Annotated in this window: 47 protein-coding genes, 3 tRNA genes and 1 other RNA gene; 22 read left to right on the top strand and 29 right to left on the bottom strand. The window is 68.6% G+C overall.

Features of this window, described 5'->3' with window-relative positions:
• Nucleotides 1-197: 197 nt before the first annotated feature.
• Nucleotides 198-365 (bottom strand): hypothetical protein, encoded by a 168-nt coding sequence (locus AB0M36_RS31760; RefSeq protein ID WP_364165078.1) that lies wholly within the window; start codon nt 363-365, stop codon nt 198-200.
• Nucleotides 366-468: 103 nt separating this feature from the next.
• A complete protein-coding gene (locus AB0M36_RS31755; protein ID WP_364165075.1) occupies nt 469-825 on the bottom strand; it encodes a hypothetical protein in 357 nt (118 codons plus the stop codon).
• 516 nt (nt 826-1,341) lie between these two features.
• Between AB0M36_RS31755 and AB0M36_RS31750 the strand changes: the two genes are divergently transcribed.
• Complete coding sequence (locus AB0M36_RS31750; protein ID WP_364165072.1) at nt 1,342-2,211, top strand: M23 family metallopeptidase; 870 nt, start codon at nt 1,342-1,344, stop codon at nt 2,209-2,211.
• Nucleotides 2,212-2,376: 165 nt separating this feature from the next.
• Here AB0M36_RS31750 and AB0M36_RS31745 read toward each other — a convergent pair whose 3' ends face one another.
• Nucleotides 2,377-3,531 carry a hypothetical protein gene (locus AB0M36_RS31745; RefSeq protein ID WP_364165069.1) on the bottom strand — a complete coding sequence of 385 codons (1,155 nt, stop codon included), beginning with the start codon at nt 3,529-3,531 and terminating at the stop codon, nt 2,377-2,379.
• A 102-nt stretch (nt 3,532-3,633) separates the two neighbouring features.
• On the opposite strand from AB0M36_RS31745, the gene AB0M36_RS31740 reads away from it, so the two are divergent.
• Nucleotides 3,634-4,647: a prephenate dehydrogenase/arogenate dehydrogenase family protein gene (locus AB0M36_RS31740; RefSeq protein ID WP_364165067.1), complete on the top strand. Its 1,014-nt coding sequence runs from the start codon at nt 3,634-3,636 to the stop codon at nt 4,645-4,647.
• A 39-nt stretch (nt 4,648-4,686) separates the two neighbouring features.
• The gene (locus AB0M36_RS31735; RefSeq protein WP_364165064.1) at nt 4,687-5,271 is read left to right on the top strand and encodes a DinB family protein; all 585 of its coding nucleotides are present in this window, start codon (nt 4,687-4,689) and stop codon (nt 5,269-5,271) included.
• A 130-nt stretch (nt 5,272-5,401) separates the two neighbouring features.
• Here AB0M36_RS31735 and AB0M36_RS31730 read toward each other — a convergent pair whose 3' ends face one another.
• Nucleotides 5,402-6,322, bottom strand: coding sequence for a hypothetical protein (locus AB0M36_RS31730; protein ID WP_364165061.1), 921 nt, complete (start codon nt 6,320-6,322; stop codon nt 5,402-5,404).
• A 623-nt stretch (nt 6,323-6,945) separates the two neighbouring features.
• Nucleotides 6,946-7,032, bottom strand: a tRNA-Ser gene (locus AB0M36_RS31725).
• Between the two features lie 109 nt (nt 7,033-7,141).
• Here AB0M36_RS31725 and deoD point away from each other — a divergent pair.
• Nucleotides 7,142-7,849: a purine-nucleoside phosphorylase gene (gene deoD, locus AB0M36_RS31720; protein ID WP_364165058.1), complete on the top strand. Its 708-nt coding sequence runs from the start codon at nt 7,142-7,144 to the stop codon at nt 7,847-7,849.
• Here the strand turns inward: deoD and AB0M36_RS31715 are convergent.
• Nucleotides 7,839-8,258 carry a nucleoside deaminase gene (locus AB0M36_RS31715; RefSeq protein WP_364165055.1) on the bottom strand — a complete coding sequence of 140 codons (420 nt, stop codon included), beginning with the start codon at nt 8,256-8,258 and terminating at the stop codon, nt 7,839-7,841. The two genes, deoD and AB0M36_RS31715, sit on opposite strands and share 11 nt — an antisense overlap.
• 26 nt (nt 8,259-8,284) lie before the next feature.
• Nucleotides 8,285-8,809 (bottom strand): tRNA adenosine deaminase-associated protein, encoded by a 525-nt coding sequence (locus tag AB0M36_RS31710; protein WP_364165053.1) that lies wholly within the window; start codon nt 8,807-8,809, stop codon nt 8,285-8,287.
• Between the two features lie 225 nt (nt 8,810-9,034).
• Here AB0M36_RS31710 and AB0M36_RS31705 point away from each other — a divergent pair, with 225 nt between their 5' ends.
• Both AB0M36_RS31705 and AB0M36_RS31700 read left to right on the top strand, forming a co-directional pair.
• Nucleotides 9,035-9,832 (top strand): hypothetical protein, encoded by a 798-nt coding sequence (locus tag AB0M36_RS31705; RefSeq protein WP_364165050.1) that lies wholly within the window; start codon nt 9,035-9,037, stop codon nt 9,830-9,832.
• Between the two features lie 1,342 nt (nt 9,833-11,174).
• Nucleotides 11,175-11,516 (top strand): STAS domain-containing protein, encoded by a 342-nt coding sequence (locus AB0M36_RS31700; RefSeq protein WP_364165047.1) that lies wholly within the window; start codon nt 11,175-11,177, stop codon nt 11,514-11,516.
• Nucleotides 11,517-11,872: 356 nt separating this feature from the next.
• Here AB0M36_RS31700 and AB0M36_RS31695 read toward each other — a convergent pair.
• Nucleotides 11,873-11,960, bottom strand: a tRNA-Ser gene (locus tag AB0M36_RS31695).
• An 84-nt stretch (nt 11,961-12,044) separates the two neighbouring features.
• On the opposite strand from AB0M36_RS31695, the gene ffs reads away from it, so the two are divergent.
• From ffs to AB0M36_RS31650, 9 genes are all read left to right on the top strand, one after another.
• Nucleotides 12,045-12,135, top strand: an RNA gene (ffs, locus tag AB0M36_RS31690) — signal recognition particle sRNA small type.
• 74 nt (nt 12,136-12,209) lie between these two features.
• Complete coding sequence (locus AB0M36_RS31685; RefSeq protein ID WP_364165044.1) at nt 12,210-15,929, top strand: DNA polymerase III subunit gamma and tau; 3,720 nt, start codon at nt 12,210-12,212, stop codon at nt 15,927-15,929.
• Between the two features lie 94 nt (nt 15,930-16,023).
• On the top strand, nt 16,024-16,332 hold the full coding sequence (locus tag AB0M36_RS31680) for a YbaB/EbfC family nucleoid-associated protein (protein ID WP_071807148.1): 309 nt from the start codon (nt 16,024-16,026) through the stop codon (nt 16,330-16,332).
• A 4-nt stretch (nt 16,333-16,336) separates the two neighbouring features.
• A complete protein-coding gene (gene recR, locus AB0M36_RS31675) occupies nt 16,337-16,930 on the top strand; it encodes a recombination mediator RecR (protein ID WP_364165041.1) in 594 nt (197 codons plus the stop codon).
• A gap of 544 nt (nt 16,931-17,474) precedes the next feature.
• Nucleotides 17,475-18,482 carry an ABC transporter permease gene (locus AB0M36_RS31670; protein ID WP_364165038.1) on the top strand — a complete coding sequence of 336 codons (1,008 nt, stop codon included), beginning with the start codon at nt 17,475-17,477 and terminating at the stop codon, nt 18,480-18,482.
• Nucleotides 18,483-18,569: 87 nt separating this feature from the next.
• Entirely contained in the window at nt 18,570-20,333 is a 1,764-nt protein-coding gene (locus AB0M36_RS31665; protein WP_364165035.1) for an ABC transporter substrate-binding protein, read from the top strand.
• Nucleotides 20,334-20,451: 118 nt separating this feature from the next.
• Complete coding sequence (locus AB0M36_RS31660) at nt 20,452-21,453, top strand: ABC transporter permease (protein WP_364165033.1); 1,002 nt, start codon at nt 20,452-20,454, stop codon at nt 21,451-21,453.
• 10 nt (nt 21,454-21,463) lie between these two features.
• Nucleotides 21,464-22,531 (top strand): ABC transporter ATP-binding protein, encoded by a 1,068-nt coding sequence (locus AB0M36_RS31655; RefSeq protein ID WP_364165030.1) that lies wholly within the window; start codon nt 21,464-21,466, stop codon nt 22,529-22,531.
• A gap of 23 nt (nt 22,532-22,554) precedes the next feature.
• Nucleotides 22,555-23,595 carry a dipeptide ABC transporter ATP-binding protein gene (locus AB0M36_RS31650; RefSeq protein ID WP_364165027.1) on the top strand — a complete coding sequence of 347 codons (1,041 nt, stop codon included), beginning with the start codon at nt 22,555-22,557 and terminating at the stop codon, nt 23,593-23,595.
• Between the two features lie 140 nt (nt 23,596-23,735).
• Here the strand turns inward: AB0M36_RS31650 and AB0M36_RS31645 are convergent, their stop codons facing one another.
• The 5 genes from AB0M36_RS31645 to AB0M36_RS31625 form a co-directional block, all read right to left on the bottom strand.
• Nucleotides 23,736-25,352 carry a beta-N-acetylhexosaminidase gene (locus AB0M36_RS31645; protein ID WP_364165024.1) on the bottom strand — a complete coding sequence of 539 codons (1,617 nt, stop codon included), beginning with the start codon at nt 25,350-25,352 and terminating at the stop codon, nt 23,736-23,738.
• A 23-nt stretch (nt 25,353-25,375) separates the two neighbouring features.
• On the bottom strand, nt 25,376-25,735 hold the full coding sequence (locus AB0M36_RS31640; protein ID WP_364165021.1) for a hypothetical protein: 360 nt from the start codon (nt 25,733-25,735) through the stop codon (nt 25,376-25,378).
• Nucleotides 25,630-26,292, bottom strand: coding sequence for an HNH endonuclease family protein (locus tag AB0M36_RS31635; RefSeq protein ID WP_364165018.1), 663 nt, complete (start codon nt 26,290-26,292; stop codon nt 25,630-25,632). Before AB0M36_RS31635 ends, AB0M36_RS31640 begins: the two co-directional genes overlap by 106 nt.
• A gap of 111 nt (nt 26,293-26,403) precedes the next feature.
• Nucleotides 26,404-28,143: a 2-isopropylmalate synthase gene (leuA, locus tag AB0M36_RS31630; protein WP_364165015.1), complete on the bottom strand. Its 1,740-nt coding sequence runs from the start codon at nt 28,141-28,143 to the stop codon at nt 26,404-26,406.
• 204 nt (nt 28,144-28,347) lie between these two features.
• On the bottom strand, nt 28,348-29,172 hold the full coding sequence (locus AB0M36_RS31625) for a hypothetical protein (protein WP_364165013.1): 825 nt from the start codon (nt 29,170-29,172) through the stop codon (nt 28,348-28,350).
• A 236-nt stretch (nt 29,173-29,408) separates the two neighbouring features.
• Here AB0M36_RS31625 and AB0M36_RS31620 point away from each other — a divergent pair, with 236 nt between their 5' ends.
• Nucleotides 29,409-30,674 (top strand): aspartate kinase, encoded by a 1,266-nt coding sequence (locus AB0M36_RS31620; protein ID WP_364165010.1) that lies wholly within the window; start codon nt 29,409-29,411, stop codon nt 30,672-30,674.
• A gap of 8 nt (nt 30,675-30,682) precedes the next feature.
• Entirely contained in the window at nt 30,683-31,747 is a 1,065-nt protein-coding gene (locus tag AB0M36_RS31615; protein WP_364165007.1) for an aspartate-semialdehyde dehydrogenase, read from the top strand.
• A 236-nt stretch (nt 31,748-31,983) separates the two neighbouring features.
• Here the strand turns inward: AB0M36_RS31615 and AB0M36_RS31610 are convergent, their stop codons facing one another.
• Complete coding sequence (locus AB0M36_RS31610; protein ID WP_364165004.1) at nt 31,984-32,280, bottom strand: hypothetical protein; 297 nt, start codon at nt 32,278-32,280, stop codon at nt 31,984-31,986.
• 222 nt (nt 32,281-32,502) lie between these two features.
• Between AB0M36_RS31610 and pyrE the strand changes: the two genes are divergently transcribed.
• A complete protein-coding gene (pyrE, locus tag AB0M36_RS31605; protein ID WP_364165001.1) occupies nt 32,503-33,027 on the top strand; it encodes an orotate phosphoribosyltransferase in 525 nt (174 codons plus the stop codon).
• Between the two features lie 186 nt (nt 33,028-33,213).
• Here the strand turns inward: pyrE and AB0M36_RS31600 are convergent, their stop codons facing one another.
• On the bottom strand, nt 33,214-33,627 hold the full coding sequence (locus AB0M36_RS31600; protein ID WP_364164998.1) for a MerR family transcriptional regulator: 414 nt from the start codon (nt 33,625-33,627) through the stop codon (nt 33,214-33,216).
• A gap of 59 nt (nt 33,628-33,686) precedes the next feature.
• On the opposite strand from AB0M36_RS31600, the gene AB0M36_RS31595 reads away from it, so the two are divergent.
• Nucleotides 33,687-34,385 carry an SDR family oxidoreductase gene (locus AB0M36_RS31595; protein WP_364164995.1) on the top strand — a complete coding sequence of 233 codons (699 nt, stop codon included), beginning with the start codon at nt 33,687-33,689 and terminating at the stop codon, nt 34,383-34,385.
• A 223-nt stretch (nt 34,386-34,608) separates the two neighbouring features.
• Nucleotides 34,609-34,685, top strand: a tRNA-Pro gene (locus tag AB0M36_RS31590).
• Between the two features lie 108 nt (nt 34,686-34,793).
• Here AB0M36_RS31590 and AB0M36_RS31585 read toward each other — a convergent pair.
• The 14 genes from AB0M36_RS31585 to AB0M36_RS31520 form a co-directional block, all read right to left on the bottom strand.
• Nucleotides 34,794-36,317: a LacI family DNA-binding transcriptional regulator gene (locus tag AB0M36_RS31585; RefSeq protein WP_364164992.1), complete on the bottom strand. Its 1,524-nt coding sequence runs from the start codon at nt 36,315-36,317 to the stop codon at nt 34,794-34,796.
• Nucleotides 36,318-36,384: 67 nt separating this feature from the next.
• Nucleotides 36,385-36,732 carry a helix-turn-helix domain-containing protein gene (locus tag AB0M36_RS31580; RefSeq protein ID WP_364164990.1) on the bottom strand — a complete coding sequence of 116 codons (348 nt, stop codon included), beginning with the start codon at nt 36,730-36,732 and terminating at the stop codon, nt 36,385-36,387.
• A 563-nt stretch (nt 36,733-37,295) separates the two neighbouring features.
• The gene (locus AB0M36_RS31575) at nt 37,296-38,525 is read right to left on the bottom strand and encodes a DUF3631 domain-containing protein (protein ID WP_364164988.1); all 1,230 of its coding nucleotides are present in this window, start codon (nt 38,523-38,525) and stop codon (nt 37,296-37,298) included.
• Complete coding sequence (locus AB0M36_RS31570) at nt 38,522-39,373, bottom strand: hypothetical protein (RefSeq protein ID WP_364164986.1); 852 nt, start codon at nt 39,371-39,373, stop codon at nt 38,522-38,524. Before AB0M36_RS31570 ends, AB0M36_RS31575 begins: the two co-directional genes overlap by 4 nt.
• Nucleotides 39,370-40,254, bottom strand: a complete 885-nt coding sequence (locus AB0M36_RS31565) for a bifunctional DNA primase/polymerase (protein WP_364165288.1) — start codon at nt 40,252-40,254, stop codon at nt 39,370-39,372. The genes AB0M36_RS31570 and AB0M36_RS31565 overlap by 4 nt, the downstream gene beginning before the upstream one ends.
• Nucleotides 40,255-40,606: 352 nt before the next feature.
• Nucleotides 40,607-41,953, bottom strand: coding sequence for a helix-turn-helix domain-containing protein (locus AB0M36_RS31560; RefSeq protein WP_364164983.1), 1,347 nt, complete (start codon nt 41,951-41,953; stop codon nt 40,607-40,609).
• Nucleotides 41,953-42,747 carry a hypothetical protein gene (locus AB0M36_RS31555; RefSeq protein WP_364164980.1) on the bottom strand — a complete coding sequence of 265 codons (795 nt, stop codon included), beginning with the start codon at nt 42,745-42,747 and terminating at the stop codon, nt 41,953-41,955. Before AB0M36_RS31555 ends, AB0M36_RS31560 begins: the two co-directional genes overlap by 1 nt.
• Nucleotides 42,748-42,855: 108 nt before the next feature.
• Nucleotides 42,856-43,608: a hypothetical protein gene (locus AB0M36_RS31550; RefSeq protein WP_364164977.1), complete on the bottom strand. Its 753-nt coding sequence runs from the start codon at nt 43,606-43,608 to the stop codon at nt 42,856-42,858.
• Nucleotides 43,608-44,261 carry a hypothetical protein gene (locus AB0M36_RS31545; RefSeq protein WP_364164974.1) on the bottom strand — a complete coding sequence of 218 codons (654 nt, stop codon included), beginning with the start codon at nt 44,259-44,261 and terminating at the stop codon, nt 43,608-43,610. The genes AB0M36_RS31550 and AB0M36_RS31545 overlap by 1 nt, the downstream gene beginning before the upstream one ends.
• Before the next feature lie 92 nt (nt 44,262-44,353).
• Nucleotides 44,354-44,761, bottom strand: a complete 408-nt coding sequence (locus tag AB0M36_RS31540) for a hypothetical protein (protein ID WP_364164971.1) — start codon at nt 44,759-44,761, stop codon at nt 44,354-44,356.
• Nucleotides 44,762-44,796: 35 nt separating this feature from the next.
• Nucleotides 44,797-45,651, bottom strand: coding sequence for an ABC transporter permease (locus tag AB0M36_RS31535; protein WP_364164968.1), 855 nt, complete (start codon nt 45,649-45,651; stop codon nt 44,797-44,799).
• Nucleotides 45,648-45,890, bottom strand: coding sequence for a hypothetical protein (locus AB0M36_RS31530; RefSeq protein WP_364164966.1), 243 nt, complete (start codon nt 45,888-45,890; stop codon nt 45,648-45,650). Before AB0M36_RS31530 ends, AB0M36_RS31535 begins: the two co-directional genes overlap by 4 nt.
• The gene (locus tag AB0M36_RS31525; RefSeq protein WP_364164963.1) at nt 45,887-46,255 is read right to left on the bottom strand and encodes an RRQRL motif-containing zinc-binding protein; all 369 of its coding nucleotides are present in this window, start codon (nt 46,253-46,255) and stop codon (nt 45,887-45,889) included. Before AB0M36_RS31525 ends, AB0M36_RS31530 begins: the two co-directional genes overlap by 4 nt.
• Nucleotides 46,255-46,512 carry a DUF6284 family protein gene (locus tag AB0M36_RS31520; protein WP_364164960.1) on the bottom strand — a complete coding sequence of 86 codons (258 nt, stop codon included), beginning with the start codon at nt 46,510-46,512 and terminating at the stop codon, nt 46,255-46,257. Before AB0M36_RS31520 ends, AB0M36_RS31525 begins: the two co-directional genes overlap by 1 nt.
• Before the next feature lie 624 nt (nt 46,513-47,136).
• Between AB0M36_RS31520 and AB0M36_RS31515 the strand changes: the two genes are divergently transcribed.
• Together AB0M36_RS31515 and AB0M36_RS31510 are read left to right on the top strand one after the other, a co-directional pair.
• Complete coding sequence (locus AB0M36_RS31515; protein ID WP_364164957.1) at nt 47,137-47,979, top strand: sigma factor-like helix-turn-helix DNA-binding protein; 843 nt, start codon at nt 47,137-47,139, stop codon at nt 47,977-47,979.
• On the top strand, nt 47,976-48,788 hold the full coding sequence (locus AB0M36_RS31510) for a protein phosphatase 2C domain-containing protein (protein WP_364164954.1): 813 nt from the start codon (nt 47,976-47,978) through the stop codon (nt 48,786-48,788). Before AB0M36_RS31515 ends, AB0M36_RS31510 begins: the two co-directional genes overlap by 4 nt.
• Nucleotides 48,789-50,048 lie beyond the last annotated feature (1,260 nt).

Below are 50,048 nucleotides of genomic sequence, written 5' to 3'. Positions count from 1 at the left end.
AAGGCAAGGGCGACTGGCCAGCAAACGTGACCGGCCGGCAAGCGTGACTTTCGGCAAGGGTGACCGGCGGCAAGCGCGACTGACCCCGCGTCCGCGCGGTGGTGGCTTGGCTGGCCTGCGGTGGTGGCGAGGCTGGCCTGCGGCGGTGGCTTGGCTGGCCCGCCGTGGTGGCTTGGCGGGGCCGCGGTGGTGGCGGCTTAGTTGACCAGTCGGCGGCGGCTGGCGATTAGCTCGCGGATGCGGGCGCCGCGTAGGCGTTGGGGTTGGGTGTAGTCGCGGGCCGTCTTCGCGTTGGCTAGAGCGGCGAGGAGCTCGAGCCTGCGACGGCGACGATCGGGGTCGAGTCGCTGCGGTACGTGGGCCATGCGCCCGAGACTGCCGAGCCGTCCGGCGTTCGTCAAGGCCGAGTGCGTTGAGCCACCGGGGGTGTACTGATCGTCGATGACACATCACCGCAGAGCTGGACATTCACCACAGCGGCCAGTCCTCGGTCGTGATCCACCTCGCACCGACGAAACCGGCGGCTATCGATAGACCGAGACCACTCGCGAGTGCTATACCCACCGCCACGCCGCGGTCACCGAGGATGCCTAGGAGGAGCGCCACCAGCCAGGCGGAGATGGCTGCGGCGATCGTCCACCAGGCGTAGCTCAGTAGATCCCGTCCGATGCTTCCGAAGAGGGCGAACCACACCGAGGCGGCGCCGAGGCCCGACAGCACGGGCGCTGTGCGGATCGGGTTTGGTTCCCGATAGGTGGGCCGCGGGGGTAGGCCGGGTGGCAGGTGCATGCCAGGCGGCATGTGCGGGCCGAACGGCATCTGCATGCCAGGCGAGGCGTGCGGGGCAGGCGGCATGTGCGGGCCAGGCGGCATGTGCGGGCCAGGCGGCATGTGCGGGCCAGGCGGCATGTGCGGGCCAGGCGGCATGTGCGGGCCAGGCGGCATGTGTGAGCCAGGCGGCAGGTGTGGGCCTGGGGCGGCGTGAGAGCCGGGGGGCATGTGCGAGCCGTGCTGCGTGAAAGCGTCGGGCTGCGAGAACGCGCCGGGTGGCACGTGCGCGCCGGGCTGCGTGAAAGAGCCGGGCGGCGTGAAAGAGCCGGGCTGCGTGAAAGAGCCGGGCTGCGTGTGTGGGCCAGGTGGCATGTATGCGCTGGGCGGCAGGTGTGGACCCGGCTGTGCGTGCGGGCCAGGGGGCATTTGCCCGGTCGGCGGCACCTGCGCGGCAGGTGACGGGTATGGGTCGGGCGGGGTGTTGGCGGGTGGCGTTTCCAGGGTGGGCGACATCTGCTGGCCGGGCGGCGGCAACCATCCGGCGGGCGGGGTCGTGTCGGCCCACCCTCCGTGCTGCTCGACCATGACATCCTCCCGGCGTCGACGGTTCCCCCGTCAACCCTATCCATCGGCGGTCGGCCAGCGGGGGCAGACGACTTCTGCCAGGATGGCGCCGTGGTTTCCCTGCGTACTCTCTCGGTTCTGACCGTTGCCTTGCTGTCGCTCGCCGCCTGTGGAGCGCCAGAGGAGGGGCCGTCGGCGACCGCGACGCCGCAGTTCTTTGACTCGCCGGCTTCCGGGTCCGCGTCTGCCGGGCCTTCCGCCGTGCCTACTTCCGTCGCGCCGTCCTCCGGCACGAGCAGTTCGTCGCCCGTGCCGAGCAAGTCGTCGACGAAGGTGCCCACGAAGGCGCCGGCTAAGGCGCCCGGGAACGTGAAGTACGTTTTTCCCGTACGGGCGTCGAACGTCGACTATCACCCGACCCACTCGAAGTATCCGGCCACCGACATCTTCGCCGACTGCGGTGAGTCGGTTGTCGCCACTACCAGCGGTGTGGTGCTCGAGGTGAGCCTCAAAGACGAGTACGTGAAGGGTCGGCCGGATGGTCCTCTGAATGGCGGCCTGTTCGTGTCGATTCGGGGCGACGACGGTGTGCGCTACTACGGGTCGCATCTGAGCAAGGTGCTGTCGGGGATCAAGGCGGGCGTGCGGGTTCGGGCCGGTCAGGAACTCGGCAAGGTGGGCCGCACCGGCAACGCGAACAATGTCTGTCACCTGCACTACGGCATTTCGCCGCCGTGCGCTGAGGTGGGCGACTGGGACGTGCGGCGTGGCGTCGTTTGGCCGGCGAGTTACCTGACGTCGTGGCGTAAGGGTGGTGGCAAGAGCCCGGTGGCCGAGGTCGCGTCGTGGAAGAAGTCCCACGGCTGCGACGGCTGACGGGAACCAGACCGCAGTCGCTCTGAATTGGTAAGCGCACAGGGCCGCATCCTCGCCCGGGGATGCGGCCCTGCTGGTGCGGTAAAGCCTGCGAGCGGACAGCGGGCTGGCCAGTCGGCGGAGAGCAGAGCCAGTCGGCGGAGAGCAGAGCCAGCCGGTGGAGAGCTAACTGAACTGCGCCAACCGCTTCTGCGCGACTCCGTTGATCATCGTGAACGCTCCGCCGGCCGTGAACGCTCCTAGGCTCGGGTTGCTTGCCATGGTCAGTACCCCCTCGATGCCGTTCATGTTTGCGGTCCAGTCGCGTAGGTGGCCGTCGTTCATGGCCAGGGCGGCGAGTTTCACGCGGTCGTCAGCACCGTCGAGGCACACGCCCTGGTCTCCGGTGCGGGGGGTGCGGCAGGCGTGGTCGAAGTGGCCGCCCACGTAGACCGTGTCGGCCAGGGTGGTGATGGCCTGGGCGTCGCCGTCGAACGTCGCGCTCCAGCGTTTGGCGCCTGTGAGGGTGTACGCGGTCGCTTGGCCGCCCTGGCCGCCGTGTGCCGTGTAGACGCCGTCGGAGGTGGCGGCGATAGCGAAGACGATGACGGCCGGCTTCGGCTTGAACGCCGTGACGATCGCGGCCGAGGTGGGGTCGAGGGCTACCAGACGGTCGTACCCGCTGGTGGAGTTGACCTTGTGGAACTTGCCGCCGACGTAGATCCGGCCGCTGGTGGTGGCGAGCGCCTCGACCTGGTCGTCGACCGTGGGCTTCCAGGAGCCGTCGAGGGCGCCGCTGGAGAGGTTGAAGGCGGCGAGCCTGGTGCGGGTCAGGCCGTTGACCTTGGTGATCGTGCCGCCGACGTAGAGGCGGCCGTTGGCGGCGGCGAGCGCGTACGGTCTGCCCTCGATCGAGTGCTTGAACGTGCTGGACACCGCGCCGGTGGCGGCGTCGATCCGGGCGAGGCTGTCCCGCCTCTGCCCGCTGACGTACCCGAAGTCACCACCGATGTAGACGGACGACCCACTCACCGCGAGCGCTTTCACCCGGCCGTCGGCCGCCGGCGCCCAGGGCAGAAGTTGCCCCGTGTACGCGTCGACCGCCGCGAGCCGGTTCCGCGTGACCGACTTGCCGTTGACCACAGCGGACGTGAACGTGCCGCCGACGTAGATCGTGCTGCCGGAGTACGCGACGGAGAGCACCGTCCCGTTGAAGCCCGGTACGGAGTCCGAGGACTCCGAGGGCGCCGCCTGTGCGGGCGTGGCCAGCGCCGCGACGACCGCACCGACCACCCCCGCCACGACCATCAGCTGCTTGCAAAGTTTGCCCCTGTACGTCACTTCTCGAACGTAACCGCATTGATGCGGGTTATCTAGTGACGAAACGGACTAAAACGAACACGGCCGTACGGATGATGTCACGCGTGTGCGACAGTCACCGACGTGAACGTCGCGATCATCGGTCTCGGGCTCATCGGCGGATCGCTGCTCCGGGCGCTGGCCGCCCACGGGCACCAGCTGACGGGTTACGACATCGGCGCCACCACCCGTGAGGCCGCGGCCGCACTGGCAAAAGCCACCCCGACAGACTCCAGCGCGGACGAGCCCGGCGCGGCAGGGCAAGGAACGGCGCCGACTCCGGGCGCCTGGCGCGTAGCGGACAGCATCGCCGCCGCCGTCGAGGGCGCCGATGTCGTGGTGCTCGCCGTCCCGTTGCCGGCGCTGCCCCAGGTGGTTGCCCAACTCGATCACTTCTCCGGTGTGATCACGGACGTGACCTCCGTCAAGGGCCCGGTCCGCGACCTGCTCCGGGGCCGCAGGTACGTCGGCGGGCACCCGATGGCCGGCAAGGAGGAGTCCAGCTTCCTCGCCTCCGACCCGCACCTGTTCGACGACTGCGCCTGGGTGCTGTGCCTCGAGCCGGAGACCTCGCTGGACGACTGGCTGAGTCTCGCCGCCCTCTTCACCTCGATCGGTGCCCGGGTCGTGCCGGCCGGCGCCGACGAGCACGACGAGGCGGTCGCTCGGATCAGCCACGTCCCGCACCTGCTCGCCGCGGCTCTGGCCAATCTGATCGACGGTAATCCGCTGGCCGCGGCCCTCGGCGCCGGATCGTTTCGCGACGGTACGCGGGTGGCCGCGACCCGCGCCGAACTCATCGCGGCCATGTGTGGCGGCAACGCGGCGGCCGTGCGGCGGGTGCTGCCCGGCGTGGTCGAGGACCTGGGCGAGTACGCCGGCCGGCTCGCCGAGCCCGACCCGGTCGCCGCCCTGACCCCGGTGTTGCGCCGGCCCGGAGAGCTGCGGCGAGGCTGGCCGGTCGCGGCCCGTGTGCCGGTGGAGGTCGACCCGGATCGGGAGGCGCTCCTGAGCCTTGGACGCGCGGGAGGCTGGGTGACAGGGGTCGGCGGGAAAGTCGTCGGATTGCGGCCGGAAACTGACCGCAATGGTTCCTAGGCTTACCCGAGTAAGGGAAACCGAGGACAGGAGAACGTCATGCCCGGTCAGGTCGGCGCCATCGGCAACGAGCGCGAAGGTCTGCTCGCCTACCTCACCCAGATGCGGTACGTGCTGCGGCTCACCGCGTACGGGCTCACTCCCGACCAGCTCCGCGCCGCCCCGACGGCGAGCTCGCTGACCGTCGGGGGCCTGATCAAGCACTGCGCCTCGGTCGAGGAGAGCTGGATCTCCACCGTGCGCCGGGAGGTGCAGCCCGTCGACTACCAGGCCTACGAGGACAACTTCCGGCTGGCGGACGGCGAGACGATCGAGGACGTGTTCGCCTACTACGACCGCGTCGCGGCGCGGACCGAGAAGACGATCGCGGAGATCCAGGATCTCGGCCAGGACGTGCCGGTCGACCACTCGGTGCCGTGGAACCCGAAGGATCTCGACAACTGGTCGGTGCGCTGGGTGCTGCTGCACCTCATCCAGGAGACGGCCCGGCACGCGGGCCACGCCGACATCATCCGCGAGGGCGTCGACGGTGGCACGGCCTACCCGATCATGGCCGCGGCAGAGGACTGGCCGGACTCGCCGTGGATGCGGAAGTGGCAGCCGGCCGGCGACCATCGCGGGTAAGCCCGGCGGCGGCGCGACCGGGCCGGGACGGCAGCGGATCGGCCGCGTGTCACGGGGACTTCGCTGTGCCCGTACTTATGAAAGCGAAACGCCCGGCAGAAGCCTGCCGGGCGTTCCCTGCGTCTTCGCGCTACTTCTTCTTCGCCGGTGGATTGATGCGCAGCTTCGCAGAGTCGTTGGTGCGCTTGCCGTCGACCGTGGACGAGACAACACGCACGCCGCCGGTCAGCGCGCCCTTCTTGTCGATCCGGAGCTTGAACGCCCAGGTGATCTGCTTGCCGGCCTCGAACGGGTTGACGGTAGTCGCGCACCGATACTCGGCGGCACCGCGCGGATCCTTCTTTGGCACTACCCTGCCCTTCGACGAAGGCAGGCAACCGGTCGGGACGGACACCACCGTCGTACCCTTCGGGCGGCTGACGACAACCGCGGCGGCGGGCTTGGTGATGCCGAAGATGAAGGCCGGGCCGAGGTTCTTCGCACCGACCTTGACCGTGATCGTCTTGCCGCGCTTGCCGCGGGCATCGGCGCCGATCGCGGCGAGGTCGGCCACATTGCGGCCGGTGAGCTTGAAGAACACCGACTGCGCCGGGTCGAAGATGCTGCCGGTGCTCTGCGGGACACCTTGGCGAGGCGTGGGCGCAGGGGCCGCTCCGCGCAACGGCACCAGCCGCAGCACGCTGCCGGTGCCATTCCTCGGCCGCTCAGCACCGAAGTCTTCCAGTGCATTCTGTGCGTCGGCCGGCGTGCTCCAGCTGAAGCTCTGGCCGATTGTTCCGGGCGCCGGTACCTGCTTACGTACGGTCACCGCGAACGGCTCGGACAGCCGGTACGTCGCTCCCGGCGGAACATCATCATCGAACCGGCAGACGATCCGCTCCCTGCCGTACCCGCAGTTCTTGAAGCTCTGCGGGTACTGGTACATCGCCTCACGATAGAACCACATGACGGTCGATGTGATCGGGCGGTTGCCGGTGTTGCGCAGCGTCAAGGGCAGGCCGACCCGCTGTCCGGGTCGGACGTCGCGGTCGAGGAAACCGCCGGGCTCCATGGCGACGGGCTCAGCGACCGTCACCGTGGAGCGCCGAACTACCGCGCCGAACTCCCGGCTGGTGACCGTGGTGGTGAGTGTCCCGGTGTCACCGACCGCGGCGGAGTCCAGTCCTTTCACCCAGAGTGAGATCAAGGCCGCGTACCCCTGGCTGATCCGGCTCTCGCCGAGCCGACAGGTGAGCCGGGCGCCGGTCGCGGTGCATCGGTCGTCGCTCAGGAACGGCAGAACCGTCGCGAAGTGGGAAATATCGCCTCCGTCGACTTCCACGACGACGTCATGCAGGGTGACGGCGGCACCGGCGCGTCGTAGCCCGACGAACTGGTTCTGTCCCGTCCGGTCCGGTGTCAGCCTGATGTGCTCCAGGGAAACCGTCGGCTTCGTCGGCGCTGCGGCCGCGGGCGAACAGGTCACCGCCGACCCGAGCGCGCCGGCGACGACCGCGAGGAGGGCACTGAATCGCCCGAGATTAGCAATCATGGATGGAAATTCGCTCCCCGTGTGTTGGACCGGCGGCAGACTACCCGGTGACGGCAAGGATCAGCCCAACCGTGGGGTGCACCACTGAGACCGCACGCGCAAAGGTCCGGTGACTCACTGAGAGTCACCGGACCTTCTTAGAGCGGTGGTGAAGGGATTTGAACCCTTGGAGGGCTTGCACCCTCACACGCTTTCGAGGCGTGCTCCTTAGGCCGCTCGGACACACCACCGCGAAGTAGGTTACCCGACCGCTTACCGGCCCTGTCGCCGGGTACCGCAGAACCGGGAAGAGCCAGGTAGCGCCACCTCTGCCGAAGCGGCCTGGCAGGATCTTCAGACATGAGTGTGCACATCGGCGCGCAGCCGGGCGACATCGCCGAGCGGGTTCTGCTTCCTGGGGACCCGATGCGGGCGAAGTGGATCGCCGAGACCTTTCTGAAGGATCCCGTCTGTTACACGCAGGTGCGGGGGATGCTGGGCTTCACCGGCACGTGGCAGGGGGTGCGCGTCTCGGTGCAGGGTTCCGGCATGGGCATGCCGTCCGCCTCGATCTACACCCATGAGCTGATCACCGAGTACGGCGTCAAGTCCCTGATCCGGATCGGCTCGTGCGGGGCGCTGCTCGAGGACCTGAACCTCGGTGATGTGATCGCCGCCATCGGCTCGGCCACCGACTCGAACATGAACCGGGCGCGGTTCGACGGCCTCGTCGACTACGCGCCGGTCGCGGACTTCGGGCTGCTCCGTACGGCCGCCGACGTGGCCGACCGGCGGGAGGTCGCGCTGCGGGTGGGTCCGGTCCTCGCCGCGGACGCGTTCTACACCGACCGGCCGGACCTCTTCGACACGCTCGCCGATTACGGCGTGCTGGCGGTGGAGATGGAGTCGGCGGCCATCTACACGACCGCGGCCCGCTTCCGGGCCAAGGCGCTGACCATCCTGACCGTCAGCGACCACATCAAGCGCGGCGAGAAGATGGATTCGGCGGAGCGCGAGCAGGGCTTCTCCAACATGGTGCAGATCGGTCTGGACACCATCATCGCCTGAAGAAATCCCGCATCAGGTCGGCGCACTCGGCCTCCAGCACCCCGGAGTACACCTCGGGGCGGTGGTTGAGGCGCCGATCGCGGACCACGTCCCACAGCGATCCGGCGGCGCCGGTCTTCGGCTCCCAGGCGCCGAAGACCAGCGTGCCGATCCGGGCCAGCACCAGGGCGCCGGCGCACATCGTGCACGGTTCCAGGGTGACGACGAGCGTGCAGTCCTCCAGCCGCCAACTGCCGGCGAGCAGGGCGGCCCGGCGCAGCGCCAGGATCTCGGCGTGCGCGGTCGGGTCACCGGTCGCCTCCCGCTCGTTGCCGGCGGCGGCCAGCTCGGTGCCGGACCCGTCGAACACGACCGCGCCGACGGGCACGTCCTCCGGGAACGAGGAAGCGACGGAGATGGCCCGCCGCATCCACGTCTCGTGCAGCGGGCGGGGTATCACGCCTCGCGCAGCTCTTCCAGCTCGTCGCCGCACCCGAGCTTCTGGCAGATCTCCGCGGTCACGTCGGACGGCAGCATGCCCTCGAGCCCGCAGAGCGTCAGCAGCCGGTGCGACCCGATGCCGAGGTCGGCCAGCAACTCCACGTCACCGATCGGATCGGCGTCGGGATCGGCGGCCGGCCGCTCGTCCTCGTCCTCGTCGTCACCGCCCCGCGGAGCGGCCAGCTCGTCGATCTCGAGGGCCGGCGTCTCCACGTCGGCCAGCAACAGGGCGCCCACCCTCGACTCGTCGGCGAACGCCGAGTCGGAACCGAAGACCCGCAGGTCCTCGCCCTCGTCGAGTCGCAAGATGACCAGATACTGGTCGTCGGCCTCGACGAACAGCAGCGACAGCTCGGCATCGGGCTCAGCGTCCCGAAGCCGGTCCACCACCTCATCGATGTCGGCCAGACCGGCGAGCTCCAGCTCGGACGCCGTCCAGCCGTTCTTGCCCCGAGCGACGGCGGCAGCGAAAGTCGACACGAATCCCCCCACGGAACTTCAGCTCTCAGCGAGTGACGGTAGCGGCTGCATCGGCTCCAGTGCAGCGCCACGCCCCGAAGGAGACAACAGGCGCGGCTTTTTATAAGTACGGCGTACCGCGAAGTTCCGTGGCACACAGCCCGGCCGCTGCCGTCCCGGCCCCGGTGACGCCGCCGCCGGGCGGCGTCTGTCGAGACCGAGTGGTCCTGCTGCACAATGTCCGCCGTGAGCGTCTCCTCCTCCTCTTCGCCTCCCGATCCCGCGCGGGGTTCTGGACCCGAGCGCGGCTATCTCTGGGCGGACGACCTGGTGGAGACGTCTCCGGCCGAGCTCCGGGCGCACCGGCGCAAGCGGATCGCGATCCGGGCCGGTGCCGCGCTGCTCGCCTGTGCCGTCGTCGCCGGCATCGCCGGGATGGTCTACTCCGCCCTTGACCACCGCCCGGACGTGGTGGTCGTGGAGGGCTTCGCCCCGCACGACAAGGACCTGCGGGATTACCTGATCCCGACCCCGGCGGGTGCGGAGCGGCCGGCGGATCCCATTCCCGAGCCGACGCGCCCCGGTCAGGCGCAGCCCCCTACTCCCCCCGAGCGACTGGTGCCGGGCGACCGGCGCCTGAGCAGGGAGTCCGCCGCCGATGTCACCGGCGATGACGACTATCTGCGGCGACACAAGTACGCCAGAGGCTACGAGCGCCGGTGGATCCAGAAGGACGGCATCGGGGTCAGTGTCCTGCTCCTGAGGTTCAGGGGCGCCAAGAACGCCGCGCTCTACGCACGGGACATCTTCGACCTCTACAAGGTCAACGATGAGTACAGGGACACCGAAGTGCCGGCAGTGCCGCAAGGCCGGTCGTTGCTCAGCACAGCGCCCGTCCGAGACACGGATGGCACCTGGTTCAGCCTCAGCGCCGCCGCGGCCGGAGACGTGGTCGTGATCGTCGTCGCCGAGGATGGAAAGCCGCTGGCGACCGCGCAGATCACCGAGACGCTCCTGGCCGAGCAGTACGCCCGGCTGAAGTGAAGCCCCCGACCTTTCCGGGAAAGGTCCGTCAGCACGCCACGATCGAATGCTCACTCATTGTGGTGCCTTGATTACAAGACGGCGCCCATAGGTGAGGTCGCCATTCGCTCACGCCGATGATCGCCAAAGCCTCAAATGCGACGCATCGTCGGCTCACTCTTTCGGGGCTTGATCACGCACCGTGTCCGTTTCTCTCTTTCGGGTTCGAGCCCCCGCCGCCGACCGCCTCGTTGACATGATCAAATGAGCTGGCCAGACGCCGAGCGCGCACCGGTACCGTCTCGTCGTCTCTCGATCCCTGCGCGACCTGCGACAACTACGCAGAGTGCCAGGAAGGAAGCCGCCCTAATATGTCCCCCCGGCGCAAGTGGTGGCGCGGAAAACCACCGGATCGGACAACGCGCTTCGTCCTGCCGGCGAAAAACTTTCGCAGATTCGCACCGCGCAGCCGCGTCGATATCTGTCATAAGGTCGACACGTGAGAGTTGAGCAGCACTGGTGGAATGGTGACGTCCGACTTGCGCGCCGGGACGTCTACGTCCGCACTGACGGGGAAGTCTGGGAGGTGGAAGCCCAGATGGGCGGCCCCCAGGGCAAATCCAAGGTGCAGCAGTGTCCAGGAAAAGCCTCAGCGCTGATCCTGGCAGACGCGTGGCGTGGCCCACGCTGGCAGTGGCGTCAGCTGTAAGACGCCAGGAGCCGGGCTGCGCCGCACTTGATCTTCTCTCGGCCAGCCGACGAAACGGGCCGGACCCCACGGGGTCCGGCCCGTTTCCGTTGCCCTGACCCAATCTTGGCGCCTACTGCGCCGCCCTGTTGCCCCGGTCCCGACCTGTCGGCCCCGCGCCTGCCGGCCCCGCGCCGGTCGGCCCCGCGCCTGTCGGCCCCGCGCCTGTCGGCCCCGCGCCTGTCGGCCCCGCGCCGGCCTGTCGCGCTGGCCCGTCGCCGTTGTGTCGGCTTGCCGCTGGACCTGTCAGGTGCCATGCCTGGCCGCCGGCGCGTGGCGCTTTTCGCGTCAGATCCGTGCGGGCCTTCTTGCTCGGACCTCCGGTGCGGCACATGCTCACCGTCCGGGGCTGGCCCGGCATCCTCTTGCCGTTCCGGGCCGGCGCGGTCCCTCCCACGCGGCGCGGACAGCCTGGCCGGCGCTGTGTTCCGCGCGGCGCGGACAGTCTGGCCGGCGCGGCGTTCCGCGCGCTGCCGGCATTGCGGGCGCAATGCCCCGGCGTTGCTTTGCGCAATGCGGATTCTTCTGCGCTATCTGGACGGACCCTTTGTGCGCCATCGCCTGATCGGACACATCTAACCTGTGAAACCACCCAACCAGGACGAAAGCGATGCCATGCAGGCCACTGTGACCGACCACCGAACCGACGTCGCCGTGCTCCGCCTGAGCGGCGAGCTCGATGCCGACACCGCCCCCAAACTCCATGACCTCCTCGCCGACCTGCTGGAGCGGCCGGTTCCGCGAATCGTGGTCGACCTGTCAGCCCTCAACTTCTGCGACTCCGTCGGGCTCAGCGCCTTCATCACCGCCAAGCAGGTGATCACCGCCCGAGGCGGCTGGCTGAGCTTCGCCGGCGCCAACCGCTTCCTCGTGGACCTGCTCGACACCGTCGGCCTGAGCCGATACTTCGCCATCTTCCCGGAGGTGGAGGACGCCATCGCGGCGGCGCAGATATAGGTCTATGCCGCTGAGCCCCTGTTGTGCGGTGGCGCACCGAGGCCATCCGAAAACGACAGCTACACCGGTCAGTCGCGCGATCGACGCGGGGCGACCCATAGGCGAAGGGCCGGACCCTGGGTCCGGCCCTTTCAGCGTCTGCGCTGGTCAGACCGACGGAGGATGAGCACGGCTCGGTATCAGCCAGGGCGGCTCGGTATCAGCCAGGACGGCTCCGTATCAGCCAGGACGGCGGTTCGGAGCTGTCACGGTGGGCGTCGTCCGGCGGATCCACCGTCTGATGAGCAGCTGAGGCCGCTCACGCGAAAGGGCCGATCCCCCTCGGGGGTCGGCCCTTGCGTTGTGCCTGTTCAGGCTGGCGGAGGATACGAGATTCGAACTCGTGAGGGTGTGAACCCAACACGCTTTCCAAGCGTGCGCCCTAGGCCTCTAGGCGAATCCTCCGTCCGACAGGATACAGACCCCGTCGCGCCGGTTTCGGCGGGACCACCCGGTGGCCCGTCGATCGCGCCGGGTAGGCTGTTCACCAGCCCCTCGTGCGGCGCGTACCCCGTGAACCTCCCCAGGGCCGGAAGGCAGCAAGGATAAGCGGGCTCTGGCGGGTGCACGGGGGGTCCTTCACTTCTGGGGCACGCCGTTTGTTCTTGTCACACCCTCGACGGAGAATGGCGCGGTCGTCAGGAGGAGGCAGGAGTGGCACTGGCCCTCTACCGCAAGTATCGTCCTCGCACGTTTGCCGAGGTCATCGGGCAAGAGCACGTCACCGAGCCGCTGTCGCAGGCGTTGCGCAGCGGGCGGCTGCACCATGCCTATCTCTTCTCCGGCCCGCGAGGCTGTGGCAAAACCTCCAGCGCGCGCATCCTCGCCCGCTCGCTCAACTGTGAGCAGGGTCCCACTCCCGAGCCATGCGGCGTCTGTGGCTCCTGCAAGTCGCTGGCCAACGACGGCACCGGGTCGATCGACGTCATCGAGATCGACGCGGCCAGTCACGGCGGCGTCGACGATGCGCGGGAGCTGCGGGAGAAGGCGTTCTTCGCCCCCGCCAGCAGCCGTTACAAGATCTATGTCATCGACGAGGCTCACATGGTCTCGTCGGCGGGCTTCAACGCGCTGCTCAAGCTTGTCGAGGAGCCGCCCGACTACGTGAAGTTCATCTTCGCCACGACCGAGCCGGAGAAGGTGCTCGGCACGATCCGGTCGCGGACCCATCACTACCCGTTCCGGCTGATTCCGCCGGCGGTGCTCCGGCCGTACCTTCAGCAGTTGACCGAGGCCGAGGGCACCCACGTCGACCCGGCGGTCTTTCCCCTGGTCGTGCGGGCGGGCGGGGGCAGCGCGCGGGACACGCTGTCGGTTCTCGACCAGCTCATCGCCGGTGCCGGACCCGAGGGCGTCAGTTACGCCCGAGCTGTGTCTCTGCTCGGCGTCACCGATGCGGCGCTGATCGACGAGATGTGCGACGCGCTGGCCGCCGGCGACGGCGCGGCGGCCTACCAGACCATCGACCGGGTCGCCGAGGCCGGCCACGACTCGCGCCGCTTCGCGTCCGACCTGCTCGAACGCTTCCGCGACCTGATCGTCCTGCAACAGGTTCCGGACGCCGTCACCAAGGGCCTGATCGACGGCCCGGCCGACCAGCTCGAGCAGATGGGCGCCCAGGCCACCCGCCTAGGCCCCGCGACCCTCTCCCGCTGCGCGGACATCGTGCACAACGGCCTGGTCGAGATGCGCGGCACGACCGCACCACGGCTGCTCCTCGAGCTGATCACGGCCCGCATGCTGCTGCCCGGCGCCGACGACTCCAGCGGCGCGCTGCTGCAGCGGTTGGAGCGCATGGAACGGCGGCTCACCCTCACCTCCGACCACGAACCCGCGCACTTGGAGCACCCGTCCCCGGCCGCGGCACAGCCGTCGGGCACCGCCGCATCATCGGTCGCGGGCGTCGGGTTGTCCGCGGCCCGCGCGGCAGCAGCGGCGGCGCGACGCGGCCAGTCAGGGGCAGCAGCTCCCGCTACAGGGCAAGCACCGGTGGTGTCAGGGCCGGCCGCGACGTCTGCCACGGGGCAAGCACCGGTGGTGTCAGGGCCGGCCGCGACGTCTGCCACGGGGCAAGCACCGGTTGTGTCACAGCCGGCCGCGACGTCTGCCACGGGGCAAGCACCGGTTGTGTCACAGCCGGCCGCGACGTCCGGCACGGGGTCGGCGCCGGCGGTGTCATCGTCTGACGTGGCGTCCGGCGAGCATGACGGCACCTCAGAGTTGCGTTCTCGGACGGCGGTCTCACCAGCGAGCCAACCAGGATCGGCTGCACCACCGGCGGAGATCGGGGATCGCGCGACTGCTCCTGCTTCCGCAGCGTCGGGCGCGTCGCAGGTGGTCACGCCAGATTCCACGTCGCCGGTTTCGAGTCCGTCGCATTCCGCCGCAGCGGACTCCGCAGAGTCGAATGCGCTTCCGGCGGCGTCGTCCATGGCGCCCGGTGACGGTGCGGAGTTGGCGTCCTCCGGTGTCGTTCCGGGGTCCTCGTCCGTTGGCGACGCTTCGGCCTGGGAGTCGCCCGCTGAGCGCGTCGGCGTCGAGCCGGTGTCGCCCGGCGTCGAGCCGGTGTCGCCCGGCGTCGAGCCGGTGTCGCCGGCCCCGGAGCCGCGGCGGCCCGAGCCGGCCGGGCTGATGCCCGATGCGCCCGAGGAGCCGGGGATCGCCGTCGCCTCCGTGCCCGGGCAGCTCACCGTGGCATCGATCCGTGAGGTCTGGCCCCAGATCATGGTGGTGGTCGGCCGCAAGAGTAAGAAGATCGCCGCGCTGGCTCAGGGCGCCACGGTGCGCGAGCTTGAGGGTCAGACCGTCGTGCTGACGTTCCGCTTTCCGGCACACGCCCGGATGGTCGCCGCCGAGCCGCAGCTCATCGCCGACGCGCTCTATGAGGAACTCGGCGGCCGCTGGCAGATCCGGTGCGATGTGGCGGGCGAGGGAGGTTCCTCGCAGGGCCCGGGCGGACGTCCCGCGCCCCGGGGACCCCAGGGCGGTGGCGGACCGGCTCCGCGTAACCCGCAGGATTCGCGCAGTCCACAGGACGACGCCGGACCACAGGACTCGCGCGGTGGGCAGGATGCCGGTCCGCAGGCTGCGCGTGGGTTGCAGGATTCGCGTGGTGAGCAGGGCGTCGGTTCGCAGGCTTCGCGCGGTGGGCAGGATGCCGGTCCGCAGGCTGCGCGTGGGTTGCAGGATTCGCGCGGTGAGCAGGGTCTGCAGGAGTCGCGTGGTGAGCAGGGTCTGCCGGATTCGCGCGGTGGGCGGGACGCCGGTCCGCAGGATCCGCGTGGCCCGCAGGACGCGGGGCCGCAACGGACGCGGCCGGTTGTGGCGGACGCCCCGGAGCAGCGGATGCCGGCTCAGACGCGTCACGGATCGGGCGCTTCCGCTCGGCAGACCGCGACCGCGCCGCAGGGCTCGGCTGACGAGGAGGACGACGGGGGCTGGCCGGAACCCGTCAAGCCCGGCGGGCTCGGAGGCCGAGCGGCGGCTCCGTCGCGGGACTCTTCGCCGGCGGCCGACGCCGACGAGGAGTGGCCCGAGCCTGCCCGTCCCGGGGGTGTCGACGGCTCGGAGGCCGCGCACGCTCAGACCGTGGCCAGCGGGACGGCTGACGACAGGAACCCGGCATCCGAGGTGCGGACGGCTTCCCACAACGATCCACCAGGGATGGTCGGCGGCGTCAACGGGTCGGGCTCCGCTGGGCCAGGCTTCGACGGGTCAGCCTCACCACCACCAGGTGGACCGGGTTCGGGAGGGATCGCTGCGGCGCGAGCCGCGGCTGCCCGCGGCGCGGCGCCCCCGGCTGTCCGATCCGCGGCCCCCGCTGCCTCGAACGGCGCCGCGGTTGCTGCCCAGAGCAGCGCGACCAACGCCGCGGCAGCCCGCCAGGGACAGGACGGCGCGGCCGGAGTCGGAGTCGGAGCCGCTGCAGCGGGAGCAGCCAAGGCGGCAGCCGCCCGAGCAGCCGCCGCTAGAGCTGGAGCCGCTAAGGCCGGAGCCGCTATAGCTGGAGCCGCCGGAGCTGGAGCCGCCGGAGCTGGAGCCGCCGGAGCCGGAGCTGGAGTCGGAGCCGTTAAGGCCGGGGCCGCCAGAGGCGGCGCCGAGGGGGGTAGCTCCTGGTCCGATGGGTCGCCGACCGAGGAGGCGCCCTACGACCCCGAGTACGACGGTCCGATCCGCGCCGCCAGAGCCGTCGCGGCGCCCGTCGCGGCGCCCGTCGCGGCGCCTGCCGACGGCTCCTCGTGGGAAGGGTTCGATCCCGGCGACGAGCCGCTTGACGATGTGATCGACGAGAAGACGGCGCGGCAGAGCAGTGAGCAGCAGGCGGTGCGGCTGTTGCAGGAGGCCTTCGGGGCGGAGAAGATCAGCGAGTCCTGACCCGGCTGCCGCGGTTCGCCGCCGCGCGCGGGACAATGGAGCCGACCATCCCCCTTACTGAGGAGTTTGTATGCGCCCCGGTGGACAGCCGAACATGCAGCAGATCATGAAGCAGGCGCAGAAGATGCAGCAGCAGGTCGCCCAGGCGCAGGCTGAGCTGGCCGAGGCCGAGCTCACCGGCACTGCCGGCGGTGGCCTCGTCAGCGTGGTGGTGACCGGGCTCGGCGAGTTCAAGTCCGTGAAGATCGACCCCAAGGCGGTCGACGCCGACGACGTCGAGACGCTCGAGGATCTGGTGCTCGCGGCGATCCACAATGCCGCGGAGGCGCAGCGGGAGCTCACCGAGCAGAAGATGGGTCCGGCCACCGGCGGTCTCGGTGGCCTGACTCTGCCGGGATTCTGAGCCTGTGTACGAGGGCGCCATCCAGGACCTGATCGACGAGCTCGGCCGGCTTCCGGGCGTCGGCCCGAAGAGCGCCCAGCGGATCGCGTTCCACATTCTCTCCGCGGATCCCGCCGACGTGAACCGGCTGGCGACGTCGCTGCGCAAGGTGAAGGAGCTGGTCCGGTTCTGCACGACCTGCTTTAACGTTGCCGAGGCCGAGCAGTGCCGGGTGTGCCGCGACACGCGTCGTACCAATGAGGTGCTGTGCGTCGTCGAGGAGCCCAAGGACGTCGTCGCGATCGAGCGCACCGGCGAGTTCCGTGGCCGCTACCACGTCCTGGGTGGCGCCATCAATCCGCTCGAGGGCATCGGGCCCGACAATCTGCGCATTCGGGAGCTTCTGGTCCGGCTGGGTACGGGCGAGGTCCGGGAGTTGATCCTCGCCACCGACCCGAACACCGAGGGCGAGGCGACCGCCACCTATCTGGCGCTGATGGTGAAGCCGATGGGAATCGCGGTGACCCGGCTGGCGAGTGGGTTGCCTGTCGGCGGCGATCTCGAGTACGCGGACGAGATCACCCTGGGGCGGGCCTTCGAGGGTCGTCGCGCCGTCTGATCGGGTGCGGCGGAACCATATTTATCAATGACGATAAATGAAGGTGACTCTCGAAAAGGAATTTGTGCCATCGGCCTAATGGTCGGTGTTGACCACCTAGCCCCCCCTCGGTCGTATGAGGTGCTCATGGGCCGCTCGGCCGCACTCTCGTCTCGCTCTGTTTCGTCACGGTCACGCGGATCAGTTGCCCTTTATCTCCTGCTTCTCGACTTCGTAGAGCGTACTTTGTGATCTTGTCGGGCTCTCAGATAACGGTCACATCACAGGCGAGACACGAACAGCAGTCGCGAGTTGCTTGTGGCCTTGACCACGTCCCCGCAGTAGGTGAATGTTCCTAACGATGGCGGCACACACGCCATCCGGTGCTCCCGTTGACCAACCGACCAGGTTTGGATTTCGGGAGACGGCACTCGAGGCTTTCGTAACCGATCGGTTGCCGGAGCGCTGCGGGAGCCAATGCGTTCGGTGAACGGGTTTCACCCGGTTTCCGGAACTTTGGGTAGTCCTGTGGTGGCCGGTGGCCGGGGAAAGGACCGGCGGTTAGATGTCGATCGGCCCAGAGGCGTCGATAACCGATGAGCGTTCGGCGCCCACCGACGACCCCGCCGACATTCGCGACAGCGGCGAGAAGGCGGTCGCCGGCCGGTCGCTGAAGCAGATCGCGTGGCGGCGGCTCAAGCGCGACAAGGTCGCCATGACCGGCGGCGCGGTCGTGATCTTCCTGGTGCTCCTCGCGGTTCTCGCGCCGCTGCTCACCCGGTGGTTCGGTCACCCGATCAACGAGTTCCACAACGACCAGATCGATCCCACGATCCAGACGCCGCTCGGCGCCTGGGGTGGCATCAGCAAGGACTTCATCTTCGGCGTCGAGCCGACGACGGGTCGCGACGTCTTCAGCCGCATCCTCTACGGTGCGCAGACCACGCTGGTCGTGGCGGTGTTCTCCGCGTTTCTGTCCACCTTCCTCGGTGCCGTCTTCGGCCTCGCCGCCGGCTACCTCGGCGGCTGGGTCGACTCGGTGGTCAGCCGGGTCATGGACTTCCTGCTGGCGTTCCCGCAGCTGCTCTTCGCGATCGCCCTGGTGTCCGTCCTGCCCAAGGACCTGTTCGGCCTGGACGGGCGCTGGTCGCGGGTGATCGTGCTGATCGGCGTCATCGGGTTCTTCGGCTGGCCGTACATCGGCCGCATCGTCCGGGGGCAGACGCTCTCGTTGCGGGAGCGGGAGTTCGTCGAGGCCTCGAAGAGCCTCGGTGCCCGGTCCGGGCGCATCCTCTTCCGGGAGTTGCTGCCCAACCTGGCCGCGCCGATCCTCGTCTACACCACTCTGATCATCCCCACGAACATCCTGACGGATGCCGCGCTGAGCTTCCTCGGCGTGGGCATTCCGCCACCGAACCCCTCGTGGGGCGGCATGTTGTCGGACGCGTTGAGCTACTACACGACGGATCCGATGTACATGATCATTCCGGGCGTCATGATCTTCATGACCGTGCTGGCCTTCAACCTGTTCGGTGATGGCCTGCGGGACGCCCTCGATCCGAAGGCCCGTTGATCACCTGAGGGTGACGGCGGTGCCCCCGGTGCACCATCGCATGGTTCACGGAGCCGCTGGTTCCGTTTCGAGGAGGTAGGAGAACAGGTGGTCAGCAAGACAAGGACGGTGGCGGCCGTTGGTGCCGTCGTCGCGTTGGGGCTCACCGCCGCTTGCGGTGGCAACTCCAGCGACAGCAAGACGGCGGAGGGCAAGAGCGCCTTCAACGCCGCGGTCACGTCGGTCGTCAACGCCAGCGACAAGAAGGGTGGCACCCTCGAGCTCTGGAGCTCGCAGGATGCCGACTCGTGGGACCCCGTGCGGGGTTACTACGCCTTCGTGTGGAACCTCAACCGCCTCTACACCCGCAAGCTGATGGACTACGCCTCGTCCCCGGGTAAGGACGGCCTCAAGCTCAAGCCCGACCTGGCGGCGGCCGAGCCCGAGATCAGCGCGGACAAGAAGACCTACACCTTCAAGCTGAAGCCGGGCATCAAGTTCGACGACGGCAGCCCGATCACGTCGAAGGACGTCAAGTACGGCATCGAGCGCGTCTTCGCGCAGGACGTCGTTCCCGGCGGCCCGACGTACCTGATCGAGCACCTGGACCAGGGCCAGAAGTACCCCGGCCCCTACAAGGACACCGACCCGAACAAGCTGGGCCTGAAGTCGGTCGAGACGCCGGACGACACGACCATCGTCTTCAAGCTCGCCAAGCCGTTCGGTGACCTGCCCTACCTGCTGGCGATGCCGGGTGCGGGCCCCGTCCCGAAGGCGCGCGACACCGGCGCCAAGTACGGCGAGAAGCCGGCCGCCTCGGGTCCGTACATGATCTCCGAGTACACCCCGGGCAAGGGCCTCAAGATGGTCCGCAACCCGCACTGGGACGCCAGCACCGACACGATCCGCAAGGCGCTGCCGGAAGCGGTCAACCTGACCATCACGACCAACGCCGAGGACCTGGACTCGCGACTGCAGGCCGGCACCGCCGACCTCGACGTCGGCCAGACCGGTGTGCAGGCCAAGGCCCGCGCCGAGATCCTGCAGGACCCGAAGAAGAAGGCCTACGCGGACGCGCCGTCCACCGGCTTCATCCGGTACGCCGCGCTCGTCAGCAAGGTCGAGCCCTTCACCAACATCGAGTGCCGCAAGGCCGTGATCTACGCGGCCGACCCGACCTCGCTGCAGACCGCTCGCGGTGGTCCGGTGGCCGGCGGTGACATCGGCACGAACATGCTGCCGCCGAACATCGAGGGCTCCGACCCGAAGTTCGACCCCTACGGTCGTCTGGCGGGCAAGCCCCAGGCTGACAAGGCCAAGGCCGCGCTGACCGCCTGTGGCAAGCCGGAGGGCTTCAACACGATCATCGCGGTGCGCAACAACCGTCCCGCCGAGGTCAAGACCGCTGAGGCGCTCCAGGCCGCGCTGGGCGCCGTGGGCATCAAGGCCACCATCGACCAGTACGACGGCTCGCAGGTCGCGTCGGTCACGGGTGCGCCGGACAACGTCCACAAGAAGGGCTACGGCATCATCATCGGCGGTTGGGGTGCCGACTGGCAGACCGGCACCGGTTACATGCAGGCCCTGGTGGACAGCCGTTACATCCAGAAGAACGGCAACTACAACCTGGCCGAGATCAACGACCCGTCGATCGACAAGGGCTTTGACGACGCCGCGCTGCAGACCGACCCGGCCAAGGCCGCGGAGATCTACAAGCAGATCAACACGAAGGTCATGGACGGCGCGTACTACCTGCCGTTCGTCTTCGACAAGGCGCTCAACTACCGCAACCCGCGGCTGACGAACGTCTACATCCACGACGCGTTCGGCATGGTCGACTTCCAGGCCCTCGGCGTCAGCGACGGTAAGTAACAAAACCTTGCCCGCATTCAAGTAACGGGTAGATCGAAGGGCAGGTGAAGGCCGCCCGCAGTTGGCGGGCGCCGGTTCCGCGAGGAATCGGCGCCCGCTCGCTGTTCGGCCGAATGTCGTGCTGAGTTATCTCATCCGGCGGATCGTCAACGCCGTGATCACTTTGCTGGTGGTCACGATGGTGACGTTCGGCATCTTCTTCGCCGTGCCAACGATCACGGGTAGTGATCCGGCGCTGCTCTACATCGGCAAAACCGCCGACGAGGCATCGCTGGAGGGCATCCGGACCAAGCTGGGCCTCGATGATTCGATCCCGGTGCAGTACGGCAAGTTCCTGCAGGGCCTGGTGGTCGGCCGGGACTATGCCAACGGCAACGACGTGACGCACTGCGACGCGCCCTGCCTCGGCTACTCGTTCAAGACCGAGCAGGAGGTGACCCCGCTGCTGCTCAGTGACATCCCGGTGACGCTGTCGCTGGCGGTCGGTGCGGCCGTCCTGTGGGTCCTCATCGGCGTGGCGACCGGTGTGCTCTCCGCCCTTCGAAGAGGAAGCTTCCTCGACCGGGCGGCGATGACGGGAGCCCTGGCCGGCGTCTCGCTACCCATCTACTTCACCGGCCAGGTGGCTCTGCTGATCTTCGTCCACGAACTCGGCTGGCTTCCGGCCACGGGCTACACGCCCATCACCGAGGATCCTGGGGCGTGGTTCGGCGGCCTGATCCTTCCCTGGGTCACGCTGGCGTTCCTCTTCGCCGCCACGTACGCCCGGCTCACTCGCGCCAACATGCTCGAGACGCTCGGCGAGGACTACATCCGCACCGCGCGGTCGAAGGGCCTTCGCGAACGGACCGTGATCGGCAAGCATGCGTTGCGCTCCGGCCTAACCCCGCTCGTCACCATCTTCGGCCTCGACTTCGGTGCGTTGCTCGCCGGTGCCATCCTCACCGAACAGGTGTTCAACCTGCGCGGCCTCGGATATCAGGCGCTCCAGGGCATCCGCCAGAACGACCTGCCGGTGATCCTCGGGGTGACCCTGGTCGCGGCGGCCTTCATCGTGATCATCAACCTCATCGTCGACCTGCTCTACAGCGTGATCGACCCGCGCGTACGGCTGGGCTGAGGAGAGAAACATGTCGACAGACTCCCTCGCGGGCCTCACGTTGCCGGGCGACCGCGGCACCCGGCCGTTCCTGGAGGTCAAGGACCTCACCGTTCGATTCGAGACCGACGACGGCATCGTCCAGGCGGTCAGCTCCTCGTCCTTCGCGGTCGAGCGCGGCAAGACCCTCGGCATCGTCGGCGAGTCGGGCTCGGGCAAGAGCGTCACCTCGCTCGCCGTCCTGGGGCTGCACCGCACCCGGAGCAACGCCAAGGTCTCCGGCCAGATCTGGCTGGACGACCAGGAATTGGTCACCGCCACCGACGAGCAGGTGCGCCTGCTGCGCGGCGGCAAGATGGCGATGATCTTCCAGGATCCGCTGAGCGCGATGCACCCGTACTACACGGTCGGGGCGCAGATCGTGGAGGCGTACCGGGTGCACAACCCCAAGGCCTCCAAGAAGGAGGCCCGGGAGCGCACGATCGACATGCTCGCCCGGGTCGGCATCCCGCAGCCGGAGAAGCGCTTCCACGAGTACGGACACCAGTTCTCCGGCGGTATGCGCCAGCGCGCGATGATCGCCATGGCCCTGGTGAACGACCCGAAGCTGCTGATCGCGGACGAGCCGACCACGGCGCTCGACGTGACCGTGCAGGCGCAGATCCTCGACCTGATCCGGGACCTCCAGGAGGAGTTCGGCTCTGCGGTCATCATGATCACGCACGACCTGGGTGTCGTGGCCGAGCTCGCCGACGACGTCCTGGTCATGTACGGCGGAAAGATCATCGAGCGCGGCCCGGCGGCCGACGTGTTCCACGAGCCGCAGCACCCGTACACGTGGGGGCTGTTGGGGTCGATGCCCCGCCTCGACCGTGAGGTTCGCGACCGGCTCACCCCGGTCAAGGGCACGCCGCCGAGCCTGATCAACCTGCCGTCCGGCTGCGCGTTCCACCCCCGCTGCCCGTACGCGGGCCGCAACGGCGACCGCTCCTACACCGAGGTCCCGGAGCTGCGCGGCGGCGTGCACGCGGTCGCATGCCACATGTCGGCCGATCAGCGCCGGACGACCTTCGAGCAGGAAGTCGCTCCGAACCTGTGAGCGCGAGCGGGAGTGATAAGAAGATGAGCGATGAGAACCTGCTCGAGGTCAGCGGCCTGCAGATGCACTTTCCCATCACGAAGGGCCTGCTCAAGCGCCAGGTCGGTGCGGTACGCGCGGTCGACGGCATCGACCTGTCCGTGAAGGCGGGCGAGACCCTGGGCCTGGTCGGCGAGTCCGGCTGCGGCAAGTCCACGACGGGCCGCCTGATGACCCGCATTCTGGAGCCGACCGCCGGCAAGGTCGTCTTCGAGGGTCGCGACGTCAGCCACGTGGGCAACAAGGGCCTGCGCCCGCTCCGCCGCGACGTGCAGATGATCTTCCAGGATCCGTACTCGTCGCTGAACCCGCGGCACACGGTCGGCACGATCATCTCGGCGCCGCTGCAGATCCAGAAGATGCCGACGCCGAACGGCCTCAAGCGCGCGGTGCAGGACCTGCTCAAGCTGGTCGGCCTCAACCCGGAGCACTACAACCGCTACCCGCACGAGTTCTCCGGCGGTCAGCGTCAGCGCATCGGCATCGCCCGCGCCCTGGCGCTGCGGCCCAAGCTGATCGTCGCCGACGAGCCGGTCTCCGCCCTGGACGTCTCGATCCAGGCGCAGGTGGTCAACCTCCTCGACGACCTGCAGCGCGAGTTCGACCTGACCTATGTGTTCATCGCGCACGACCTGTCGGTGGTCCGGCACATCTCGGACCGGGTAGCGGTCATGTACCTCGGCAAGGTCGTCGAGATCGCCGACCGCGACCAGCTCTACAAGAGCCCTCGTCACCCGTACACGGTGGCGTTGATGTCGGCCGTTCCGGTGCCGGACCCGGTCCGCCGCGACCGGGCCCAGCGCGAGCGGGTGCTGCTGACCGGCGACGTGCCCAGCCCGATCAACCCGCCGTCGGGCTGCCGCTTCCGGACCCGCTGCTGGAAGGCGCAGGAGATCTGCGCCACCGAGGAACCGCCGTTGGTCGTGCGCCTCGACGACCCGGCCTCCCACCAGACGGCCTGCCACTTCCCGATCGAGGAGAACGAGACCGTGTCGGGTCGTCGTCCGTCCGAGACACCGGCATAAAGATCAAGTTCAAGAGCTTCTTGTCGTAGCTCGGTGGGTGGTGCTGACCGCAACTCCCGTCGAGGCCGGGCATGGGGATCCAAGGAGCTGACGCTCCAGAACGGATCCCCATGCCCTTCATTCTGCGTAAGTGGTCGCCCTCAACCCCACACGATCTGTGGCGACGGATAGAAGTTCACGGCTCGCAGGGTCCAGCGGGGACCGTAGGCGCCGAGGCGGGTGGCGAAGGACTCCCAGTTGTGGGTAGCCGCCGGGGACCAGCCCAGTTCGGCGATGGCTGGCAGGCGCGGGAACGCCATGAACTCGATGTCGTCGAGGGTGCGCAGGGTTTCCGACCACAGCGGAGCTTCGACGCCGAGGACGGCCGGCTCGCCGACGCCGGCGACCCGGGTGGCCGGATCCCAGTTGTAGGCCGTCCGCACCTCGATGTAGCCGGCCCACGACAGGCCCAGCGGGGTGTTCCGGTCGTACTTCATGTCGAGGTACGCCTGGTTGGCGGGCGACATGACCACCTTGGTGCCGCGCGTGACCGCGTCCGCGAGGGTGGCGTTGCTGGGCGCGGTGCCCCAGTACTGGGCGATCGCGGTGGCCGACGCCGGCGACTTGGCGATCTCGTTCCACCCGTACGCGGTCTTGCCGTACTTCGCCACCAACGGCAGCACCCGCCGCATGAAGGTCAGATAGTCGGCCTCGGCCGTGGCATGCGCCTCGTCGCCGCCGAGGTGCAGGTACGGCCCCGGGGTGATCGCGGCCAGCTCACGGATGACGTCCTCGACGAACCGGTACGTCGTCTCCGAACCGATGCACAGCGAGCTGTACCCGACCGCGGTGTCGGTGCGCGGCGGCGGAGCCACCCCGTCGCAGGTCAGCTCCGGGTACGCGACCTGGGCGGCGTTCACGTGCCCGGGCATGTCGATCTCCGGAACGATGGTCACGAACCGCTTGGCGGCGTACCCGACGAGATCCTGGTATTGGCTCTTGGTGAGGAAGCCGGGTCCGACGCCGTCGACCCCGGTGCCCGGACCGCCGCTGACGGTGGTCAGGCGCGGCCAGCTGTCGAGCTGGATGCGCCACCCCTGGTCGTCCGAGAGGTGCAGGTGCAGGTGGTTGACCTTGAACCGGCTGATCTCGTCGACGTAGCGCTTGACCTCGTCGGGGGTGTGGAAGTGCCGGGCCAGATCCAGCATCGCCCCGCGGTAGGCGAACCGAGGGCGGTCGACGATGCCGCCACCGGCGACGACCCAGGAGCGCCGGACCGGGGTCGGCGAGTCGATCTCCGTGGGCAGCAGTTGCAGCAGCGTCCGCGTTCCGGCGTAGAGCCCGGCGGGCTGCTCCGCCCGGATCGTGATCGCGGAGCGGGTGACGGTGAGCTGATAGCCTTCGGCGCCGACCGGCGTGCCTCCCGCGTCGAGCAGCAGACTGACCGACGGTGTGCCCCGGCGTGCCGTCGACTCGACCGGCAGCCGATAGCCGGTCGCCGGGCGCAACTCCTCGGCCAGCAGTTCGCCGACGGCCCGCGCCGCGTCGGAGCCGGGCTGCGTCCGGATGACGGTCCGGGGCCCGAGTCGGAAGCTCGTGCCGGAGTCGGGGGTGACCCGCATCGGGGCGGGAATGACGCTGGTGAGGGCCGGGGTGTCGGACGGCGTCCGGGCCGACGCCTGCGCGAGAGCGGCCACCAGGGGCAGGCCCAGCACTGCCACGGCAAGCAGGCGGGTGAGCGCGGGTTTGGGCATGCCCGACGCTACATAGGTTTCCATCTATCTGTAAAGCTTGTTGCGGGTCATCCGTCGGGCCGGTGCAGGATGCCGACCGCGACGGCGTGCACGGCATCGAGGTCCGCCGGGTCCTTCACCTCGGCCTTGGCTCCGGTGACGGTGTACCACTCGTCGGCGTCCTTGTACTGGGCTCGGACCACGACCGAGGCGCCCGAGAGCTCGGTGCGCAGGGTCAGGTCGCCGGTGATGACGCCGACCTCGTCGGTCATCACCCCGCCCTGGCCCGCGACGATGTCCGTGGTCCGAACGTTCGCGTCGGTCATCGGCAACCCTTCAGCATGTCGGTGAGCGCGGCCTTCTCCTTCTCGGTCACCGTCAATTTCCAGCGGGCCTTCACGGTAATCCAGTCGGCGGCGTACTGGCACCAGGCGTCGGTGCGCTCGGGCTTCCACGTGGACGGATCCTGGTCGCCCTTCGAGCGGTTGGACGCCGCCGACACCGCGACGAGCTGAGGGTCGTCCAGGTCGTTGGCGAAATCCCCCCGCCGATCAGTGGTCCAGCTGCTCGCGCCCGAGCGCCACGCGTTGGCCAGCGGCACCATGTGGTCGATGTCGACCTTCGCCGGGTCGGTGAGCCGGTCGCCGTCGTAGACGCTGACCCACGTACCCGCGACGACGTTGCAGCCGGAGACCTTGACCTTGGTCCCGTCCCGTTTGAGGACGGTGTCCCGGACGTCGCAGTTGTCGCCGGTGCTGCGCCAGTGCGGAAACTTGTCGCGGCTGTAGGCGCGCATCGACCCCGCCTTGGTGACGGTCAACCCGGCCAGCCGGGCCCGGACGTCCTCGGAGTTTCTGGTGGAGCTGGTGTCGCCGGGCCCGGAGCCCGAGTCGGTGACGGTCACCTCGCAGCCGGCCGCGGCGAGGGTGGCGAGCAGGGCGGCGGCGAGCCGCAAGGACCAGCGAGAAGCGGGGGGAGGGGGCACGACACAAGCGTATGCAAGGCATGCCCGTTTCGCTCCCGACGTCATCCCTGCCCGAAGCGTCCCGCGCGCCGGGGTACGCCGCCGGCATGAACCGGCGGCGTACCGGAGAACTCAGCGAGCGCGGTTGACGGCGCTGGTCACGGCCTTGATGGACGCGGTGACGATGTTGGCGTCGAGGCCGACGCCCCACACCGTGCGCCCGTTGACGTCGCACTCCACATAGGCCGCCGCCTGCGCGTCCTCGCCCGAGGTCAGCGCGTGCTCGGCGTAGTCGAGCACCCGCACCTTGATCGCCAGCGGCTCCAGGGCCTGCACGTACGCGTCGATCGGGCCGTTGCCGACCCCGGTGAGCGGGCGCCGGGTGCCGCGATGCCGGACCTCCGCCTCGACCTCGACCTTGCCGTCCACCGTGGCCGTCGAGTAGCGGTCGAGCTCGACAACGCCGAACCGCTGGTGGTCGACCAGGTACTCGGTCGCGAAGATGTCCCACATCTGCTGCGGTCCGACCTCGCCACCCTCGGCGTCGGTGACGTGCTGCACCACGCCGGAGAACTCGATCTGCAGCCGGCGCGGCAGGTCGAGCTTGTGCTCCTCCTTCATGATGTACGCGACGCCGCCCTTGCCGGACTGGGAGTTGACCCGGATGACCGCCTCGTAGGTGCGGCCCACGTCCTTCGGATCGATCGGCAGGTAGGGGACCCCCCAGGTGAAGTCGTCCACGTCCTTGCCGGCCGCCGACGCGTCCGCCTGCAGGGCGCTCAGGCCCTTGTTGATCGCGTCCTGGTGCGAGCCCGAGAACGCCGTGTAGACGAGGTCGCCCACGTACGGGTGGCGCTCGTGCACCGGCAGCTGGTTGCAGTACTCCACCGCGCGCTTGATCTCGTCGATGTTCGAGAAGTCGATCATCGGGTCGACGCCCTGGGAGAACAGGTTCAGCCCCAGCGTCACCAGGTCGACGTTGCCGGTGCGCTCACCGTTGCCGAACAGGCAGCCCTCGACGCGGTCGGCGCCGGCCAGCACGCCCAACTCGGCGGCGGCCACGGCCGTGCCCCGGTCGTTGTGCGGGTGCAGGCTCAGGATGATGCTCTCGCGGCGGGGCAGGTGGCGGTGCATCCATTCGATGCTGTCCGCGTACACATTGGGGGAGGCCATCTCGACCGTCGCCGGCAGGTTGATGATCAGCGGGCGGTCCGGGGTCGGGTCGATGACGTCGATGACCGCCGAGCAGATCTCCACCGCGTAGTCCAGCTCGGTGCCCGTGTAGGACTCCGGGGAGTACTCGTAGAAGATCTCGGTGTCGGGGGTGTGGATCTCCGCGTACTTCTGGCAGAGCCGGGCCCCGGTGGTGGCGATGTCGGTGATGCCGTCTCTGTCCAGGCCGAAGACGACCCGGCGCTGGAGCGTCGACGTCGAGTTGTAGAAGTGCACGATCGCGCGCTTGGCGCCGCGGATCGACTCGAACGTGCGGTCGATCAGGTGCTCCCGGCACTGCACCAGCACCTGGATGGTGACGTCGTCCGGGATCAGGTCCTGCTCGATGAGCTGGCGGACGAAGTCGAAGTCGGTCTGGCTGGCGGCCGGGAACCCGACCTCGATCTCCTTGTAGCCCATGGCGACGAGCAGGCTGAACATGCGCCGCTTGCGCTCGGGGGACATCGGGTCGATCAGGGCCTGGTTCCCGTCGCGCAGGTCCACCGCGCACCACCGCGGTGCGGACTCGATGCGCCGCGACGGCCATTGCCGGTCGGGCAGATCAACGGCGAACTGCTGCTGGTACGGGGTGTAGCGCGCGAACGGCATCCGGCTGGGACGCTGCCGGGCGATCGGATCGACGGTTACGTCGCTTGACATGCGAGCTCCTACAAGGTTGGTCAGTTCACGAGGACCGACCGGCGCGCGTCAACTCCGCGACGAGGTGCCGGCCTCGGTTGGGGCCTCGTCGCGGCAGCGAAGAAGGAGCGCATGCCACATGTCGAACGTCACCCTATGTGATCAACTGGGCCGTCGCTAACTGTACGCCCGGATCGTGGGAAACCGGAGGTCACGCGGGACACGTCACGCGGACGGGGTGACGGCTGGCGCGACCGCTCCCGCCGACGCTCCCGCGGCCGGTTTCGTCGCCGGAGGCGTCGTGGGCGGCGGGGACGCCAACCCCATCGGGCTACCGCCGACCACCGGTCCGGGAAGGGTGACGGTGGGCGGCGGCGGAGCCGGCGTGCCCGCGATGGTGAGCGTGCCGAAGGTGACCTTCGCCGCCGTCAGCAGGCCGTCGTCGCCGTAGCAGTAGATGCCGACGTCGACCGGCGCGGAGAGCGAGGCGGAGATCGTGTCGACCGAGAAGCAGCTTCCCGTCGAGCCCGACAGGGGCTGGGCGGCGGTCACCGACAGGGCGGCCTGGCGGTCGGTGAAGACGGGCAGCCACTGCCGGAAGACCCGCTCCACCTTGGGGTCGTACTTTCTCGGCACCCGCTCACCCCGGTCGGCGACGCGTACGCAGGAGGGCACGACCGGATTCGTGGCCGACGGGATGGCGCACTGGAAGACGCCCGCCGCGGTCTCGGCGATCGCCACGTCCGCCGTACCCCCGAGCATGCCCTGGGGGATGTCCACCCGCCAGGTGCCGTCCGCGGCGACCGTCGCCATGATCGAGCGCGGCGCCTCGCCCGGCGCGACGAACGTGTAGAGCGCCGCGAAGCGGTGGTCCTCGGCCCGGGCGGCGCGGGCCGCCAGCTCGATGCGGGCGTCCGCGGCCTCGGGCGCCGCGGCGGGCGACGACGAGGGGACGGGCTTCGCGGGCGCCGCGTCGCCGCAGGCGGCGACGCCGGCGGTCAGCAGGGCGGCCAACGCGGGCAGCACACGCGAGGCGGGGCGGGAGCGCATCGAGACATTCTCGCCTCTCCGCGCCCAGACGCCCGCGCCGTCTCCCGGCGTGTCGCGTGGCATGGCGTGTCTGGAGGGAATATGGCCCGTGGCGGCCCCCACAGGGCCGGATGCTGGGATCGCCTGTCAAAGATCGAGACGGGCGCGGCTAGTCTGGTCTGCGATTGACTCGACCGACGCCGCCGGCCGGAATGCCGGCGGCGTCGGCACGTGCGGCGCGGAGGGAGTCGACTGCCGTGGGCGTGGTGGTGCAGAAGTACGGCGGTTCGTCCGTGGGTGATGCCGAGCGCATCAAGCGCGTGGCGGAGCGGATCGTGGACGCTCGCAAGGCGGGGAACGACGTCGTGGTCGTGGTCTCCGCCATGGGCGACACCACGGACAACCTGCTCGACCTGGCCAACCAGGTCAGCCCGCTGCCGCCCGGCCGCGAGCTCGACATGCTGCTGACCGCGGGTGAGCGCATCTCGATGGCGCTGCTCGCGATGGCGATCCACAACCTCGGGTTCGAGGCCCGGTCGTACACCGGCTCGCAGGCCGGCGTGCTGACGACCTCGGTGCACGGCAAGGCCCGGATCATCGACGTGACGCCCGGCCGGTTGCGCACCGCGCTGGACGAGGGGGCCATCGCGATCGTCGCCGGCTTCCAGGGCGTCTCGCAGGACACCAAGGACATCACCACGCTGGGCCGGGGCGGTTCGGACACCACCGCTGTCGCGCTCGCCGCGGCCCTCGACGCCGACCTCTGCGAGATCTACACCGACGTCGACGGCGTCTTCACCGCCGACCCGCGGATCGTCCCCGACGCGCGCCAGATCGAGCAGATCACCTACGAGGAGATGCTCGAGCTGGCGGCCGGCGGCGCGAAGGTACTGATGTTGCGATGCGTGGAGTACGCGCGCCGGTTCAAGGTGCCGATCCACGTACGCTCGTCGTACTCCAACAAGCAGGGCACTGTCGTCACGGGATCGATGGAGGATCTGGACGTGGAACAAGCGTTGATCACCGGGGTCGCCCACGACCGCAGCGAAGCCAAGATCACCATCGTCGGCGTGCCCGACGAGCCCGGCTCGGCCGGCCGCATCTTCGAGACGGTGGCCCAGGCCGAGATCAACATCGACATGATCGTGCAGAACGTGTCGACCGAGGGCACCGGCCGCACCGACATCTCGTTCACGCTGCCCAAGGCCGACGGCCCCTCCGCGATGGCGGCGCTGGACAAGATCAAGGAACAGATCAAGTTCAAGAGCCTGCTCTTCGACGACCACGTGGGCAAGGTGTCCCTGATCGGCGCCGGCATGCGCTCGCACCCCGGCGTCGCCGCGTCCTTCTTCGCCTGCATCGGCGAGGCCGGCGTCAACATCGAGATGATCTCCACTTCGGAGATCCGCGTCTCGGTGGTGTGCCGCGACAGCGACCTCGACACCGCCGTCCGCGCCGTACACGACACCTTCGAGCTGGGCGGCACCGAGACAGCCGTCGTCTACGCGGGCACCGGACGGTAGCGCCTCGGATGGGGTCACCGCAGCCGACGCTCGCCGTCGTCGGAGCCACCGGCTCCGTCGGCACGGTGATGCGCGAACTGTTGACCGCGCGCCGCAACGTCTGGGGAGAAATCCGCCTGGTGGCGTCGGGCCGCTCGGCGGGCAAGCAACTCCCGTGCCGCGGTGAGCTGCTCCCCGTCCACGAACTCAAGCCCGAGGTCTTCGACGGCGTCGACGTCGCGATGTTCGACGTCCCCGACGCGGTCTCGCTCGAATGGGCGCCGGTCGCCGTCGCCCGCGGCGTCACCGTGGTCGACAACTCGTCGGCGTACCGGATGGACCCGGAGGTGCCCCTGGTCGTCCCGGAGGTCAACCGGGAAGACCTGTACCACCGCCCGCGCGGCATCGTCGCCAACGCCAACTGCACGACCATGGCCATGATCATGGCCATCGCCCCGCTGCACCACGAATACGGCCTGCGCGAACTGGTCCTGGCCTCCTACCAGGCCGTCTCCGGCGCCGGTCAGATCGGCGTCGACACCCTGCACGACCAGCTCAGCAAGGTGGCCGGCGACCGCGCCCTCGGATCTCGCCCGGGCAACGTCCGCCAGGCCGTCGGCGACGACCTCGGCCCGTTCCCGGCCCCGCTGGCCCTGAACGTGGTCCCGTGGTCGGGCGACCTCGCCCCGGAGGGTTGGTCGTCGGAGGAGATGAAACTCCGCAACGAGTCCCGCAAGATCCTCGGCCTCCCCGACCTGAAGGTCTCCGCCACCTGCGTCCGCGTCCCGGTGGTGACCGGACACTCGATCGCCGTCCACGCGGTCTTCGGCTCGGAACTCGACGCCGAAGGAGCCCGCCAGGTCCTCCGCAACGCCCCCGCCGTGATCCTCGTCGACGACCCGGAGGCTGGCGAATTCCCGATGCCGATCGACGCGGTCGGCACGGACCCGTCGTGGGTCGGCCGCATCCGGCGGGCCCTCGACGACCCCCGCGCCCTCGACCTCTTCATCACCGGCGACAACATGCGCAAGGGCGCGGCGTTGAACACGGTGCAGATCGCGGAGCTGCTTGCCGAGGAGATCGGCAAGCGTTAGCTGTAGCGCCCGTGGGTGTTCGTTCGCGTCTTGCCGTTCGCGTCCTGCCTGTTCGCGTCTTGCCGTTCGCGCCTTGCCTGTTCGCGCCTTGCCTGTTCGCGTCCTGTCGTTTGCCGCCTCGGAGTGCGGGTTGTGGTCTGGGGCCCTCGTTCCTTCGTTCCTTCGTTCCCTCGGAGCGTGAGTTATGGTCCGGGCCCCTGTTTCTCGGAACGCTGGTTGTGGACGGGCTTTCGTCCTCAGAGCGCGAGCTGTGGACGGGCCGGAATTCCGGCGATCGCCGGCGCCGCGGTGCGAACGGTCGCCTGCACAGGCACGGAGCTGGGCACCAGCATCGACTCGACGGCCGGGGCGATCGAGCGGCGGTCGCTGAGCTGGATCAGCCGGGCGGCGCGCGCCAGCGAACCGGTCTCGCCGTCGCGGAAACCCTCGCGATAGCCCTTCTCGTAGCGTTCGCCGCGACCGAGGGCGCGACCGATGGCGAAGCACGACGAGCCGGCGAGGGCGATCAGGAAGAGCAGCGCGAAGGGGGTCACGACAAACCTTTCAAAAGACAGAGGTTCGATAAACCGCAAAATAGTCGAAACTAGACAAACCTCTACCCACTCGTTTGAGCAATTACGCGTACGGGTGAATGCCGGTCCCCCCACGCCAGCGCGCCTTCCGCCCGCTCGCCGCCGGGCGGCTGTGGATGGTCGGGACGGCTTGCCCGCACCCGCGCGGGCGGCTCCGTGCGCAAGGTGGAAGGCTGTGTGTTCGTGACTGACTCTGACCTTGCGCGGCAGGTCCGCGACGTGAGCCGACTGACCGGGGAGTTCGTCCTGCGCTCGGGCCGGACCGCCACCGAATACTTCGACAAGTACCAGTTCGAGTCGGACCCCCTGCTGCTCGACAAGCTGGCCGAGCAGATGGCCGTCCTCATCCCCGAGGGCACCGAGGTGCTGGCCGGCCTGGAGATGGGCGGCATCGCCGTGGTGACCGCGCTGGGCCGGCACGCCAAGCTCCCGTGCGCGTTCGTCCGCAAGCAGGCCAAGGCGTACGGCACCGCCCGGCTCGCCGAGGGCGCCGAGGTCGCGGGGCGCCGGGTTCTGGTCGTGGAGGACGTGGTCACGTCCGGCGGCCAGGTCGTCCTCTCGACCCAGGACCTGCGCCGGCTGGGTGCGCACGTCGACCACGCGCTCTGCGTGATCGACCGCCAGGAGGGCGGCGCCCAGGCGTTGTCGGCCGAGGGAATCACGCTGCGCGCGCTGCTGACGCGCGCGGACCTGGAAGCCGCGGCCTGACCACGAATTCCCGAGACTGCTCGGCGTCGGTCCAGGCGCCGAGCTTCGGTACGAGCTTCGGTACGAGCGAGGCGCGGGTGTGCAGGGCGACCCGCGCCTCGGAGTTACCTCGGCGACCCGCTGGCCGCCCGCGCCCAGCCGCGCGCGAAGCCACAGGCCTATTTGGTCGCGTGCCTCAGCCGTCGGTCAGGCCGACATCGATGCTGGCGCCAGTCCAAGTTCTGCTTCCGAGCCCGGTGTCGTTACATGGCAGCCGTTGTAAGGGCTCGTGGAAAGGGCGATGACCGCATCGAGCTTGTCCCGCGTGCGGACGAGCTCGGCGATCTGGGTATCGATGCGGTCGCGCTCGGCCGCGAGGCGCGCCTGCGACTCCGGCGTGCTGACCTTGGCGTCCACGCAAGGCAGCAACTCGGCGATCGTCTTGCTGGAGAGCCCGGCGGAATAGAGCACCTGGATGAGCCGCACCCGCTCAGCCGCCGGCTCCGGGTAGTGACGCTGCCCGCTGGCGCTGCGAGTGGAGGCGAGCAGGCCCTGCTCCTCGTAGTAGCGCAGCGCCCGTACGCTCACGCCGGCCTTGGCGGCGAGCTCGCCGATCCGCATGGTGACTCCCGTCGCAATCCTTGCCTCTGACGTCAACGTCAGGTTTTAGCGTAGCCGACATGAAGATCTCAGGATCCGTCGCCCTGGTCACCGGCGCCAACCGCGGCCTCGGCAAGCAATTCGTCGCCAGCCTCCTCGACCGCGGCGCCACCAAGGTCTACGCCACCGCCCGCCGCCCCGAACTCATCACCATTCCCGGCGTCATCGCCCTACGCCTCGACATCACCGACCCGACCTCGATCGCCGCAGCCGCCGCAGCCGCGCCCGACGTCAACCTGCTGATCAACAACGCGGGCATCGCCACCGGCCAAAGCCTGATCACAGGCGACCTAGCCGAGATCCGCCGAGAAATGGACACCCACTTCTACGGCACACTCAACATGATCCGCGCCTTCGCCCCCCACCTCGCCGAAGGAACAATCCTCAACGTCCTGTCGGCGCTCTCCTGGTTCTCCCTCAACGGCTCGAACGCGTACTCCGCGGCCAAGGCGGCCGCCTGGAGCCTGACAAACGGCGTCCGCCTGGAACTCGCCGCCCAGAACACCCAGGTAACAGCCCTGCACTTGGGCGCGGCAGACACCGACCTCACCGCCCGCTACAACGGCCCCAAGATCCCCCCACTCCAGGCGGTAACCGCGGCGCTGGACGGCATCGAAACCGGCCAACTCGAAGTCCTCGCCGACGACTGGAGCCGCCACGTGAAAGCATCCCTGGCCGGAGACCCGGCGGCCTTCTACGCATCGATGACCGCACCCTGACCCGGCTCCTCCCGCCGATATCGCCGGCACCAGCCCGCCCCGGCCCCAGCGCACGGCAGTCCAGGATCGATCTCCGGCACCAGGCCACCAAGACCCCCGGCGACCGGGCGGCCCCAAGCCGTCCCGGCCACCGGAGGTCAGGCCTCTGAGCTGCGGTTACGCGACGCGGGGGATACCGGTTTCGCATGCGGAGAGGCGTCGGATACTATTGCTCAGCACGCATCGGGGTGTGGCGCAGCTTGGTAGCGCGCTTCGTTCGGGACGAAGAGGCCGTCGGTTCAAATCCGGCCACCCCGACCAGATGAAAGTGCAGCTCAGGGCCGGTCTCCGGAAACGGAGATCCGGCCCTGGCCCGTCTCTAGAACCGTTTTGGAGACGATTTTGGAGACGATCTTGCCGATCTCCGACTTAGAGCGCCCGCAGCAGCCGATCGAGCACCCCCACTGGAGAGCGCGGCGATAGGTCCCTCCGGGCGTGTAGCGCGGCGATCCACCGCTCCGTCAGGCCATCGCAGAGCGCCTGGCGCATCGCGGCGGTGATGTGGGAGTAGCGAGCGCCCACAGATCCGTCGGCGTGCCCCATCCTGTCGTCCTTGAGCTTGGCCGGCACCCCCATTTCATCCATCTCGGTCTTGTGAGAGTGCCTCAAGCCGTGCGGGGTCAAGCCCGCAGCGATCGGCAGCCAGCACGCATCAGCCCGCCCGCTGGCGCCCCGTCCGCGTGCAGGAACACCGGGCCACGGTTCGCCGAGAACCGGCACAGGGCGTGGCGGGTTCGGCGCGGCCTGCGGAAACCAGCCGGTCGCGGCTGGCTGGAACAGCCAGGTTGCGAAGCCGCTCCGTCGCCAGTGCGGAGCCAGTTCTCCCGGCGGCGGCCCGCCCCGGACATAGCGAAGCTCTGTGATTGCGGCCATCACCCGCACGCGTGTGGGCTCGGGAACCGAATCGGGCCGATTCAGAACATTGGAAACCGTCCCGGTCGACACGTCGGCAAGACGCGCCACGTCGACCAGCTTCGCGCCGGGAGCCCGTGCAGCCTTATTGGCCGGTCTGTGCCCGCTAAACACGTACTTTCGCCCGTGGCACTTGCACGACTTCGGATTTACGCGGTTGATGTGCTCCGCGATCAGGCATGCAAGGAACTCCGGCATGTCGATCGTTCGATAAGAGTCGTCCTTGGGCGGGCAGCGGACGAACTCTCCTGTATCGAGCTCATAGAGTTGCCACTCCACACGGATCGAATCGGGGCGTACATACAGGGATTCAAGCCCGACCAACTCGCCCCACCGCATCCCCGTCGCGCCCTTGACGACAAGCCCGACGAATTCGTCATCCCTGCCGGATAGCAGGCTTGCACGCTCGGCTATCAGTATCAGGTTCAGAATGTTTGCGATGACCTTCTCTGGTCTCCGCGTCCTGCCCCTTCCTGCTCGCTTTCCTCTTCCTCGCCTCTTCGTTGCAGGATTGCTGATAACGATTCCGTCGGTTTGGGCGTCTTCGCATAAGAGGTGGAGAGTTCCGCGCCACGTCTTTATGCTTGCCTCCGCGTACCCGGCCTTGCGTTCCGCCTTCTCCCAATGGTCCACGTCTTCGGCCGTTATCGCCCGCATGACGGAATCCTCGAACGTTGGCAGGAGGTGGTTCTCGATGTGGCGCCGGTAGTTCTGCATCGTTGAGGCGGCCAGGTCCTGACGCGCATACCAGGATCGAGCGTATGCACCGAAAGTCATCCAGCGATCCGTATCCGCGTTGCGCGCTTGTGGTGCTTGCTCCGCGTCGTCTGCCTCGGCTCGGTCGGCTGCCCGCTTCGCGTCTCGCCTCGTTTCGAAGTGAACCGGCTTCCCGGTGATCTGATCTCGAACCGTTTCGAGCTTCCCGGACGCCGACTTGTACCGTCCGCGCCAATACGTGCCTGCGTTCTCGGCGTATCCCATCTCACTCTCTCCGGCGTTGAGGTGCCCCCGCGCCGACCGCAACATCGGTCGGCGCGGAGCGCGCCTTTCAGGCCGCCTCGGCGCTCTGTGACAAAGCCTGCCGGGCGCGGGGTGGAACTTTGGCAGTCAGATTCGCGGAATCAGTTCCGATTCTGCTTCGGCGACTTGCGGTACTTCCGTTCTTTCGGCGGGCTGAACCGGTGGACATGGCGGCTGGTGACTCGGCTGCGCGGCGTTCAAACATCTGCGCAATCTCGCCGAGATGTTCTGGCAGGAATCGATAACCGCCGCCGATCCAGCAAAACGGGATGCGGCCTCGGCGGGCTTGTTCCTTGACCCACCACTCGGAACATCGAAGGATCTTGGCTACTTCGGCAGGTAGATAGAATTCCGGGATCCCGTCCGGTTTCTTCATGGCGTCTCCCCGTGCGTTGGCGTGGCGAGGGGTGTCCGATGGCCTCACATGGCCGCTGCCGGGCGCTCGGCACGCGGGCGCGTTGATGCGTGGGTGCGGAGGCCGGTGGCTTGAAGGGGCGTAGAACGGCCCGCCGTGAGCGCCGTAGAGGCAAGATCCGGGCACGGCGACGGTGGTCATATGCGCGGATTGGTCTGCGTGGCTCTCAGCGGGTCGGGCGATCAGGCGCGGTCGACTGCCGGGCGATTGTGCAGCGATCTGACGGAGCGTCGACATTCGAATTCTCGTCCGCAAGCCTCGCAAGCCTCGCAAGCCTCTCACTTTGAGAGTTTTGGCTGCTCAGGTACTGCGAGGCTTGGGAGGGGGTGAGAGGCTTAAGCCTCTCACTTGACCGCTTCACGATTACGTTGCGTGGCGTGTGGCGGATCGGTGTCGTCGTCGGTGAGAGGCTTAAGCCTCTCAGGGGTGTAGAAGCCTCTCAGGGGTTGAGCTGCGGAAACTCGGAAAACGAGAGGCTTGAGAGGCTTGCGAGGCTTGGGGACGAGAAACCGTCGAGCGGGCGGTTATGCGGTGCCTCGGGCGTCGTCGGGCGGCGGGGGCATCTCGTCGTGGAGGGCGGGTTGGTCGGGCGGTGCGGGGTGGACGAGCCGGATGGAACGCGGCCCTGCGGCGAGGTCTTGGTACGGCCGGTAGGGGCCGGTGATCGGGGTTTCCGGGGGGAGGCAGTAGCGGCCCCAGGCGTCCTCGAACGCGGCGCGCTGGTAGCCCTTGGCGCGGCCGGTCGGTGGCCCGAAGCTGATCGCCTCGGATTTGATGTCGTACTCGCGCAGGATCACACCGAGTTTCATGGCGGTCAGGCCAGTAGGTCCCTGCTCGGACCAGGGCGCTTCGTCGTCACCGTTGAGGTGGTCGAGCAGGGCTTGGGTGGGCATGGCGTCGTAGTCGGCGAACGCGGTGCGGCAGTCGGTGAGTAGCCGCACTCGTTCAGAGGCGGGGGCGTTGCCGTCGCGCTCGGCGGTGAGTGTTTCGGCGGCGTGCCGGGCGCGATCGGGCCAGTCACCTGCGGCGAGGTCGGCGATGGCGACGAGTGGTTCCCACGTGTCGGCCGCGCGGTCTTCCAGCGGCATAGGCGGTTCGGCCAGCTCCAGCGCGGGCAGGTGCGGGCGTAGCCAGGCGGTGAGGTCGGCGGCGAGCTTGCGTAGTTGTGGGCCGTCGCGCTTCTCGCGGTAGGGTGCGACGGTTTCGCCGGGGGCGCGGCGGCGCATGCGGACGACCACCGCGCGGTCTTCGATTGTGTCGGGCATCTGGCCGATCCCGGCGAGCGCGGCCATGCAGAAGGTGTCGATTTTCTCGGCTTGGTCGCGGTTGTTGTTCCACCGCAGGGCAGGACGGTTGCGCTGGTGTCCGGCGTTGAGCAGGCCGCGCAGCTCCTCGTTGGACTCGGCTTGCTTGCCGCCGAAGATGGTGTCGGCCTCATCAACGAGCAGGGTCAACGCCGCGCCCGCACCGATCGAGCGGTAGATCGCCGGTGTGGACGCGTTGACGGTGATCAGCGGGTTGAAGCTGACCCCTTCCACCACGTCGAGCAGCCGGGACTTGCCGCACCGCTTCTCCGGCGCGCGGATGACCAGCCGGGGCGCGTGCGCCCATGCCGGTTGGGCGTGGGAGGCGGCGGCCCACAAGGCGACGGCGTCGACGGCTTCCGGGGTGGGCAGGATGACGTACTTCGTGATGACGGCGTGGAGCCGGTCGAGGATGGCGGCGCCGTCGAAGTCGGCTTGCGGGGTGGTCATGCTGCGTCCTCCAGATCGGATGGGGCGGAATCGGTGCGTCGCGCAGCTGCGGCGGACAGCACGCGGGTACGCCAGTGCAGGGCGAAGTCGAGGCAGTTCGCGCAGTTCTTGTGCCGGCCAGCCGCAACGCATTGCGGCAGGGCCGGCCGGCGCATCTTCCGCGCGACCTCAGACCAGGCAAGGGAATCGGCCGAGGTCAGCAGATGCCCGTACGCGGCCAGGCCGAGGGTCTTGAACCCGAACCCGTGCAGTCGGCGTACTCCAGCGGCGTGCAGGGCGGCGAGGATGTGCCCAGCCTCGCGGGTGCCCTGGATGCGACAGACCGAGCCAACCGCCACGAGCGGCAGAGTGGTGAGGTCAACGCGGATCATCGACCAATACAGGTCCACACAGCGGCGATAGGCGTCCGGGGAGTCGCCTTGCACGGCGGGAACGATGTTGAGGTCTGAGGCCAGGTCACACAGCTGCGCGAAGTTGAGCACGGTGCGGCGCTGGTGCTCGGCCACCGACAGATGGGTGCCGGCGAACTTGACCGGGCCGATCTGCCCACCGTTGATGACGATCGATTCGCGCATCCAGTCCTGCGGCGCCGCCCACCGCAGAGAGCCGATCTCGTCGCGGTAGCGGCGCAACCGGGCCACGTACTCGCGTGGGCCGATCGTCCACCGGCCGTACTTCTGCAGCTCGGAGAATCCGCCGGAGTCGCACGCCCACGGCGCAGCTGCGCGAGGCAGCGTCTTGTAGACCCGTAGCCGGGTGTCGGACACGAACAGCGGCACGTGCGCCTTGCCGAGCCATCCGGGCTGATGCGTGCCGAGCAGCAGCAGCGGAGCACGGGCCACGTTCATGCGGCAATCCCTTCTACGGCAACGGATTCCGCGCGGAACCCGCCGGTAATGGCGGCGTGGATGTCGCGGTGGGTTTGCTGGGCAGCGACACCGGCGTCGTAGAGCGCGTGGTAGGCGTCGGTGGCGGTGAGGGCTCCAGCGGCGACCATGCGGGCCACCCCCATTGAGGCGCCGTACAGCACGTTGCGGCGGGTGCCCTCAGCGGCGCGGGCGACCGCGTCGAGGTGTGCTTGCAATAGGGCGGCGGGGTTTGAGATGCCCCTCCCCCGGATGATCGGGGTGACGGTGGCTGCCGGGATGGCGGGCGGGGCGGCCGGGCGGCACAGCTCGACCAGCGGCGGGGGCATCTCAATGGCCGGCCGGTCCCCGACGCGCCGGTACGGGCGGCGGGTGCCAGGGTGGATCGAGGGCGGCGCGACGACGTAGCCGCCGTCGGCTTTGATGTCGATGCCGGGGTGGCCGCGTTTGTCGAGGTTTTTGGCGAGCGTGACGCCGGGGTGGCGGTAGTACAGGTGCCAGCCGTCGGAGCCGGTGCGTACGCAGCGGGTGGGTGGCATCAGGTCGGGCAGGACAGTGCCGCCGTTGCGCGGGTCGACGTCGATCACGGCGAGGTCGGCGGCGCGGCCGGTGCGGATGGCGAGCATGCCGTACGGCACAGCGGTGTGCAGGGTGTGGATGCGGTCGGCGTCGGTGGTGGCGGCGTAGAAGCCGTGGCAAGTCAGGCAGGGGCAAGCTTCCGGGTCGTGGCTGGGGTCGGTTTCGGCTTTCGGGCAGCCGGGGCAGTTCGCGACCGGGCGTTTGGTACGGCCGAGGAAGAACACGGGGTAGCCCTCGGCGGCGAGCGCCAGGGCGGCGGCCAGCATCGGGGCAGGGTCGGGCATGGGTGCCTCCGTGGTCAGCGCGGTGGAGGGCGGTTCGGGGAGTCCGGCGAGCGCGGCCGGGGTGTGTGCCGGGCAGCGCTGACCGGTCAGGTAGCGGCGGATGTGGTCGGCGGCGAGGCACAGGCGGCGCTCGCCGCCGATCCAGTGACCGCAACGGATGGGTGAGGCAGACACGTTTCACCCCCGGATGTGTTCACGGTGTGTGACGGATGGGGGTGCGGGTGTCGCGTGTCGCGCCCGTGCGCGGGTGAGAGGCTCCAGTGCGCGCGGGCGCGCGCGGGCAGGCGCGCGGGCGCGCGTAGAAGCCGTCTTAAGACGGCAGGTGCGACACCCGCGCGACAGCCCGCGACAGTTACGCGGCGTTGCTTTCTGGGGTGGTGGTGGGGTGGTAGCGGTAGCCGTTGCCGACCGCGACTCGGCGGGCGGCGCCGTTATCGACCAGCGTCCGCAGCGCGCGGTGGACGCTGCCCCGGTGCTTGCCGGAAGCGGTGGTGATCTCCTTGGCGGTCAGGCCGTTCGGCCCGGCGTTGGCCAGTACGGCGGTGATGGCGTCGGCTACCGGGGCGTCGCTGGCGTCGGTCTCGGCGGCGGCGTTGCCGTCAGGGGTGAGGTCGGTGAGTGGGATGGCCGGCACGGCGGGCAGGTCGGCGGTGGCGGCGGCGCGGGCCGCGTTCAGCGCTTCAGCGGTGGCGGCGCGGCTCTTCTTCGGTCGGGTCGTGGTCGCGTCGGCTGGGCTGCCCTGGCGGGCTGCGGCGGGCCGGGTGGCGGGTGTCTGGAACGGGTCGGCGGGCCGCGCCGCGTACGGTTCCCCGGCCGCGTCGCGGGCTACGGGGTCGAGCGTCGGCCGTCCGACCGCGAGGGCGCGGGCGAGCCGGTTGACGATCGGCGGTTGGAACAGCGCGTAGGAGCGCACGGGTAGCGGGTCGACGTCGGGGCCGTCTTGGACGTAGAGCAGGCCTGGCACGTTGAACAGGGTCGTGTCGACGGTGTCGAGGTCGACGTTTTGCAGCACGAAACCGACGTCGGCGCGGCGGTTCATCCGCAGGCACAGGTTCGGGTGCAACTGGCTGCGGAAGTCGCCGTCGTCGCCGAGCGCCGCCACGGTCGGCCGCTGCGTCGTGACCAGCAGCTCCACCCCGGCGGAGCGGCCAGTCTGCGAGATCTGCCGCGCCCGTTCGGTCGCTTGCGCGGCCAGCTCGACACGGTCCGGGTCGCCGGTCTTGATCCCGAACAGCGCGGCGGCCTCGTCGATGATGATGACCAGCAGCGGCATGTCCGGCGTGGGCATGACCTTGTCGTCACCCTTACCGCGGGCCGCCGCAGCGGCGAGCACGCGGGAGCGGGCGTCGATGATGGCCACTGCCGCGTCGAGCATGTTCACGGCCTCGTCGAGGCGGGTGGCGAGCCAGTCGAAGCAGGGCAGCCACGCGGCCTGTCCCTGCCCGGCCTTGGCGACCTCGATAGCCCAGATCACCGCGTCACCACACGCGGCCAGACCGCACGTGATGACGTTGAGGGTGTTCGTCTTGCCGGAGCCAGACGCGCCGCCCATTAGGGCGTGGCGGGCGCCGTGCTCGCGGGTCCACAGGTCGAGCATCATCGGCGAGCGGTCGGCGCGTTCGCCGAGCGGGATCCCGTCGGTGATCCGCCGCGCCCCGGGGGTCCACAGCGTGGGCCGGTCGTTGGTGGGGGTTTTCATCAGGCAGCCTCCGTGCCGTTCAGGTCAACCGTCGGGGTGTCGTCGCCGCCGGGGTCGGGGTTTTCGAGGTGGTGCAGGTTGGCGATGGCGGGGTGGGCGATGGTGCGACCGGACTCCCACGGGTCGCGGTCGACCACGTGCAGGTCGACCCGGCGGGCGTTGGTCTTGTCGGGCACGACGGTTACGGAGCCGCGCCGGTAGGAGTAGCCGGACTCGATGCGGTCGCGGTTGACGTCCTTGGCGGTGTGGTTGCCAGGCAGCACGACCGACAGCACCCGCCCGACGGCGGTGTCCTTGACCCCGGTCAGCTTCGAGCCGGCGATACCGGCCAGGTCGGCGACGGAGTCCCACCGCTTGCGCATCCGGTCGAGCGCCGTGTTCGAGCGCAGCGCCGGGCCGCACCACCAGCCGAGCGCGACAAGGGGCCAGCCGAGCGCCCACCATCCGTAGAGCCGGCCGTCGCCGGGACGCAGGGCCACTGTGGACAGCCATGCGAACACGAGGAGGGCGACCGCGTTGGTGTAGATCCGGTCGTAGAAGCGGTGCATACCGATGACCAGCCACGCCATCACGCAGCACAGCGCGACCGCGTACACGGCCAGGAACCAGCCGATCGCCAGGTGCGCCCACATCAGCGCGAGTCCCCAACCGGCGATCGGCAGGGGCAGGGTGACGAACAGCGGGGTAAGTTGCCACCGCCACCGGTAGATGGCCGCGCCGATCGCGCGCCATACCGGGTGTCGGGAGCTGTTCGGCGAGATGCCGACGTACAGATCACGCGACTTGCGCTTCACAACCAGTGTCCTTTCCGGACGGCACGAAAACGGGCGAGGAACGGCCGGGGGCCGGCCACCAACGCAATGGCGGCCGGCCCCGGGGCAAGGGGTGAACAGGTGGGTTGGTCAGGCAGCTTTTTGGTTCCAGAAGTCCTGACGGCGGATCTGCCGCACGTTGGTCTCGGCTGCCTCGAAGTTCGAGGCGTACAGGGTGCGGAACACCCGCCGGGTGCGGGAGAACGTGCCGGACACTTCCGCCAGCTCGGCGACGGCGTTCGCGGCCTGCCCGGTCACCCGAGGGTCGACCTTCAGCGTGTCGAGTCGCTCGATCCACTGGCCGACGTTCTCGGCCAGGGTCAGCATCACGGTGGCCATGCCGGCAAGCTCGGCGTCGAGATCCCACGCGGTGGCGGGGTCCATCTCGCCGACCGTGCGGGCGGCGCGGGCCAGTGCGGTGGTTTCCTGCGTTGCCACAGACGGATTCCTTCCAGTTGAAGAGGTGGTGCCAGGGGTGGAGCGCGGCGGGGTGTCCGCCGGGCGCGGTCGAGGCGATGGTTGCCGCTTCGTGGGCGGCGGGGTCGAGGGCGGGGGGTTGAGCTTGCGGGCGGCGGCCCGGTTGTACTTCTCGATGTGCTGTTCCGCCTTCGCGGCCGGGACCTGCCGGCCGCAGTAGGCGCACCCGACGGTGGTCGCCTCGATGGGGCGGAAGCCCCGGGCGGACCAGCGGGCGGCCGTGGTCACGTGTCGACGCCGCCGCCAGGCCCACCGGCCGCCCCGGGCCGCGAGCCGGGCGCTCGGGTGCCGTTCCAGCCAGCGGCGGACCTGACTGCGGCGTCGCCGCCGCACGTTCGCGGTGGCCTGATCCAGCAGCGACGCCATCAGCGCCTCCGAACGAGGATGGACACACCCGGGTCTGCGGGGAGTGTGAGCAGCGGCGATGCCACCGGAGCGGCCGGGATCGGGGAGTACAGAAAGCCGAACAGCGCTTGCTGAAGCCCGGCCAAGTCGGTCCCGGACTCGATCGGCGGGTATCCGTGCGCGGCGAGCACCTTGCCGACGTCGAGCGTCAGGCCTAACGTGAACCGGGCGTCGTCGGCCGGGGCGGGCATCGGGTACACCGCAGGCGCGGGTGTCTCGGCCGTGCCCGGATCCGGCGGGACCGCCGGATCGGTCTCGTCGGGCGAGGCGATCAGATCGGGGTATCGGCGTGCGTCGAACCGGCCGAGGAACGTGCGGACCGCGTCCGGCAGCGCCACCGGAGCCGGAATGCCGTGCGTCGTGGCAGTCCAGACGCGAACCGCGTCCAGGCCGACCGAGACACCAGTGATCCGGACGTCGCTAGCCCGAACATAGTTGCCGATCGGGCACCGATCCGCCGTGATCGGAAACCCGGCGAATCCGGCCGCCGTCAGCGCGGCGGCGACAGCGTCAGCGGTTTCGCCGAGCGCGACCAAAGCCCGCTCGGCAATCACGTCCGGGGCGGGCGTGTCCTCGGGGGTCAGGGTGACGTGGGACAGGAAGTGCGCGAGCATGAACAGACCTCCCCTGCTCTTTGGTGAGCTTGCGGGTAGGACCGGCGGCACAGCGCTTGCTCGCGAGGCTGTGGGCTGTGCCGCCGGCGAAGTCAGTGCCAGTGCTGCACGACGGTGATGCAGCGGTGCCCGACGCCGCCGACCGCGACCATCCCGAGCAGAACCAGCACGATGAGGGCGGGGCCGTTGACGCCGGTCATGGCGTCCCAGAGCAGCCACCCGAGCGTGACCAGCGCGGCGAGTACGGCGACGGTCAGCGGGACGGCGACGGCCAGCAGGATTCGCCGGTTGCGGCGGTCCCGGGCGGCCCGCTCGGCGCGGCGCTGTTTCCACCGGGCGTAGAGGATCCGGTCGCGTTCCCGGCGCTGGGCGATCTCGGCAACGTGCTGCCGGTACACGAACAAGTCAGCGGCGACCGGCATCACGTCGGCGCTCGGATCAGGAACCGGGTAGTAGTGCACCACCGGACGAGTGTCGATGCGGGCAGGATGGCGAGCCACGGGGATCTCCTTGCGGTGAGCAGGGGGGACAGCGATCAGTTCTTGTGCATGAGGTGGGCCAGGGCGGCGCCCATGCCGAGCACCGCCACGGGCAGGCAGGACACGGCAGCCGTGATCGGCCACGGCGCTGAGGTCCACCCGGCGGCGGCCATCAGGTGGAAAGCGACCTGACCGAGCGCACCCAAACCCAGCGAGCCAAGCGCGGACCACTTCGCGAACTCGCGGGCGGCGCCGACCGCGCGACCGGACAGCCACACGAACAATGCGAACGCGGCGTAGGTCTCCACGCCGACGGGCAGCGTGATCGCGGTGTTGATCTCGACCCGGTCGGCGATGCCGGGCAGCAGCTTGACGTGGCCGAATCCGGTGAGGCGGCCCATCTCGACCCAGCCGCCCCAGATTGCGACGAACGCGGGCAGGCACAGGATCAGCACCGGCCAGGTCACCGGCCGCGATGCCGGCTCGTCCACCGGTGGCGCGTTGCTCGCTGTGGGCGGGTCCGGCGGCGCCGGTGCGGGTGACGCTTCCGGCTGCGGATCCGGCGCCTCGGGCTCCGGGTTGAGGGGCAGCACCGGCGCCAGCTCGCCCGGCTCCTCATCGGCGGGTTGCGGGTCGGCGACCGGGTCAGGCGCCAGAGTCAGCGACGGTGGGTCGGCGAGGCTGCCCCGGCTGACCAGATACAGGTGCATGTCGGTGGCGTTCTGGTCCTGCTCGGCGAGCCGGTCCAGGGCCTCACGCAACGCCTTGGCCTTTTCCGCGCCGACCTTGAAGTGCTTCATCAGCTTGTTGCGCGAGGGCACCTCACCGAGTTGCCTCGCGTACTCGACCGCGCGGGGCACCAGGTCATCAACGTTCGGCGGGTACGCGCTGCGCGTCGTCGCGGTGGTCACCGCTGCGCCTCTCGAAGGGCGGTGATGACGACCCGGCCCGCTGGTACTCCGCCCATCTGGTCGCAGTCCCGGCGGATGTTTTCCGCCGTGATGGCATGCCAGACGGCGACTACCCGGGGCCCGTCATCGAGGGGCATTTCGTCGCTGACAACAGAGGCGTTGCCCTCCCAGAGCAGGCTTCCGAAGTCGTCCACGATCAGGTACCGAACGGCGTAGCGCTTCTTCAGTGGCGTAGTCATCGGATCGGTTCTCCTTGGCAGGTAAGGCACTCGCCGAGCGAGCGCGGGATGACGTACGGCCGCACGCGGCGGCAGGTCGAGCAGGTACGGCGGGCTCGCATCGCCTTGTCCAGGGCGGCGAGCACGGCCGGGCTGGCGGTGCGCTTCGGCCGCGCCCGATCGAGGCGGTACAGGTAGGCAACGCGAACACCACCGACTCCGCGCCAGAGGATCTGCGCGGCGATCGGTTGATGACCGGGACACAGACCCTGCGCGCGAAGCTGACGGCGGGTGGCAAAACCAGGCGGAGCGCCTCGCCACCAGAAGGTGGGAATGCCGTACCGGGCGCCGTCCGGGTCGTGGAACGCGGCCCGGATGCGTGACATCAGGCCGCGCGATGCAGGTCGGCGGCGGTGCGGGTGGTGGCGACGTACGCGAAGGTCTCGCGGATCACTCGAGCCTCAGCACGCCGTAGGCGCCGCCGGTCGAGGTCGCTTGGTCCGCCGTGCTCGTCGCTGTTGAGGATGGCGATCTCGGCGGCGAGCCAGGCGAGTTCGGCGCTGATCAGCGGTTCCTCGGTCTCGATCGCGGCCAGGTCTGCCTCGGTCGGTTCCGGCAAGTCGGTGAGGTTGTGGGAGCGCATCAAGGTGTCCGTTCAGTTGTCGGGTTAAGCAGCGCGGGCGGGACGGCGCCGCGTAGGCGTCGCCGAGCTCGAGCACTCGCGGCAGACGGTGGCGTCCGGGGCGAGCGGCGCAAGGGCAGTGCAGGCGGTGCACGGGCGCCAGACGGCGCTCTGGCGGGCCGAAAGGCGAACCACAGAAGCGAGAGAGGCCATGGCAGTCGGGTCTCCTTTGCAGGGCAGGTCAGCGCGACCGCAGCGAGTACGGCCGTGCTGACCTGCGGGGACTGTTTGATCGATGACACGGGAACAGCCCGTGCTCTGTGCCCTTGCACCCGGTTCCGGCCATCCCGTCGTCGCGCCGTCGTTCCTGGCGCTCAAGGCCCTGGTTTCTCCTGTGAGGGCTCCACTGTTGAGTTTTGGGACGTGGCACCTTCTTGCCGGAGGCAAGCGCGCCTGTTCGGGTTTATGGCCCTGTACCGACCCTGTTAAGGGGGGTGCACAACGAGAACACCACGGGGCGGCCGAGCCTGTCAAGCCCCCTCAACAGGCTCGTTCGCCCCCCTTGCATCACCTGTCGGTGTCAGGGTGGGTGGACGGGACTAGACTGAGTCCAGCCCCCTTGGCAAAGATGGGAGTTGGGCTGAGATGGAAGACCCCAGCAAGCTGGCGACCATCAAGGGGCCGCGAGAGCGGGCGATCGCGGCCCACGCCCTGATCGACGATTACCAATCGGCCATCGGCGAACTATCCAGGCTTCGCCGTGAAGCGTTGGAGGAATTGCTCTCCAGCGGCATGAGCCAATCTCAGATAGCCGACATGCTCGACATGTCGAGATCGCGTGTCTCGCAACTGCTCTCCGCTGGCATACGTCCGGAGCGGGCATTCCTTGGGACCGGCGGGCTCACTGTCGCGCTCGGTGGAAAGCACGAGGCGGGCAAGGAAAAGCCGGGCGCGGTCGTATCGGCGGAAGCGCTAGCGGCATATGACCGGTTAGCGGAGCTCGCAAGAAGCCTTGGCCTTAAGGCAGAGTATGAAGTCGTCCCTCCGCCCGGGTTCGTGACTCTTAATCGATCGAACCTAATCGTGGCGTGCGGCCCACGACTATCGCCACTTGTCCAACAGATTCTTGAGTCCGACAGCAACATCGGATTTGCCAAGGACAGTGAAGGTTGGCACCTTATAGAACGACACACGGGAACCGTCCACCGCTCGCCATGCGACTCAGGGAAGAACGCCGATGTGGCGTATCTCGGAAGGCTTCCTCGTCCGGACGGCAAGGGAACGTTTCTCTACATGGCTGGAATTCATGCAATCGGCACGGCCGGTGCTGCTCACTATATCGAGAATAACCTCGCAGAGCTTTACCGCGAAATGAAGACCCGCCGTTTCTCCGTCATTGTGACTTGCGAATTCGATGCGGAGTCACGCCAGGTAACGTCTAGTGCTCGGGCCTCACAGATCTATCGCCACGATGGTGCAGCTCAGTGAAACCTGTTAGCGCGAGCGAACCGGGCGACCCGACGGTTCCCAATGAGGACTGGTCTGCGGCGAATCAAGATTCCATCGTGGTGCTTGACGGGGCGACGGCACGCATTGACACCGGCTGTCGGCACGGCATTGCGTGGTACGTCGATAGGCTGGGTTCCGAGTTGATGGACGGGACGATGGTCCGGCCACGCCGCATGCTTCGAGACGTACTGGCGGATGGTATTCGCCGTGTCGCGGCTATGCATCCCGAGTGCGACCTAACCCACCCGGGAACGCCGTCGGCTGGGGTGGCGATGGTTCGCCTTTGCGACGACCGCCTAGAGTATCTCGTCTTGGCAGACACGATCATTGTCGTTCGAACCCATGATGGCAACATCGTGCTAACGGATGATCGGGTGCGGCAGGCAGCCCATGAAGAGAAGGAAGCCGCCATGGCGTTGCCCTTCGGTTCGGATGAGCGCAGCGAAGCGCTGAAAAGGATGAAGCGCCGCCAACAAGAGTGTCGTAATCGACCTGGAGGATTCTGGGTTGCTGCGGCAAATCCCGACGCTGCCGACTATGCGATTAGGGGATCGGTCGCTCTGAAGGACGCGACAGATGTAGCGGTTCTAACGGACGGCGCGGCGCGATGCGTAATGCTATTTGAAACCATCACATGGACCGACGTGATCAGAATTCTGAATGAGAACGGTCCGGCTGATCTGATCCGCGAGGTTCGAGAGACCGAGGCGAGTGATCCTTCGGCAGAGCGCTGGACGCGCGCGAAGGGCAGTGACGACGCGACGGTTGTCTACGCGGCACTCCCGTAACTGCTCCTAACACGATCTCTGCTTGATCCAGTCGATCAGTCGTCGCCAGCAGCTCAGGATCCGCCCGCTAACCCGCGCTCCAGGCTCGCTCAGACATAGACCCAGGGTGCGACGGGACTGATATCTTCAGCCCATCCACTCCACCGAAAGACCAGGTCAAGAAGGGTATTCCCCGCGTACGCGGGGGTGATCCCGTACCGCCCTCAACGCCCGGCGGCACGTCGTCGTGCTCTGGTCTCAGTTGTGGTCTCATTCGCTGCGTTTTGCCGCCGATCGCCGGGGTCCGCCGCGAAGCGGACGGGCAGGTCACGGACGGTGCAGGTAGGGCGCGAACCCTAGATCACAGAGCTGCTGGGCGTGCGTGGCGGCAGCCCATGGCCATATCCGCGATCAAACGAGCGTTTCCGAAGAGTGATTGGCTTGTGGTGCACCTATGGTGCCCGAGAGACGTCGCAGAACGGCGCGCTATTGAGCGCGAAACTGGTGACGTAGCAGAGCGCATGGCAGCGTGGGATGTAACGGAATCGCTCACCGAAGGTTTCTTCATTGATACTGCAGAGACCTCGGCGGTCGAGGCGGCGGCGATAATAGACGCCGCCGTTCGCCGAATGCGACCGCCGATTTCTACGTAACTACTGCGCCACCATGACAGATCAAGGAATGCAATATGAGGGAAAGGCAGCGAGCCCTGGAAGCTTATAGGTGGCGCCCTCGCAACTGCTCTGCTACAGTTTTCGCGGTTTCCGAACCCTGCGTGGAGCGACCGCGCCGGGCTGCCATCTGTTATGCCATATTTGTGGGGGAAATGATGAAGCGAAGCAAGGGGTTCCTCGCTCGCAGTGTACTGGCGGCAATGTTGGCGACCGGCGGTCTTGCCCTGGTTGAGGCGTCGCCGGCCGCCGCTTCGAACGATTGTGGTTTGCCAACCTTTGCGACGCCGGGCGACGCTTTCCACGCTAGTTACTCTTCATGCCGCGAATGCAGGGAACTCGCGTTCGCGATGAGTAGGAATAGTATTTTCGAGTTTAAAATTAGGAAGTACTACTGCACGTACAATCCCCAGAACGACCTTTCGGACTTGCACAGCTACGGATGAGCAGAGTCCCGAGTCTGGGGGGTCGCAGGCTGGGAGGCGTGGGCCTGAGTATGGGCGTTACGGGCCGCCCCTAGGTTCTGTCTCGTAGATCGTGGTGGCGATCATGAACGTCGATCGTTGAACCGGCATGGCACGTGGCGATCTGACGAGTGAGGAATGGGCTG

Source organism: Actinoplanes sp. NPDC051346 (assembly GCF_040682215.1).
Lineage (GTDB): Bacteria > Actinomycetota > Actinomycetes > Mycobacteriales > Micromonosporaceae > Actinoplanes.
The sequence above is the reverse complement of the archived record's forward strand: the minus strand, read 5'-3'. Positions and strand labels throughout refer to the sequence as shown.

Bases quoted from the DNA above. Each gene is read 5' to 3' on its own strand.
- AB0M36_RS31760 (WP_364165078.1), bottom strand. From the start codon at position 365: ATGGCCCACGTACCGCAGCGACTCGACCCCGATCGTCGCCGTCGCAGG.
- AB0M36_RS31755 (WP_364165075.1), bottom strand. From the start codon at position 825: ATGCAGATGCCGTTCGGCCCGCACATGCCGCCTGGCATGCACCTGCCA.
- AB0M36_RS31735 (WP_364165064.1), top strand. From the start codon at position 4,687: ATGCCCGGTCAGGTCGGCGCCATCGGCAACGAGCGCGAAGGTCTGCTC.
- AB0M36_RS31730 (WP_364165061.1), bottom strand. From the start codon at position 6,322: ATGGAGCCCGGCGGTTTCCTCGACCGCGACGTCCGACCCGGACAGCGG.
- deoD (WP_364165058.1), top strand. From the start codon at position 7,142: ATGAGTGTGCACATCGGCGCGCAGCCGGGCGACATCGCCGAGCGGGTT.
- AB0M36_RS31715 (WP_364165055.1), bottom strand. From the start codon at position 8,258: ATGCGGCGGGCCATCTCCGTCGCTTCCTCGTTCCCGGAGGACGTGCCC.
- AB0M36_RS31700 (WP_364165047.1), top strand. From the start codon at position 11,175: ATGCAGGCCACTGTGACCGACCACCGAACCGACGTCGCCGTGCTCCGC.
- AB0M36_RS31680 (WP_071807148.1), top strand. From the start codon at position 16,024: ATGCAGCAGATCATGAAGCAGGCGCAGAAGATGCAGCAGCAGGTCGCC.
- AB0M36_RS31670 (WP_364165038.1), top strand. From the start codon at position 17,475: ATGTCGATCGGCCCAGAGGCGTCGATAACCGATGAGCGTTCGGCGCCC.
- AB0M36_RS31655 (WP_364165030.1), top strand. From the start codon at position 21,464: ATGTCGACAGACTCCCTCGCGGGCCTCACGTTGCCGGGCGACCGCGGC.
- AB0M36_RS31650 (WP_364165027.1), top strand. From the start codon at position 22,555: ATGAGCGATGAGAACCTGCTCGAGGTCAGCGGCCTGCAGATGCACTTT.
- AB0M36_RS31645 (WP_364165024.1), bottom strand. From the start codon at position 25,352: ATGGAAACCTATGTAGCGTCGGGCATGCCCAAACCCGCGCTCACCCGC.
- leuA (WP_364165015.1), bottom strand. From the start codon at position 28,143: ATGTCAAGCGACGTAACCGTCGATCCGATCGCCCGGCAGCGTCCCAGC.
- AB0M36_RS31625 (WP_364165013.1), bottom strand. From the start codon at position 29,172: ATGCGCTCCCGCCCCGCCTCGCGTGTGCTGCCCGCGTTGGCCGCCCTG.
- AB0M36_RS31615 (WP_364165007.1), top strand. From the start codon at position 30,683: ATGGGGTCACCGCAGCCGACGCTCGCCGTCGTCGGAGCCACCGGCTCC.
- AB0M36_RS31600 (WP_364164998.1), bottom strand. From the start codon at position 33,627: ATGCGGATCGGCGAGCTCGCCGCCAAGGCCGGCGTGAGCGTACGGGCG.
- AB0M36_RS31595 (WP_364164995.1), top strand. From the start codon at position 33,687: ATGAAGATCTCAGGATCCGTCGCCCTGGTCACCGGCGCCAACCGCGGC.
- AB0M36_RS31585 (WP_364164992.1), bottom strand. From the start codon at position 36,317: ATGGGATACGCCGAGAACGCAGGCACGTATTGGCGCGGACGGTACAAG.
- AB0M36_RS31580 (WP_364164990.1), bottom strand. From the start codon at position 36,732: ATGAAGAAACCGGACGGGATCCCGGAATTCTATCTACCTGCCGAAGTA.
- AB0M36_RS31575 (WP_364164988.1), bottom strand. From the start codon at position 38,525: ATGACCACCCCGCAAGCCGACTTCGACGGCGCCGCCATCCTCGACCGG.
- AB0M36_RS31570 (WP_364164986.1), bottom strand. From the start codon at position 39,373: ATGAACGTGGCCCGTGCTCCGCTGCTGCTGCTCGGCACGCATCAGCCC.
- AB0M36_RS31565 (WP_364165288.1), bottom strand. From the start codon at position 40,254: ATGCCCGACCCTGCCCCGATGCTGGCCGCCGCCCTGGCGCTCGCCGCC.
- AB0M36_RS31560 (WP_364164983.1), bottom strand. From the start codon at position 41,953: ATGAAAACCCCCACCAACGACCGGCCCACGCTGTGGACCCCCGGGGCG.
- AB0M36_RS31550 (WP_364164977.1), bottom strand. From the start codon at position 43,608: ATGGCGTCGCTGCTGGATCAGGCCACCGCGAACGTGCGGCGGCGACGC.
- AB0M36_RS31545 (WP_364164974.1), bottom strand. From the start codon at position 44,261: ATGCTCGCGCACTTCCTGTCCCACGTCACCCTGACCCCCGAGGACACG.
- AB0M36_RS31530 (WP_364164966.1), bottom strand. From the start codon at position 45,890: ATGACTACGCCACTGAAGAAGCGCTACGCCGTTCGGTACCTGATCGTG.
- AB0M36_RS31525 (WP_364164963.1), bottom strand. From the start codon at position 46,255: ATGTCACGCATCCGGGCCGCGTTCCACGACCCGGACGGCGCCCGGTAC.
- AB0M36_RS31520 (WP_364164960.1), bottom strand. From the start codon at position 46,512: ATGCGCTCCCACAACCTCACCGACTTGCCGGAACCGACCGAGGCAGAC.
- AB0M36_RS31515 (WP_364164957.1), top strand. From the start codon at position 47,137: ATGGAAGACCCCAGCAAGCTGGCGACCATCAAGGGGCCGCGAGAGCGG.